Origin of the sequence: endosymbiont of Galathealinum brachiosum (assembly GCA_003349885.1) — a bacterium.
Classification (GTDB): Bacteria; Pseudomonadota; Gammaproteobacteria; order SZUA-229; family SZUA-229; genus SZUA-229.
The window spans coordinates 1-57,671 of sequence record QFXC01000014.1; the positions used below are offsets into that span (position 1 = coordinate 1).

At 39.5% G+C, this 57,671-nt stretch carries 57 protein-coding genes and 2 pseudogenes (1 of these 59 running past the window's edge); 37 read left to right on the forward strand and 22 right to left on the reverse strand.

Going from position 1 to position 57,671, the window contains the following annotated elements:
- The 5 genes from DIZ80_16555 to DIZ80_16575 form a co-directional block, all read right to left on the reverse strand.
- Positions 1–164 (reverse strand): IscS subfamily cysteine desulfurase (locus tag DIZ80_16555; protein ID RDH80813.1); only part of this gene is annotated, 164 nt, incomplete at its 3' end.
- A gap of 22 nt (positions 165–186) precedes the next feature.
- Positions 187–1,317 (reverse strand): cysteine desulfurase, encoded by a 1,131-nt coding sequence (locus tag DIZ80_16560; protein RDH80644.1) that lies wholly within the window; start codon positions 1,315–1,317, stop codon positions 187–189.
- Between the two features lie 8 nt (positions 1,318–1,325).
- Positions 1,326–1,814, reverse strand: coding sequence for a Fe-S cluster assembly transcriptional regulator IscR (locus tag DIZ80_16565; GenBank protein RDH80645.1), 489 nt, complete (start codon positions 1,812–1,814; stop codon positions 1,326–1,328).
- Positions 1,815–1,932: 118 nt separating this feature from the next.
- Positions 1,933–2,766: a serine O-acetyltransferase gene (gene cysE / locus DIZ80_16570; GenBank protein RDH80646.1), complete on the reverse strand. Its 834-nt coding sequence runs from the start codon at positions 2,764–2,766 to the stop codon at positions 1,933–1,935.
- Positions 2,767–2,783: 17 nt separating this feature from the next.
- Positions 2,784–3,965 carry a pyridoxal phosphate-dependent aminotransferase gene (locus DIZ80_16575; protein RDH80647.1) on the reverse strand — a complete coding sequence of 394 codons (1,182 nt, stop codon included), beginning with the start codon at positions 3,963–3,965 and terminating at the stop codon, positions 2,784–2,786.
- Positions 3,966–4,141: 176 nt separating this feature from the next.
- Between DIZ80_16575 and DIZ80_16580 the strand changes: the two genes are divergently transcribed.
- The gene (locus DIZ80_16580; GenBank protein ID RDH80648.1) at positions 4,142–4,993 is read left to right on the forward strand and encodes a peptidase M23; all 852 of its coding nucleotides are present in this window, start codon (positions 4,142–4,144) and stop codon (positions 4,991–4,993) included.
- A 106-nt stretch (positions 4,994–5,099) separates the two neighbouring features.
- Positions 5,100–5,318, forward strand: a complete 219-nt coding sequence (locus DIZ80_16585) for a translation initiation factor IF-1 (GenBank protein RDH80649.1) — start codon at positions 5,100–5,102, stop codon at positions 5,316–5,318.
- Between the two features lie 77 nt (positions 5,319–5,395).
- Here the strand turns inward: DIZ80_16585 and clpA are convergent, their stop codons facing one another.
- Together clpA and DIZ80_16595 are read right to left on the reverse strand one after the other, a co-directional pair.
- Positions 5,396–7,660, reverse strand: a complete 2,265-nt coding sequence (gene clpA / locus DIZ80_16590; GenBank protein ID RDH80650.1) for an ATP-dependent Clp protease ATP-binding subunit ClpA — start codon at positions 7,658–7,660, stop codon at positions 5,396–5,398.
- A gap of 87 nt (positions 7,661–7,747) precedes the next feature.
- Positions 7,748–8,071, reverse strand: a complete 324-nt coding sequence (locus tag DIZ80_16595) for an ATP-dependent Clp protease adapter ClpS (protein ID RDH80651.1) — start codon at positions 8,069–8,071, stop codon at positions 7,748–7,750.
- A gap of 306 nt (positions 8,072–8,377) precedes the next feature.
- On the opposite strand from DIZ80_16595, the gene DIZ80_16600 reads away from it, so the two are divergent.
- Complete coding sequence (locus tag DIZ80_16600) at positions 8,378–9,250, forward strand: hypothetical protein (GenBank protein ID RDH80652.1); 873 nt, start codon at positions 8,378–8,380, stop codon at positions 9,248–9,250.
- 175 nt (positions 9,251–9,425) lie between these two features.
- Positions 9,426–10,718, forward strand: a complete 1,293-nt coding sequence (gene gltA, locus DIZ80_16605; GenBank protein ID RDH80653.1) for a citrate (Si)-synthase — start codon at positions 9,426–9,428, stop codon at positions 10,716–10,718.
- A 131-nt stretch (positions 10,719–10,849) separates the two neighbouring features.
- On the opposite strand, the gene DIZ80_16610 is transcribed toward gltA, so the two are convergent.
- The 4 genes from DIZ80_16610 to DIZ80_16625 all read right to left on the reverse strand — a co-directional run bounded on the left by DIZ80_16610 (position 10,850) and on the right by DIZ80_16625 (position 14,329).
- Positions 10,850–11,125 carry a hypothetical protein gene (locus DIZ80_16610; GenBank protein RDH80654.1) on the reverse strand — a complete coding sequence of 92 codons (276 nt, stop codon included), beginning with the start codon at positions 11,123–11,125 and terminating at the stop codon, positions 10,850–10,852.
- A gap of 5 nt (positions 11,126–11,130) precedes the next feature.
- Entirely contained in the window at positions 11,131–12,150 is a 1,020-nt protein-coding gene (locus DIZ80_16615; GenBank protein ID RDH80655.1) for a hypothetical protein, read from the reverse strand.
- A 69-nt stretch (positions 12,151–12,219) separates the two neighbouring features.
- Complete coding sequence (locus DIZ80_16620; GenBank protein ID RDH80656.1) at positions 12,220–13,575, reverse strand: hypothetical protein; 1,356 nt, start codon at positions 13,573–13,575, stop codon at positions 12,220–12,222.
- 154 nt (positions 13,576–13,729) lie between these two features.
- Positions 13,730–14,329, reverse strand: coding sequence for a penicillin-binding protein activator LpoB (locus tag DIZ80_16625; protein ID RDH80814.1), 600 nt, complete (start codon positions 14,327–14,329; stop codon positions 13,730–13,732).
- 299 nt (positions 14,330–14,628) lie between these two features.
- Between DIZ80_16625 and DIZ80_16630 the strand changes: the two genes are divergently transcribed.
- From DIZ80_16630 to DIZ80_16690, 13 genes and pseudogenes are all read left to right on the forward strand, one after another.
- Complete coding sequence (locus tag DIZ80_16630; protein ID RDH80657.1) at positions 14,629–15,957, forward strand: TRZ/ATZ family hydrolase; 1,329 nt, start codon at positions 14,629–14,631, stop codon at positions 15,955–15,957.
- Positions 15,958–16,169: 212 nt separating this feature from the next.
- The gene (locus DIZ80_16635) at positions 16,170–16,877 is read left to right on the forward strand and encodes a bifunctional 3-demethylubiquinol 3-O-methyltransferase/2-polyprenyl-6-hydroxyphenol methylase (GenBank protein ID RDH80658.1); all 708 of its coding nucleotides are present in this window, start codon (positions 16,170–16,172) and stop codon (positions 16,875–16,877) included.
- A gap of 7 nt (positions 16,878–16,884) precedes the next feature.
- Positions 16,885–17,538 carry a phosphoglycolate phosphatase gene (locus tag DIZ80_16640; protein RDH80659.1) on the forward strand — a complete coding sequence of 218 codons (654 nt, stop codon included), beginning with the start codon at positions 16,885–16,887 and terminating at the stop codon, positions 17,536–17,538.
- 166 nt (positions 17,539–17,704) lie between these two features.
- Entirely contained in the window at positions 17,705–19,273 is a 1,569-nt protein-coding gene (locus DIZ80_16645; protein ID RDH80660.1) for an inorganic phosphate transporter, read from the forward strand.
- A 619-nt stretch (positions 19,274–19,892) separates the two neighbouring features.
- Positions 19,893–22,046: an adenosylcobalamin-dependent ribonucleoside-diphosphate reductase gene (locus DIZ80_16650; GenBank protein ID RDH80661.1), complete on the forward strand. Its 2,154-nt coding sequence runs from the start codon at positions 19,893–19,895 to the stop codon at positions 22,044–22,046.
- 137 nt (positions 22,047–22,183) lie between these two features.
- A complete protein-coding gene (locus DIZ80_16655) occupies positions 22,184–22,888 on the forward strand; it encodes an NrdJb (protein ID RDH80815.1) in 705 nt (234 codons plus the stop codon).
- Positions 22,889–23,082: 194 nt separating this feature from the next.
- The gene (locus DIZ80_16660) at positions 23,083–23,418 is read left to right on the forward strand and encodes a hypothetical protein (GenBank protein ID RDH80662.1); all 336 of its coding nucleotides are present in this window, start codon (positions 23,083–23,085) and stop codon (positions 23,416–23,418) included.
- Between the two features lie 226 nt (positions 23,419–23,644).
- Positions 23,645–24,100: a hypothetical protein gene (locus DIZ80_16665; protein RDH80663.1), complete on the forward strand. Its 456-nt coding sequence runs from the start codon at positions 23,645–23,647 to the stop codon at positions 24,098–24,100.
- A 123-nt stretch (positions 24,101–24,223) separates the two neighbouring features.
- A pseudogene (locus DIZ80_16670) lies at positions 24,224–24,373 on the forward strand (hypothetical protein).
- 356 nt (positions 24,374–24,729) lie between these two features.
- Positions 24,730–24,999: a hypothetical protein gene (locus DIZ80_16675; protein RDH80664.1), complete on the forward strand. Its 270-nt coding sequence runs from the start codon at positions 24,730–24,732 to the stop codon at positions 24,997–24,999.
- 180 nt (positions 25,000–25,179) lie between these two features.
- Positions 25,180–25,482 (forward strand): hypothetical protein, encoded by a 303-nt coding sequence (locus DIZ80_16680; protein RDH80665.1) that lies wholly within the window; start codon positions 25,180–25,182, stop codon positions 25,480–25,482.
- A gap of 103 nt (positions 25,483–25,585) precedes the next feature.
- Positions 25,586–25,885, forward strand: coding sequence for a hypothetical protein (locus tag DIZ80_16685; protein RDH80666.1), 300 nt, complete (start codon positions 25,586–25,588; stop codon positions 25,883–25,885).
- A 98-nt stretch (positions 25,886–25,983) separates the two neighbouring features.
- Positions 25,984–26,497 (forward strand): annotated as a pseudogene (locus DIZ80_16690) (isoprenylcysteine carboxyl methyltransferase).
- A gap of 69 nt (positions 26,498–26,566) precedes the next feature.
- Here the strand turns inward: DIZ80_16690 and DIZ80_16695 are convergent.
- Positions 26,567–28,378 (reverse strand): hypothetical protein, encoded by a 1,812-nt coding sequence (locus DIZ80_16695; protein RDH80667.1) that lies wholly within the window; start codon positions 28,376–28,378, stop codon positions 26,567–26,569.
- A gap of 348 nt (positions 28,379–28,726) precedes the next feature.
- Here DIZ80_16695 and rsgA point away from each other — a divergent pair, with 348 nt between their 5' ends.
- Both rsgA and DIZ80_16705 read left to right on the forward strand, forming a co-directional pair.
- Positions 28,727–29,791 (forward strand): ribosome small subunit-dependent GTPase A, encoded by a 1,065-nt coding sequence (gene rsgA / locus DIZ80_16700; GenBank protein RDH80668.1) that lies wholly within the window; start codon positions 28,727–28,729, stop codon positions 29,789–29,791.
- 190 nt (positions 29,792–29,981) lie between these two features.
- Positions 29,982–30,230, forward strand: coding sequence for a DUF3297 domain-containing protein (locus DIZ80_16705; GenBank protein ID RDH80669.1), 249 nt, complete (start codon positions 29,982–29,984; stop codon positions 30,228–30,230).
- A 97-nt stretch (positions 30,231–30,327) separates the two neighbouring features.
- Here DIZ80_16705 and DIZ80_16710 read toward each other — a convergent pair whose 3' ends face one another.
- The gene (locus tag DIZ80_16710; protein RDH80670.1) at positions 30,328–30,834 is read right to left on the reverse strand and encodes an HIT family protein; all 507 of its coding nucleotides are present in this window, start codon (positions 30,832–30,834) and stop codon (positions 30,328–30,330) included.
- 281 nt (positions 30,835–31,115) lie between these two features.
- On the opposite strand from DIZ80_16710, the gene DIZ80_16715 reads away from it, so the two are divergent.
- The 10 genes from DIZ80_16715 (at position 31,116) to DIZ80_16760 (ending at position 40,004) form a co-directional block, all read left to right on the forward strand.
- The gene (locus tag DIZ80_16715) at positions 31,116–31,769 is read left to right on the forward strand and encodes a hypothetical protein (protein RDH80671.1); all 654 of its coding nucleotides are present in this window, start codon (positions 31,116–31,118) and stop codon (positions 31,767–31,769) included.
- Between the two features lie 380 nt (positions 31,770–32,149).
- Positions 32,150–32,518, forward strand: a complete 369-nt coding sequence (locus DIZ80_16720) for a hypothetical protein (GenBank protein RDH80672.1) — start codon at positions 32,150–32,152, stop codon at positions 32,516–32,518.
- Positions 32,519–32,949: 431 nt separating this feature from the next.
- Entirely contained in the window at positions 32,950–33,726 is a 777-nt protein-coding gene (locus tag DIZ80_16725) for a hypothetical protein (GenBank protein ID RDH80673.1), read from the forward strand.
- Between the two features lie 121 nt (positions 33,727–33,847).
- Positions 33,848–34,438: a hypothetical protein gene (locus tag DIZ80_16730; protein ID RDH80674.1), complete on the forward strand. Its 591-nt coding sequence runs from the start codon at positions 33,848–33,850 to the stop codon at positions 34,436–34,438.
- Between the two features lie 125 nt (positions 34,439–34,563).
- Entirely contained in the window at positions 34,564–35,295 is a 732-nt protein-coding gene (locus DIZ80_16735; protein RDH80675.1) for a hypothetical protein, read from the forward strand.
- A 50-nt stretch (positions 35,296–35,345) separates the two neighbouring features.
- Positions 35,346–35,984: a hypothetical protein gene (locus DIZ80_16740; GenBank protein RDH80676.1), complete on the forward strand. Its 639-nt coding sequence runs from the start codon at positions 35,346–35,348 to the stop codon at positions 35,982–35,984.
- Positions 35,985–36,724: 740 nt separating this feature from the next.
- A complete protein-coding gene (locus tag DIZ80_16745) occupies positions 36,725–37,345 on the forward strand; it encodes a hypothetical protein (protein ID RDH80677.1) in 621 nt (206 codons plus the stop codon).
- 332 nt (positions 37,346–37,677) lie between these two features.
- Entirely contained in the window at positions 37,678–38,547 is an 870-nt protein-coding gene (locus tag DIZ80_16750) for a metal-dependent hydrolase (protein RDH80816.1), read from the forward strand.
- Between the two features lie 92 nt (positions 38,548–38,639).
- Positions 38,640–39,317: a hypothetical protein gene (locus DIZ80_16755; protein RDH80678.1), complete on the forward strand. Its 678-nt coding sequence runs from the start codon at positions 38,640–38,642 to the stop codon at positions 39,315–39,317.
- 243 nt (positions 39,318–39,560) lie between these two features.
- A complete protein-coding gene (locus DIZ80_16760; protein ID RDH80679.1) occupies positions 39,561–40,004 on the forward strand; it encodes a hypothetical protein in 444 nt (147 codons plus the stop codon).
- A 90-nt stretch (positions 40,005–40,094) separates the two neighbouring features.
- On the opposite strand, the gene DIZ80_16765 is transcribed toward DIZ80_16760, so the two are convergent.
- The 5 genes from DIZ80_16765 to DIZ80_16785 all read right to left on the reverse strand — a co-directional run bounded on the left by DIZ80_16765 (position 40,095) and on the right by DIZ80_16785 (position 46,948).
- Positions 40,095–41,279 carry an aminotransferase gene (locus DIZ80_16765; GenBank protein RDH80680.1) on the reverse strand — a complete coding sequence of 395 codons (1,185 nt, stop codon included), beginning with the start codon at positions 41,277–41,279 and terminating at the stop codon, positions 40,095–40,097.
- A gap of 3 nt (positions 41,280–41,282) precedes the next feature.
- Complete coding sequence (locus tag DIZ80_16770; protein RDH80681.1) at positions 41,283–42,287, reverse strand: dihydroorotate dehydrogenase-like protein; 1,005 nt, start codon at positions 42,285–42,287, stop codon at positions 41,283–41,285.
- Positions 42,288–45,956: a pyruvate:ferredoxin (flavodoxin) oxidoreductase gene (gene nifJ, locus DIZ80_16775; GenBank protein RDH80682.1), complete on the reverse strand. Its 3,669-nt coding sequence runs from the start codon at positions 45,954–45,956 to the stop codon at positions 42,288–42,290.
- Between the two features lie 87 nt (positions 45,957–46,043).
- Positions 46,044–46,502, reverse strand: a complete 459-nt coding sequence (locus DIZ80_16780; protein RDH80683.1) for a host attachment protein — start codon at positions 46,500–46,502, stop codon at positions 46,044–46,046.
- Positions 46,503–46,660: 158 nt separating this feature from the next.
- Positions 46,661–46,948 carry a hypothetical protein gene (locus DIZ80_16785; GenBank protein ID RDH80684.1) on the reverse strand — a complete coding sequence of 96 codons (288 nt, stop codon included), beginning with the start codon at positions 46,946–46,948 and terminating at the stop codon, positions 46,661–46,663.
- An 84-nt stretch (positions 46,949–47,032) separates the two neighbouring features.
- Between DIZ80_16785 and DIZ80_16790 the strand changes: the two genes are divergently transcribed.
- Positions 47,033–47,179 carry a hypothetical protein gene (locus DIZ80_16790; protein ID RDH80685.1) on the forward strand — a complete coding sequence of 49 codons (147 nt, stop codon included), beginning with the start codon at positions 47,033–47,035 and terminating at the stop codon, positions 47,177–47,179.
- Positions 47,180–47,623: 444 nt separating this feature from the next.
- Here the strand turns inward: DIZ80_16790 and DIZ80_16795 are convergent, their stop codons facing one another.
- Positions 47,624–48,556: a hypothetical protein gene (locus DIZ80_16795; protein RDH80817.1), complete on the reverse strand. Its 933-nt coding sequence runs from the start codon at positions 48,554–48,556 to the stop codon at positions 47,624–47,626.
- Between the two features lie 1,096 nt (positions 48,557–49,652).
- Between DIZ80_16795 and DIZ80_16800 the strand changes: the two genes are divergently transcribed.
- Entirely contained in the window at positions 49,653–50,057 is a 405-nt protein-coding gene (locus DIZ80_16800; protein ID RDH80686.1) for a hypothetical protein, read from the forward strand.
- 32 nt (positions 50,058–50,089) lie between these two features.
- On the opposite strand, the gene DIZ80_16805 is transcribed toward DIZ80_16800, so the two are convergent.
- The 3 genes from DIZ80_16805 to DIZ80_16815 all read right to left on the reverse strand — a co-directional run bounded on the left by DIZ80_16805 (position 50,090) and on the right by DIZ80_16815 (position 51,867).
- Positions 50,090–50,293: a hypothetical protein gene (locus DIZ80_16805; protein RDH80687.1), complete on the reverse strand. Its 204-nt coding sequence runs from the start codon at positions 50,291–50,293 to the stop codon at positions 50,090–50,092.
- Positions 50,294–50,509: 216 nt separating this feature from the next.
- Positions 50,510–51,460: a hypothetical protein gene (locus tag DIZ80_16810; protein ID RDH80688.1), complete on the reverse strand. Its 951-nt coding sequence runs from the start codon at positions 51,458–51,460 to the stop codon at positions 50,510–50,512.
- Between the two features lie 116 nt (positions 51,461–51,576).
- The gene (locus DIZ80_16815; GenBank protein RDH80689.1) at positions 51,577–51,867 is read right to left on the reverse strand and encodes a hypothetical protein; all 291 of its coding nucleotides are present in this window, start codon (positions 51,865–51,867) and stop codon (positions 51,577–51,579) included.
- Between the two features lie 158 nt (positions 51,868–52,025).
- Between DIZ80_16815 and DIZ80_16820 the strand changes: the two genes are divergently transcribed.
- The 6 genes from DIZ80_16820 to DIZ80_16845 form a co-directional block, all read left to right on the forward strand.
- The gene (locus tag DIZ80_16820) at positions 52,026–53,042 is read left to right on the forward strand and encodes an AraC family transcriptional regulator (protein RDH80818.1); all 1,017 of its coding nucleotides are present in this window, start codon (positions 52,026–52,028) and stop codon (positions 53,040–53,042) included.
- An 88-nt stretch (positions 53,043–53,130) separates the two neighbouring features.
- Positions 53,131–54,729: a potassium transporter Kef gene (locus tag DIZ80_16825; GenBank protein ID RDH80690.1), complete on the forward strand. Its 1,599-nt coding sequence runs from the start codon at positions 53,131–53,133 to the stop codon at positions 54,727–54,729.
- Between the two features lie 26 nt (positions 54,730–54,755).
- On the forward strand, positions 54,756–55,355 hold the full coding sequence (locus DIZ80_16830; protein ID RDH80691.1) for a hypothetical protein: 600 nt from the start codon (positions 54,756–54,758) through the stop codon (positions 55,353–55,355).
- Between the two features lie 91 nt (positions 55,356–55,446).
- A complete protein-coding gene (locus DIZ80_16835) occupies positions 55,447–56,451 on the forward strand; it encodes a hypothetical protein (protein RDH80692.1) in 1,005 nt (334 codons plus the stop codon).
- Between the two features lie 12 nt (positions 56,452–56,463).
- The gene (locus DIZ80_16840) at positions 56,464–56,952 is read left to right on the forward strand and encodes a cell division protein ZipA (protein ID RDH80693.1); all 489 of its coding nucleotides are present in this window, start codon (positions 56,464–56,466) and stop codon (positions 56,950–56,952) included.
- Positions 56,953–56,999: 47 nt separating this feature from the next.
- Positions 57,000–57,671: the 5' portion of an SAM-dependent methyltransferase gene (locus tag DIZ80_16845; protein ID RDH80694.1), read on the forward strand. Its footprint extends 159 nt past the window's final position; only the first 672 of its 831 coding nucleotides appear in the window; its start codon is at positions 57,000–57,002; the stop codon falls past the right edge of the window.

Here is a 57,671-nt window from a genome sequence, read left to right on the forward strand (position 1 = left end):
CGAGCCGTATCTATCGCTTCATCTGCTGCCCAGCCAAAGCTGTGGCTACGGCTGGCCGCATTACCAAAGTCTGACTCGACTGTCAGGTACTTTATCATTACATCCGCAACACGCTGGTCTACCGGCGTAGTGGCTGAATAATCAAAATAGATGGGTAAATTCAAATCGCTCACGTTATATTTATCTCTAGTTAAATTGTTGTTTAATATCTACAAGTGCTTCAATAAACTGAAACACATCGTCACTTGTATTCTGTTCACCAAAACTCACGCGTATTGCGCCTTTGGCTATTTCAGGTTTTACCGACATTGCCAGTAAAACATGACTGGGCTCAGTGCTTCCACTATCGCAGGCCGAACCACTCGAAACTGCAAAGCCTTTTCTTTCTAACAGCATTAATAGCGCTTCACCATCAATGCCATTCACTGAAAACATAACCGTGTTAGGTAAACGCGGTGCTTCCAGTGAAAAAACGACAATTCCCTGTAGTTCTTTTAATCGATCTATTAATTGCACCTGAAGCTCAGACACATGAGATTTTCGTTGCTGAATCTTTTTTGATGCCAGCTCAGCTGCAGCGCCGAACCCTACAATCGATAACAGGTTTTCGGTACCACTTCTTTTGTTCTTTTCCTGTCCACCACCCACAATCAAAGGCTGTAGATCAACATGGCTTTTAACAACCAAAGCGCCTGAACCTTGCGGTCCATATAACTTATGAGATGACAAACTCATTAAGTCCAGTTTGAGTGCTGCAAAATCAAGCGGCATTTTACCCGCAATCTGGCATGCATCGCTATGAAAAACCACATTATTTATCGAGGTTTTTACTGTATCAACTAAAGTTGATAAATCCTGTAAAACACCGGTTTCATTATTTGCCGCCATTATTGATACCATTTGGGTGGTATCACCTAATTGTTTCTGTAATTCTGTAACGGATATAACACCCTGTGTATCGACAGGTATCATATCCATTTGCCAGCCCTGCTCTGCCATTAATGCAGATGGAGCTATTAGAGACGCATGCTCAATTGCACTTACCGCAAACCTGGATATAGATCGATTTGCTAATACACCCCTGATTGCCAGATTATTTGCTTCTGTTCCGCCAGAAGTAAAAATAACCTCTTTTGGCTGTGCGCCTACAAGGTTTGCAACCTGCATTCTTGCCTGCTCTAATGCATCACGGGTTAAACGACCAAAACGATGCACACTGGACGGGTTACCATATAAACCAGTCATATAAGGCATCATTGCCTCTACCACCTCGGAATCAAGAGGTGTGGTTGCATTATGATCCAGATATACAGGCATTCAGCTACTTAGGATTCGACTACAATAGAACCAATTGGACTTCCATCAGTTCCGGTAACCTGCCCTTCCTGACGTTTTACTACATCAACAACATCATTACGTGACTTCATTTCAGCCAGAGTAATACCATTTAAAAAACCATGTATTTCCTGACTAAGTTCCATCCATAAGTCATGTGTTAAGCATTGATAACTATCGTTACTACAGGTTCCTTCTCCACCACAACTGGTTGCATCATAACTCTCATCAACGGCTACGATAATTTGTGCCATGGAGATATCTTCCTCATCACGAGCAAGCGAATACCCACCACCCGGGCCACGAGTACTGCTCACGACATTATTACGACGTAAGCGAGAAAAAAGCTGTTCTAGATAGGAGAGAGAGATTCCCTGACGTTGTGAGATGTCAGCGAGAGACACAGGCCCCTGCTCCTGGTGAAAAGCAAGGTCTAATACAGCGGTAACCGCATAGCGGCCTTTAGTGGTCAGTCTCATTACTTAATCTCTTGCATGAGTTCATCCTGATAAATTCAGGAGTCATAAACGAGGCGCAAGTATACTCAAACCCGAGTATTTTAGTCAAGTATTAAGATTCCCCCTAAGTAGTTAAAATTTAAGGGTTTTCAGTTGTATCTTTTGCAGTATTTTGATCTGCATCAATTTCCGATAAATCTACTTCATGGTGGCTGGACTCAGTTTGAATCTCAAGATCACCCAGTTTTGGAATTTGAATATCATCCAGTTCAGCATCCATTGCTTTAAGCGCCTTGCACATACGCTCCATTTTTTCATCCATCACATGAATATGATCTAACATGCAATTGATAGCGGTCGCCACCGGATCAGGTGCATCCTGCGCAACACCATAAGCATCAAAGCCCATTTTCTCAGCCGTCTTTGCTCTCTGATCATTTTTATCAAGCGTTGCTTTCTCAATGACTCGCCCAGGCACGCCCACTACCGTTGCCCCCTGAGGTACATCTTTAGTCACCACGGCATTAGAACCTACGCGGCCACCTGTTTTGATAGTAATAGGCCCAAGCACTTTTGCCCCGGCACCTATAACAACATTATTTTCAAGCGTAGGATGTCTCTTGCCCTTACTCCACGTTGTGCCACCTAAAGTAACACCATGATAAAGCGTAACGTCATCGCCTATTTCAGCAGTTTCACCTATCACGATGCCAGTACCATGATCGATAAAGAAACGCCGGCCGATTTTTGCACCCGGGTGAATCTCAATACCGGTATACCAGCGAACAATATTAGACAAAACACGTGCTAGCCACTTGAGGTCGCTTTTATATAAGGCATGTGAAAAACGGTGAAAAATGAGCGCATGAACACCTGGGTAGGTGGTAATAATCTCAAAAAATGTACGTGCGGCCGGATCACGATCAAATACGCTGTTTACATCTTCTTTAAGGTCTTTTAGAAATGAAGACAAGATAATCTCAATATTAGTTAATTCTGATGTCTATAGTTTGAAAGAAAATCACCAATGCGGTCAAGTGCCATCTGCAATTTTTCTATATTTTGAGTATAAGCAAAACGTACATACCGGTTTGCCTGATGCTCACCAAAATCAATTCCGGGGGTTATTGCAACATGAGACTGATGTAATAAATCATTACAAAACTTAAAACTGTCATGCGTAAATTTTGAAACATCTGCATAAATATAAAATGCACCACCCGGTTTAACATTTATTTTAAAACCCATGCTTATCAAACCGGCCAGTAAGAATTCTCGGCGTTTATTTAATTCATCTCGCTGAGCATCTAGACACTTTAAAGTTTCTTCATTAAATGCAGATAAAGCCGCATATTGTGAAACTGTTGGAGGAGATAAAAACAGGTTTTGCGCAAGACGATCTACGGGTTCAATAAAGGCATCTGGAACAACTAACCAGCCTAGTCGCCATCCCGTCATTGTGAAAAATTTTGAAAAGCTGTTAATCACAAAAACATCTGAGCTCAATTCAGCAGCAGAAAAATCCATCTGGTCATACACCAGCCCCTGATAAATTTCATCAACCAGTAAAAATCCTTTTTTCTTTTTAACAAGATTAATTATTTTCTGCATCTCATCACGACCAATCAAAGTCCCGGTCGGATTTGAAGGTGAAGCTAAAAGAACAGCCGCCGTATTATCCTGCCAGTTAGTTTCAATTAACTGATGTGTTAACTGATAACGCGTATCCGCATCAACGGGAATAGTCTGGGCACAGGCATCTAACAAACGTACAAAATGTCGATTGCAGGGATAACCCGGATCAGCCATTAACACATTTTGACCTGAATTTATCAGCACAGATAAAGCAAGCTGCAATGCACCTGATGCACCGGGAGTAATGATAATGTTATCGGGTTTTACCGTAGCGTTTAAACGCTGTCGGTAATATTCAGAGATTTTTGACTTCAACTCTGGAAGCCCAGTGGCGGCAGTATATTTTGTATAACCAGATTCAATTGCCTGAATAGCCGCATTATTTATAATCTGCGATGTAGGGAAATCAGGCTCACCTACCTCAAGATGAATAACATCATGCCCCTGTGTTTCAAGTTTTTTTGCCTGAGCCAGTAAATCCATAACATAAAATGGACTGATACCCTGCATGCGACTGGCAATTTGATCGTCTTTCATTTGTAATACATTTACTCGAATAGCGGTTAAAACTAAATTATGATTAATCCATCTGTATATAGTGTATTCTTCAAATATTATTATTTGGTTAAATCGCTTCAGACAAAACGTACTAAACAGTTTTTAAGAAACAATTAAGCTAACTAACAGATAACTCAGGGCATTAATAAATATATATGAAATTACTTTTTAAAATCACACTATTTTTTACGCTTGCCATATCCGGCACCGCTTTCGCTTTTCCACAATCAAACCCGGTACCCGGTGGCATTGTACTGTTACCACTGGATAATAACCATATTGCCAGTACAGCTAGATTCAATAAACGAAAATTAGCGGTCGTAAGTGATGATAAAGCAAAATACCTTTTAATTGGACTGTCTCTAAACACCAAACCAGGTAAACATTATATTGAAATTCGCAATAATCAGGGCAAAACTGAAAAGCTTGGCTTCGATGTTAAATCAAAAACTTATAAAGCTCAGTATTTAACGATCAAAAACAAACGTAAGGTCAATCCATATGAAAAAGATATGGAACGCATTTTGAGTGAGAAAAAACGTAAAGCAAAAGCAAAGAAAATATGGACGACTGATCCGACAAAAGCTGATTTCACCGTTCCGGTTGATGGTCGAATTTCAAGTATCTTTGGTTTAAGACGCTTTTTTAATGAACAGGCGCGACGCCCACACTCAGGTCTTGATATAGCTGCACCACAGGGTACCCCCATAAAAGCGGTAGAATCCGGCACCATTATTGAATCCGGTGATTTTTTCTTTAGTGGCAATATGGTTTATCTGGATCATGGCCAGGGTCTGATTAGCCTGTATGCTCACATGCATACCATTACAGTCAAACCGGGTGATAAGATTGAAAAAGGCCAAATCATTGGCACCGTTGGTGAAACCGGACGGGTCACAGGCCCTCATTTACACCTGGCGATCATTGCAAATCGAACAACAGTCGATCCATTACAATTTCTGCCACAACTCTCTGAAAAAGCGGCTGAATATTACAAATCGGAATAAATTGAGCACTAATTTGTAAAAAAAGCTTAAAGAACTTGCTTAATGTCTCAAATTATTGATAATTGTGCCGCATTATTTATCACGTTTTATCGCTGAGAAGAGCTTAATGGCAAAAGAAGAAGCATTACAAATGGACGGCACGGTTTTAGAAACCCTGCCAAATACTATGTTCCGTGTAGAACTTGAAAATGGTCATGTTGTGACAGCCCATATTTCAGGCCGTATGCGTAAGCATTACATTCGCATAATGACAGGCGATAAGGTAACAGTCGAAATGACACCTTACGATCTTGAAAAAGGCCGTATCGTTTATCGCGAAAAGTAAGTTATTCAAATTCCCATTAAAAAAGGCCGTGTATTACACGGCCTTTTTTATTTCCTGAAATAATGATTAAACAGGATTTAACTCTCTACAGTCTCCTTTTCCTGAACCTCAACCTGTAAATCATCGCTTTCTGCATTCAAACTAACCTTAACGTCTCCGCCTTTCGCCAGTTTTCCAAATAAAAGCTCATCTGCAAGCACGCGTTTTAAGTGCTCCTGAATGACACGCGCCATTGGTCTCGCACCCATTTTAGGGTCATAACCTTTCTTAGCTAACCAGTTACGCGCTTTATTATCAACATGCATAGATACTTTCTTCTGCTCAAGTTGATGCTCGAGTTGAATAATAAATTTATCCACAACATTGCTAATCGTACGTTCATCCAGCGGTTTGAACTGAATAATGCCATCAAGGCGATTTCGGAATTCAGGCGTAAACATACGCTTTAACTCTTCCATACCATCAGTCGCGTTATCCTGCTCATGGAAACCCATTGAGCGACGACTAATCATCTGCGCCCCTGCATTGGTTGTCATAATCAGAATGACATTACGGAAATCCGTCTTACGGCCGTTTGTATCGGTAAGCGTACCGTGATCCATAACCTGTAATAACAGATTAAATACATCCGGATGTGCCTTCTCAATCTCATCGAGCAGTAATACAGAATGAGGGTGCTTATTGATAGAATCAGTCAATAAACCGCCCTGATCAAAACCCACATATCCCGGTGGAGCGCCTATCAATCGTGAAACAGTATGGCGTTCCATGTATTCAGACATATCAAAACGTATAAACTCAATGCCCATCACTTTGGCGAGCTGCTTGGTTACTTCCGTCTTACCCACCCCGGTTGGGCCTGCAAACAGAAATGAACCAACGGGCTGATCCGGATTACCCAAACCTGAGCGTGACATTTTTATCGCATTAGACATATTGTCGATGGCTTCATCCTGACCAAATACAACCAGTTTCAGGTTACGTTTAAGATTCTTCAATACCGTCGTATCTGAAGAAGAAACGGTTTTAGCCGGGATACGTGCCAGTTTAGCGATAATATTTTCAATATCATTAACATTGATGTTTTTAGACTTACCATCTTTGTTATTCATATTACGATGAGCACCCGCTTCATCAATCACATCGATAGCTTTATCAGGCAGGAAACGATCCATCATATAACGACTGGATAATTCAACAGCTGATTTGAGTGCATTCAGGCTATATTTAACATTATGGTGTTCTTCATAATGTGGTTTCAGGCCACGTAATATTTCAACGGTTTCCGAGATGCTTGGTTCATCTACATCTATCTTCTGGAAACGTCGCGTTAATGCATGATCTTTTTCAAAAATACCTCTGAACTCCTGATAGGTCGTAGAACCGATACACTTAAGTTCACCTGATGCTAACATCGGCTTAATCAGATTAGAGGCATCCATTACACCACCGGATGCAGAACCAGCACCAATAATGGTATGAATTTCATCAATAAAGAGTATTGCACCAGGATCATCTGAAAGCTGCTTTAACACCCCTTTCAGACGCTTTTCAAAATCACCCCGATATTTGGTACCTGCGACCAGTGCACCCAGATCGAGGGAGTAGATAGTTGAACCATTTAGAATATCTGGCACTTCATCGTCAACCACCTTTTTAGCCAGACCTTCAGCCAGAGCGGTTTTACCCACACCGGCTTCACCGACTAGTAACGGATTATTTTTACGACGACGACATAAAATCTGTACCATGCGCTCAACTTCACTCTCACGACCGATTAATGGGTCGATCTTGTTCTGCATGGCTTTTATATTGAGATTAACCGCATATTTGTCTAATGGCTGATTTTCAGTATCACCCATATCATCAACAGATGAGTCTATATCTGCCGGACCATCATCTTCTTCTGATATTTTTGAAATACCATGGGAAACATAATTAACTATATCCAGTCGATTTACATCCTGCTGATGTAATAGATAAATTGCCTGTGATTCCTGTTCACCATAAATGGCAACAAGTACATTAGCACCGGTAACTTCTTTCTTACCTGATGATTGAACATGAAATACCGCACGTTGAAGTACACGCTGAAAACCTAAAGTTGGCTGAACTTCACCAATCTGATCTTCATGAAATACGGGGGTATTTTCATCCAGATACTGGGAGAGATCGCCTTTTAGGCGTAATAGATCGGCACCACAGGCTTTCAATACAGAATTTGCACTGCTGTTATCCAGCAGAGCCAGTAATAAATGCTCTACCGTAATATATTCATGCCGCTTATTGCGTGCTTCATTAAACGCGACGTTTAGTGAAGCCTCTAGCTCCTTACTCAACATAACATCGCCTCATTAGTTATGAGTGGAGAACCAACGTCGTGGCTCAGCCACTTTTATCAATTAATAACCTGATTACTCAGTAGCAGATCAAGCTTCTTCCATCGTACACATCAGCGGATGCTGGTGCTGTCTGGAGTAGTCATTAACCTGCTCTACCTTGGTTTCTGCTATCTGGTAGTTAAATTCACCGCAAACTGCTTCGCCCTTGGTGTGCACCAGTAACATGATCTGCGTTGCTTCTTCCTGGTTCATTTTGAAAAATTTACTCAGGATCTGCACCACAAATTCCATTGGCGTGTAATCATCATTTAATAATACGACCTTGTATTTCTTAGGAGGTTTCAATTTAGGTTTGGCTTCTTCAACCGCCAGACCGTCATTTAGATCCCAGTCAGATTCATGATCACTCATGCCATACTCTCATTGTAGTTCAAGCTTTTAGGGTTTTCCGAAAATAGCTGTATTTTAAACACGCAGTGTTTTTTCAACACATGGATATACCCTATAATCAGGTAATATGAGTATTTTACACGAAAATAATAACAATTAGACACACCATTTTTATGATCATTAAGATAATTAAAGAAAAAAAGTCTTACCAATCGTCTGAACGGGTGATTTAAACTACTCTTAACTCAGGCTATAGTATAAAGTTCCGCGGCTATGTAAATCTGGCTTTGACTAACAACGGCATAAATCGAACTTTACATTATAAAAATGAACATAAAACACCTCAAATTAAACATACTTTTACTGCTTCTTATAAATAGCATGCAGGTAAATTTGTACGCTGATACATATGATTCTTCAGCTTCTGTATTCAGATTTCAGAAAGAGATGGCAAAACGCGGCAATGCGGAATCACAGTTTAAATTAGGCCTGATGTATGAAACCGGATCAGGTATAAAAAAGAGCCCAGTGCTTGCCATTATCTGGTATAAAAAAGCAGAATTTCAAAACTATAAACCCGCTAGTAATCGTTTAACTTATCTTGAAATCAAAGAAAATGGCTTTAGAGAAAAACACGAAGAATGGTTAAAAAAACTTAAAACTGATGCTCGATTTCACGAAGGTGAAGCCTTGTTCTTACTGGGTCAAATGTATTCAGAAGGCACAGGGGTAAATAAAAGTCTGACCCGTTCTTTGAAACTTTTACGAAAAGCCGCAGGCGGAAACATACCTGGATCAGATACTGAAATTGCGCGTGTTGAAGCAGAATTAGCTCAGTTACAGGATCAATACCTGACTGAAGAAGAAAAGCAAAATATCGTACCCATTGTTATATTACCGGTTAAAAAAGCAGTTACAACACCCCCTGTTGCTACCCCGACAAAAATAACACCCACTGTCGCAAAAACAACAAAAACAGGTAATATAAAAACGACTAAATCGCCTGCAAAAAAACCAGTACAAAAAACAAAAACAGTTAAAAAAGAAACAAAAGCAAAAAATCAACAGGCAAAACTTGTTACGGAAAAATCAAAACCCGTTATTAAAACCGCCCCCCCTAAAGCTGAAGTAAAAGATGAGGATCATCCAATGGACATGATTTGTGGTGGTCGTAATCGTTTTAGCAGAGGTTGCCGCTAAATTTAAAGAATACGATTAACTTTTCCATTTAAACACTCCCCCTCCTTCTTTTTTCTACCTATCTGAACATTAATAAGCTCACAACTGCCTAATTAGTAAACCATACATTTCTAATCATCACTTTCTGTTCTATACTTCGTTATTCAGATAAACGGTTTAAACAAGGGTTTTAATCATGGCAGATAAGTACAGCTTAACCAATTCAGCTACCGGTGACTGTGTAAACCTGGACTTAGTTTCGGGTACAGATGGCCCTTCAGCGCTCGACATAACTGCACTATATAAAGAAAAAGGTTTATTAGCATTTGACCCGGGCTTTGTATCTACCGCCAGCTGTACAAGCTCAATCACCTACATAGATGGTGAAAAAGGTATTTTACGTTACCGTGGATATCCAATTGAGCAACTTGCCGCTAAAAGTAATTTTCTGGAAGTTGCGCATTTGTTGTTGTATGGAGAATTACCAACAGCAACTGAACTGGTCGATTTTGAAAGCATCATCATGCACCACACAATGATTCGTGAAACAATGCGAACGTTTTTTGATGGATTCCATTATAACGCTCACCCTATGGCAATCATGATCGGTGTAACCGGTTCTATGTCTGCGTTTTATCATGACTCACTCGATATACATAACCCCCGTCATCGTGAAATTTCTGCTCACCGAATGATCGCTAAAATTCCAACTATCGCTGCTGCCTGTTACAAACATAATGTGGGCGAACCGTTTATATATCCTAGAAATGATCTAGATTATTGTGGTAATTTTCTACACATGATGTTCGCTACCCCCTGCGAAGAATACGTACCGAACAAAACAGCTATTGAAGCCATGAATCTGTTATTTATCTTACATGCAGACCATGAACAAAATGCCAGTACCTCAACGGTTCGCTTAGCCGGTAGTTCTGGAGCAAACCCGTTTGCCTGCATTGCATCAGGTATTGCATCACTGTGGGGGCCTGCTCATGGCGGTGCAAATGAAGCTGTTTTGAAAATGCTTGAAGAAATTGGTGATGTATCAAACATACCTAAATATATAGCCAAAGCAAAAGATAAAAATGACCCGTTCCGTTTAATGGGATTCGGTCATCGCGTTTATCGTAACTTTGATCCACGCGCTACACTGATACGTGAAATGTGCCATAAAGTTCTCGCTGAAATCTCCGATAAAGATAACCCATTGCTACAACTTGCGGGTGAACTGGAAGAAGTTGCTTTGAAAGATGAATATTTCATTGAAAGAAAACTCTATCCAAACGTTGATTACTATTCAGGCATTATTTATAGAGCGTTAAATATTCCCGCCAATATGTTTACGGTTATGTTCTCAATCGCGAGAACAGTTGGATGGGTCGCACACTGGAGTGAAATGATATCTGATCCATCACAACGAATTGGAAGACCTCGTCAGATATATGTTGGCGCTAAACAAAGAGATTATGTGCCAATAGACAAGCGTTAAACGTCACTATAAAACCTCAGAGCACAAACTAAAAAGCATCAATATCCGATTGAATATTGATGCTTTTTTAATTCAGATTAATTTAAATTAATAATGAAATGCGTACTGAATACTTTCGTATTAGTTAATTTTTATTTACACGCACCTTCATCATAACTAATAACATTTTCATTTGAACATGCAGTGCAGGCATTAGAAAACGTTTTGTGATTACCATCCGATTCAAAACCACATACCGGAGTATAATCACGTGTACAAACCTGAGATCTGGGTGATTCACATTGCGTTAATTTCTTATCAACTACATCTTTCTCCGGTGACATAGCACAGGACAATGATGTAACAGATACAAAAACCATAAGAATAGCGCTCAGAACATTATTATTTATTTGACGAAATTTAATCATATTTTTTATCGATTCACTCCAGTAGAGAATTCCAGGATGGCCGGTTTTAATTCTGTATTTAGCGTTTTACTTACCTGAGTCATTAAACGGCTTTCAGCATCATTGCGCTGTAATGCAGAGACTTTCAAAGGCCATTGTTTACGGCCACGAATACGACCATTCGCTTCTACCAGCTTCACACTTAACTTACCTCTTAACCAGTACCAGTTCTGTCTGAAGCCAAGGTCTTGAACATCTAAATTTGCAACCAGCGTGAAATCTGAAGCGCCGTTTCCAGCTGGAAAACCCGCATTTCCCATGGCCGATTTAAGTAACTGATTTAACTTACCAATGGGATCAGTATCAACATCTGTACCAATTTTAAGCGATTGCAATTTGTTTTCTAACTTGCCATTAAGATCAGCAATATTCCATTTTGCAGGCGACCCTTTACCCCGGGTATCAATAACTTTAAGCATATTTTGCAATGTTTGACGCTCATATTGTAGAGCAACTGCTTTTTCAAGAGCAGACAATGAGAACAATATATCGTTCTGAGAATTACTGCGATTTAGCATGGCCTCTGTTTCACTATCAATCCGAGACATTTCACTTTTTATATTATTACCGGCATGTGCACGATCTAATACGGCAAGTGAATGATAGGTGAATACGGTGGTATCTTTCCATGTTTCTGCGATACGTGCGCCGCGTATAATGCTATCTGTGCGCACCTGAATTTGCTGAGCTACATGTTGTTTCTTTGTATAATCTTCCGCGCCATTTTTAACTGAAACATGGGTATCAGATTTAGTCGTCGAAGATTCTTTAATATGTGTTTCGAAAATTTTACTTAGATTACCGAGTGCTCTATTTTTTGCCAGTTCAGCATTTGAAGCTGAGCCGGTCGCTGTCATGTACTGGTTGTTTGGATAGAATCCGGCATCCCCTTCAACCCAGTCTGGTTTAGGATCAGCTAAAAGCGGACTTGAAATAAAAAACAGACCTGTAAGAAGGCCCGCAATAAATTTACTTTTATTTTTCATGTATTAATAATTCCATTATTCAACATTTGGGTGGGTTCATTGTACTGACAGAACCCACCCATGTGAAGACTAGGTTGCTGGTGTTGCAGCTGGAGCTGCCGCCTGACCACCTACTGGCTGCATTGGAACCGCTTTAGGCTCTGGTGCAGTCCAACGTTTGCTGACTACAGATTTAGCACCTGCCTTGATGCTCACATTACGTGTAATCGTATCAACTACCGCACCCGTTGGGCCAACCACTTCAATCAGGACTTTATGTTTACCCTGTGGAAGGAAAACACGTGCAAGTTTAAATTCCTGCGGTAAAGTATTCCAGCATCGAGTATCCGCAATTTCAGTACCCTGATTAACTGCCATCATTGCAAGCTGACCAAGGAAACCACCCTGATTTCCCGCTTCTTCTTCGGCTTTCTTCTTGATAACCGCACGCGCAATTGCACGAGTAGTAATAATCGGCATATCTTCAGCCAATGCCGCTCTTGCCAGTCCGTCAATATTAGAAACAATTTCTAATGGATAATATTTACCATCAATATTCAAACGCACTTTATTTAAAACAACTGGTGGATTGGGGTAATCAGGAACAGCCACTTTAATATTTAAAGCCAGTGCTGAAGAAAATGTCTGAAACACTTTCTCTTCACGTTGAGGCGCCAGACCATTACCAAACACAACCACTAACTCACCCTTACCTTTAGTTTTTGGTGCTTTGTATTTAGATAGACCAAACTGTTTCTTATAGTCTTTATACTCACCCCATAACTTCATTCTTGCCAGCATTCTTAACAGGTCATGCTTAAGTGTTTTAGGTACATTTAAACCATGTTTTTCTTTAGTATTACGATATGCATCAACTGCTTTTCTGTAAGAAACGGTAGCTGTATCTTCTTCGCCTAACATTTCAAACATAATGCCTGAGAAATAACGCATGAATGGTGTTTCATCTTTTGGCTCTCCCCACTCATCCATTTTAACCTGAGACTGAAGCAGCTCTACACGTGATGAATCAATATCACCCATAGATAAATAGTTAGCCGCCATATACAGATGAACTAGAACCTGCTCAAATTTGTAACCCTGAAAATCAATACTTTCATCATTGGTTACAGCAGCACCCGCCTGTTGTGAAATAGACGTTGTATATAATTCTGATATCTTTTCTTTAGCTAATTCAAAAGCCTCATTACTGCCTTTATAATCTTTGTTTAAACGTCGTAACAAACCGACATTCATGTTTTCCATTACACCTTCAACTTCACTTGCCAGATGTTTTTCCGCTTCGATTAAAGCAAGATCATTTCGGTTTAACTCCATCATCTGACGCATACCGCGTGTTTTATCAGCTGATGTTGCACAACCCTGTAATGTTAGAATAGCCAGGGCAGCCAGCACAGCTCCCATACGACCGAGTAGACGAATACTCATTATGGTTTACCTCTTAACGTAGTTTATATATGCAGGTTTAATACCTGTTTTTATGACTTACTTATTATTTTATTACGTTCATAATCTAACTGAACGTCAGGTCGTCCCTGACCCTTTATATCTTTTAATCCTGTTATAAATATAGCGGGTTTATTTAGAAACCAAAGCTACTTTTCTCAACAGTTTTCTTGATTTTCTTCTGACCAACCCAGACTTTACGGTTGCTTTCTAGATCAATCAACGTCAAATCAACCTGATAGAAACGCGCCTGTGAGCCACTTGCTGCATCTACGATAGTATTGATTGTGCCTTTCAGCATAAAATCAGCGCCGGCTTCATTACCCATTGCTTTACGTGTGCTCTCACTTGCATTTAAATCCTGATCACGACGTTCTGAACGAATTTCATCACGCTCTGAAGCAGATGCCACAAATTCAACTTCACCAGAGTTAATTAACTCTTTTTCCAGATCGCGAATAAACGTACGAGTATTTATATGTTCATGGCTCAGGTTACGAACAGTACCCACAATAACAGTTGGCGGCTTGCCCTTGGCACGATTGAACTTGGTTAACCAACGACGTGTTAGAACATCGTCAATCATTTCACGAGAAACCAGTCGTGAGTCCGTGTCATTCCACTTACCACTTAAATCGGTAACTGCATTTGTATCAACACGGCTAACTTTTTTGTTACAACCCGCTGTAAAGGCCAATAAAGCACTTAATGCCACTACAGAAATGACTCGGCCCAGTTTTAAAGACTGCATATTTACTCTCCATTAATTGTATATTTTTTATGAGTTAATCTTTGTATAGATCAATTAGAAGTCTTTGCAGAGTGTAGGTCATGAAATGGAAAAGCGTTAAGAAACAATCCAATTTACCTCAAAAATTGCTAAGAGGTAGCAATCAGTTTGTTATCTAAGCGAACAGATCAATAACTTACAACATACATGTCGGACAACTGATTTTTATAAAGTGATGTATTTATACCACTATTTATCACTAAAAACAGTCTTTTAGGTGTAAAAATTATGTTATCTTGCCGATCATGAAATCTGTTGACACAATTTTACACGCCCGCTGGATTTTACCGGTTACAGAATCAGACCCGTTATTACACGATCATTGCATCATTATTGATGACGGACGTATCACGGACATTCTGCCCAGTTCAGAAAGCACAAATTTATATACCGCCCAGATTGAGAAAACCTACAATCAGCATTTACTCATGCCGGGCTTAATTAACGCGCACACACATAGCCCCATGAGTTTGTTCCGTGGCATAGCAGACGATCTGCCACTTGAAGACTGGTTAAACAATCATATCTGGCCGGCTGAAGCAAAATGGGTGAGTGATGAATTTGTACATGATGGCACCCAGTTAGCCATTGCAGAAATGATCCGCTCCGGCACCACCTGCTTTAATGACATGTATTTTTTTCCAGAAGTCACCGCACGACTTGCACGTGACATTGGCATACGTGCCTGCATTGGATTAATTGCTGTCGAATTCCCCAGCGCCTGGGCCAGTAATGCAGATGAATATATAGACAAAGGTCTGGAACTACGCGATCACTTTCGCAGTGACAGTTTAATTCACACTCCCTTTGCACCCCATGCTCCCTTTACAGTTTCAGATGCACCTTTAAGTCGTATACGTGTGCTTGCAGATGAAATGGATTTACCCATTCATATACATGTTCATGAAACTGCCGATGAAATTGAACAGTCGATTAAACAACATGGTAAACGCCCTTTAGAAAGACTTAATGAACTTGGTCTGGTATCACCCAATTTAATGGCTGTACATTTAACTCAGGTAACAGACGAAGAAATCACATTACTCGCCGAATCCAGCAGCCATGTAGTGCACTGCCCAGAATCTAATTTAAAACTGGCCAGCGGATTCTGCCCAGTTAAAAAACTCATGGATGCGGGCATTAATGTCGCACTTGGCACAGATGGCAGCGCCAGCAACAATGATTTAAATATGCTGGGAGAAATGCATACAGCCAGTTTACTCGCTAAAGGCGTTAGCGGAGATGCAACTGCCCTCACCGCGATGCAAACCATTCGCATGGCAACCATAAATGGTGCAAAAGCACTTGGCCTGGATCAAGACACAGGAAGCCTTGAAGCTGGAAAATACGCAGATATAACCGCTATCGATTTTTCAGCCCTTGAAATGAACCCGATATACGATCCGGTTGCTAACCTGGTTTATAGCGCTGGCCGTGAACAGGTAACCGATGTATGGGTTGCGGGTCGTCATTTATTAAAAGATAAAGAACTCACGACTCTGGATGAACAGGATATAATGAACAAATGCAGGAAATGGAATGAAGTCATTTCCACATTTGAGAATGAAGAATAAATTGTAACCTTGTCGGTATGACACAGGATTAAGTCTGTTTACTTTGTAGGTGTTCCTTCAGGTGCACAATATAGTTGCTATGAAATCAGCTGGCTAATGTGCACCTGAAGGTGCACCTACATAAAAATGCAACGAATTATAGAAACCTTCATTCTAAGCAAAGTCGAAGAATGAAAGATTTAAGTTATCAACAATAAGATGAATTTTAAAGTATGACCACACTCAACGTAGATCCAGCCGAAATAGCTAAATTTGAAGAACTCGCCAGCCGCTGGTGGGATCGTCAGGGCGAATTCAAACCCCTGCATGAAATTAACCCTCTGCGTTTACACTATATAGATGAACGTGTTCAGTTAAATGGTAAACGTGTTCTTGATGTTGGCTGCGGCGGCGGAATTCTGTCTGAAAGCATGGCTCAGCTGGGTGCCGATGTTAGCGCGATTGATATGGGCAAAGCCCCGCTTTCTGTTGCTAAATTACACGCTATGGAAAGTGATGTTGAAGTTAACTACCAGCAAATTACAGTAGAAGAACTGGCCGAGCAACAGCCCCATTCATTCGATGCGGTTACCTGCATGGAAATGCTCGAACATGTGCCCAACCCGGCTTCAGTTATTAAAGCCTGCCAGATGTTAGTTAAACCCGGCGGTTCGGTTTTTTTCTCAACCATTAATCGTAACCCCAAGGCTTACCTGTTTGCCATTGTTGGTGCAGAGTACTTATTAAAAATGCTGCCCACTGGCACACATGAATATGCTAAATTTATCAAACCATCCGAGTTAGATGAATGGTCACGCGAATCAGACCTGCAGTTAAAAAACATTACCGGCATGACATATAATCCTGTTACCAGTCACTACAAGCTGGGTAAGGATGTTGATGTAAATTACATGACACATTATCTATCACCTGCTGAATAAACTTCATATGAGTAAAATAAATACGGTCCTGTTTGATCTGGACGGCACCTTAATTGATACCGCACCAGATATGGCTAATGCACTTAATATCCTGCTTGAAGAAGAAGGTTTTGATATTTTGAGCTTTGCCCATATTCGCCCAGTTGTTTCAGATGGCAGTGCTGCGCTGGTTCAACTGGGTTTTCCGCAGTTAGAAGATGAATCAACAATTGATCGACTCAAAAAACGCTATCTGGAAATTTACGAAAATAAACTGTGTGTTCATTCGGTTTTATTTCCCGGCATGAAAAAACTCATTGAACACATAGAAGACCAGGAAATGCGCTGGGGCGTTGTCACCAATAAACCCGGCTGGTTAACCGATCCATTAATGGAACAGATAGGTTTAGCCGAACGCGCTGCCTGTATTATCAGTGGTGATAGCACTAAAAATCGTAAACCACATCCTGAGCCCATGTATCTTGCCTGCAAACAGGCTAATAGCCGCCCTGAAAACTGCATTTATATCGGTGATGCTCAAAGAGACATACAGGCTGGTGTTAATGCGGGCATGCAAACTGTCATTGCTAATTACGGTTATATTGGCAACTGGGAAAGCACAAATGAATGGGGCGCTGATTTTAGCGTCGATAAAGCAGATGAAATTATTGATCTGTTATAAATAGCTGTCTATTTAGTAAAAAGTTACTTGTATATTTCACCACTTCACCGCATTATTCGCAAAGTTGCAGTTGTCACATTTTTGTAACAACTTTGTAACCAAATAAACACATAATACGCGACTCTTAAATCAACCTGAATAAACGCTGATCGGCGAGGTAACTCTTTTGGAATTTAAAGATATTAAACGCATAGACAATGCGAATTTAAAGGGACGTGGTGAATCATTGCGTCTGGGTCTGTCAATGGTATTTATCGTTGGCATTATGCTGGTAACAGGCTCCACAGTTATTGGCATTGAAAACGGTTTCTTATTAGTAGCCGCTGCGATGATTGGTGGCTATATGGCAATGAACATCGGTGCAAACGATGTTGCCAACAATGTGGGGCCCGCGGTTGGCTCACGCGCACTGACCTTAACCGGTGCCATTGTTATTGCTGCAATATTCGAAGCAGCCGGTGCACTCATTGCCGGTGGTGACGTTGTCAGCACCATCAAAAAAGGCATTATCGATCCAAAGATGATTGCTGATTCCAGCACCTTTATTTATCTAATGATGGCAGCACTCCTGTCCGGTGCATTATGGCTTAATCTGGCAACAGCGGTTGGTGCGCCCGTTTCAACAACTCACTCTATAGTCGGTGGTGTACTCGGCGCAGGTATAGCAGCCGGCGGTTTCGCCATTGCTGACTGGGGTAAAATGAGTCAGATAGCCGCCAGCTGGATAATTTCTCCCGTGTTAGGTGGTTTAATAGCGGCCGGTTTCCTCTATACCATCAAGCGAACCATTACTTACAAAGCAGAGATGACCGAAGCCGCAAAAAAAGTTGTGCCTATCCTTGTCTCGATTATGGCCTGGGCATTTGCAACTTACCTTATCCTTAAAGGCATAAAGAAACTGATAAAAGTAGATTTTCTATCAGCAGCCGGCATCGGCATTGCAATTGCAATCGCGGTTTTCTTTATTGTAAAACCACTCATTGCAAATGCTGCAAACAGTATTTCGAATGATAAATCGGGTGTTAATAGACTCTTCACCATTCCATTAATTTTTGCCGCGGCATTACTCAGTTTTGCACACGGTGCAAACGATGTAGCAAATGCAGTTGGCCCGTTAGCGGCAATCAATGATGCCATTATGCAGGGTGGTGTTTCCACAAAAGCATCCATCCCAACCTGGGTAATGATGATTGGTGCAGTCGGTATTGCATTAGGTCTGGCTTTATACGGCCCGAAACTAATCAAAACCGTCGGTACAGAAATTACCGAGTTAGACCAGATGCGTGCATTCAGCATAGCCATGGCCGCTTCTATCACAGTAATTATCGCCAGCCAGTTAGGGTTACCCGTCAGCTCAACCCACATAGCAGTCGGTGGTGTATTCGGTGTCGGTTTCCTACGTGAATACCTTAAAACCAGCTACTCAACCATGGTAGAAGAAATTAAAACCCACCATGACGAGCAGGACGAAGAAGCAATAGAAGCTTTCCTGAATGACTTCAAAAAAGCGCCTTTAGAAGAAAAGAGCAATATGCTCAAAAAGCTAAAGAAGCACTCAGCAACAGCCGAGTTATCCAAGAAAGAGCGCAAACAGTTACGTAAAGTGTACAAACACGAACTGGTTAAACGTTCACAGTTAATCAAAATAGCCGCAGCATGGGTTATTACTGTGCCTGCCACAGGTTTGATGGCAGCAATGATTTACTTCATGATTCGAGGTGTAATGCTTCCTTAAGCGAAGTCGTAAGTCTTTAGTCGTAAGTCTTTAGTCGTAAGTCTTAAGCGGGCTCTCCTTTGGAGAGCCCGCTTTTTTTTGTCATCCTGAACATTAGTGAAGGATCTTAAACCCGTAAAATCAGTCAACTTCATGAAGTCAGATCCTCCCACTTTGATCAGAATGTCAGCAATTTTATATCTGTTTTTACCTGTGACTTTGCCTTTGATTTTGCTTGTTGACTAACGACTAAAGACTTCTGACTTACGACTAATATTTCAAACATTGATCACGATTTAACCACAACATATAGTGCCCTCTCCAATCAGGACACACAAGGACATACCGTTCATCTGTAAATCACTACTTTTCAGAATTGACTAATATCAAGCGCATAACCAGCCACATCAAGCTATGCCAGAGTTTATACATAATTACCCACAACTTATCCCCATCTCTATGATAATTCATTACTTGAAACCACAACATGTTGTGTTATTTTATACGAAAGACCACTACATAAGCATAATGAATGGCTAATACAGATTTCAGAGCGCTGGCCTGAAAAAGACCATTTAGAGCTTGTGTTACACGATTAAAGACCACGTTTAAAGTTACATATAATAATAAGGATAAATGAATGAGCGCACCGCAATTGCAGGCTGTCCCAAACAATATCAATGAAGTCCCCTTTCAGGAAGCATCTCTGGATATCTGGGATACTAAATATCGCCTGAAAACAAAAGAAGGCGAAGCGGTAGATAACGATATAGATGAAACCTATGCACGCGTTGCGAAAGCACTATCCGATGTAGAAACCACAGACGAATTAAAGAAAGAATGGCATGAGAAATTTCTCTGGGCACTGCGCCACGGCGCCATTCCTGCTGGCCGTATTATTTCTAATGCGGGTGCTCAGGAGCACAAGCCAGCCACATCAACAATCAATTGCACTGTATCGGGCATTATCACCGATTCAATGGACGGCATTCTTGAAAAAGTACACGAAGCGGGCTTAACCCTTAAAGCCGGCTGCGGCATTGGTTATGAGTACTCTACCCTGCGCCCTAAAGGCGGTTATGTTTCAGGTGCAGGCGCATATACCTCTGGCCCGCTGTCATTTATGGATATCTACGACAAGATGTGTTTCACCGTATCATCGGCTGGTGGTCGTCGTGGCGCACAAATGGCAACCTTCGATGTAGGTCACCCCGATGTATTTGATTTCATTAAAGCGAAACGTGAAGACGGTCGTTTACGTCAGTTTAACCTGTCACTGTTAATCACAACTGACTTCGTAGAAGCGGTTAAAAATGACAGTGAATGGCCACTGGCTTTCCCGGTTACGGGCAAAGAATGTGCACAGGAAGGCATGGACCTGACTGATGCAAAAGAATTTATCTGGCGTGAATGGCCGGTTAAAGGTGACTACGTTACAAACGACACGGGTTTAACTGCCTGCAAAATTACCCGCGTCGTGCCTGCACGTCGTTTATGGGACAGCATCATGGCCTCTACGTACGATTATGCAGAGCCCGGTTTTATTCTTATCGACAAGGTAAACGAATTTAACAACAACTGGTTCTGCGAAAACATCCGTGCAACCAACCCATGTGGTGAGCAGCCATTACCTCCTTATGGTAGTTGCCTGTTAGGTTCGGTTAACCTCACACGTTTTGTAAAAGACCCGTTCACTAAAAAAGCTAAATTCGACTGGGAAGGTTATAACGAAACCATCAGCATCTTTACCCGCATGTTAGATAATGTAGTTGAAATTAATGGCCTGCCATTACCTCAGCAACGCGCAGAAATTGAAAGCAAACGTCGTCACGGCATGGGTTATTTAGGTTTAGGTTCTACCCTGACTATGATGGGCGTTAAATACGGTTCTGATGAATCGTTAGAATTTACCGAAAAAGTAACTAAAGAAATGGCCATGCAAGGCTGGCGCACCGGTTTACAACTGGCAATGGAAAAAGGCCCGGCACCTATTATGGAAGAAGACTTTGAAGTCACGCCAGCTATGCTTTACAAACGCCCTGAAATGATTGACGACGGTTACAAAGCCGGTGACACCGTAAAAGGCAAAGTACTGCACGCAAAATACAGCCGTTACATGCAGAAAGTTGGTAAAGAAAACGCAGAGTTAACTGATGCAATGGCAGAACACGGTTGTCGTTTCACACACCACAGTTCAATTGCACCGACTGGCACAATCTCATTATCACTGGCTAACAATTCAAGTAATGGTATCGAGCCCAGCTTTGCACACCACTACGCACGTAACGTAATACGTGAAGGTAAAAAGACCAAAGAGAAAGTAGATGTTTTCTCATTCGAGTTATTGGCATACCGCGCAATGGTTAACCCTAACGCAATGCCATTTAGCGAAAACGAAGATGAGCAATTACCCGATTACTTTATCTCTTCAGACCAGGTAACTCCTAAGCAACACGTAGACATTCAGGCGGCTGCACAGAAATGGATAGATTCATCTATTTCAAAAACTGCCAATGTGCCAACAGACTACCCGTTCGAAGACTTTAAAAACATCTACGAATACGCATACGATATGGAGCTTAAAGGCTGCACCACTTTCCGCTTTAACCCTGAAGTATTCCAGGGCGTACTGGTTAAAGAGTCAGACCTTGAAAACACAACTTACCAGTTCACACTGGATGATGGCTCAACCGTAGAGTTAAAAGGTAATGAAGAAATAGATTACGACGGAGAAATACATACCGCCGCGAATTTATTCGATGCACTGAAAGAAGGTTACTACGGTAAGTTTTAATTAAATTACCGTCGCTTCTGCAAAAGCAGTAGCTCACCTTTTCGTTATCCCTGCGCAGGCAGGGATCCAGTGACTTTAAAACCAAACCGTATATATAAAGAATATAAAACATGAACACTGCAAAACAGGACAAGCCAATGGCCACAAAAATCGACAAAAAAATAGTCGCATTCAAAGTTGTCAAAGAAGATGAAGAAGTAGCAGAAGTTGCTCCAGTAGCACCCACTGCACCCGAACGCGAAACCATGCATGAAAATGTAGAACGCCCAGAAATGCTACTAGGTTCAACTTACAAAGTTAAAACGCCACTATCAGAACACGCACTTTATATAACTATAAATGACGTGATTCTAAATCAGGGCACAGACCACGAAGCACGCCAGCCTTACGAAATATTCATAAACTCGAAAAGCATGGACCAGTTTCAATGGGTAGTTGCACTAACGCGAGTTATCTCCGCGGTATTTAGAAAAGGCGGCGATGTCTGCTTCCTGGTAGAAGAACTAAAAGCGGTATTCGACCCACAGGGCGGATACTTCAAAAAAGGCGGAAAGTTCATGCCTTCATTAGTTGCTGAAATTGGTGAATCAATAGAATCACACATGAAAATGATCGGCATGATAAAAGACGATGCCATCAGTGAACACCAGCAACAGATAATGGACGAAAAACGCGCTGCCTACGAGCAGAAACACAGCACAGCAGAACAAAGCTGTGATGACGATACCAGCAACAGCTTCCCCGCTGGCGCACAGTTATGCAAAAAATGTAGCACCAAAGCCACCATCTTAATGGACGGTTGCATGACCTGCCTCAACTGCGGCGACAGCAAATGCGGATAACAACGAAGCCGGTTTAAACACCGGCTTTTTCTTTTTAGAACAATAAAAAATTAACTTATATTTGTCATCCTCAGCGAAGCCGAAGGATCTTATGTAGTGAGCAAATATACATAGATAGAGAGAAAATTACCAAAACCCAGTGACATAAGTTACATAAAAAACCCGGGAATAAATATACAATAACCCAAAAAAAAATGAACGAAAACAAAAATACAAACTGCTCACAAATACCAACCAGAGGTGAAAACCAACCACCCCTCTGCGCCCCCGCACCCCTGCAACAAAGCGCTTACAAAACACAAAAACACGAACAAAAAACCTGCCCCCACTGCAACACCAACTTCGAATGCAAATCAGGTGATATAGTAAACTGTCAGTGCGAAAGCGTAATGTTAAAACAGGAACACAGAGATTACATATCCAGCCAGTACGACGACTGTTTATGCGCTCACTGCATGCGAATAATGCGCAGTGAATACAATGTAGAAAAATTTAACTCTCAAATGCAGCAGTTAACACTAGGTAAATAAGAGATGACCCGAAGCGCTTCTTAGAAAGCGCAACAATACGCAACAGGGAGACGAGGACATGGAAGTTAGAAAAAAACCTACCGCACCTCACACAATATAATGATATATTTTCACAAAAATCATTTATTAAATATCAATGAATTGATGACTAAACATGTATTTATATATCAATAATGACGTGTTATAACATGTCGTTTTTAATAGCTAATATATGTTAGGCAATAAAATGGATAAACAAAAATTAGCGAGAAAAATTGTCACTTTGTCAGCTGGTGGCGCTACATTATGGGCTTGCATTCAAATCATTTTATTCGTTGGTGTTGAGAAGAAATCATTCATTCAAATGTTCGCTGATATTATTGGAGGCGGTACAATTGGTGCCACGATAGGTATACTTTTCTTTATTGTTTTTGGGGCAATTGGCTGGGTTTCAGGCGCACTTTACGGTGCCTTGGGGGTCCTCTCCCTAATGCTTGGTGGTGCATTAGGTGGTCTTGGTTTGGGCTCACTTATACACATAGCAAGAAACCCCAATCATTATAGTTTCAATGTACCTGTTATTCTTGTCGGAGCCTTAATCACTTACATGATTTATAAATGGGTCACGTCAAAAATGGACAAGCTATACGATGAACATGGACCTTCTCTCATCAACTGGTTTATGAAAAAACTAGAAAAGTAACAAAACCTTACAAAGTAGCTTAAGTAAATGCCAATAATTGGGGTCAGAGCACAATTGTTTCTAAATTAGAATATATTTATCTCTAAGGTCTTTTAATTTTTATATAGAAAGTATAATTTTGATATGAATGATATTAAACAAAAAATTGCATTATTTATAGATGCTGATAATGCACCTGCTGGAAAGTTCGAAGATGTACTAAGTGAAGTCGCAAAGTATGGCGTAGTAACAATTCGTAAAGCTTACGGCAATTGGAAATCACCTACGTTAAAGACATAGATTAAAGGGGTCGGTGACAACTGAGAATCATTAGTAAATGTCACCGCCCCCTTTGATACAGTGACTAAATAAACAAACACAAAAAAGGCACTATACCGGAATTTTGTTACGCTACGCTTCACAAAACCCTGTAAGACTAAGACGCTATAATTTTTAAAATACTTAATATATAATTTTTTATATTAATCGTGGAATCCAAACATGAATAAAATAACACTAACTACAGCAATACTCTTAATACTAATGAGTTTTAGTATAAAAGCAGAAACAGATGCACAAATTAAGGCCAAATTAAAAGCATTTAATACATTTTACGTAAAAATAATGATTGCAGAAATCATTGATTCAAAATGAATTTTTTAAATGAAATCGATCATGCAATACTAGATAAAATGAAAGAAACACTCGATAAACAGAAAGGCTTATATGGGTGGATGAGTAGCAAGGAATATATCATTAATCGATATATATCAATTCATACATCATTTAACGAATTTTATGATACAGCCGTTGAAACATCAGAACAATATTCATGTAACAAAAAATCTGACATATTTGTGAATGATATTTCTATTAAAACAGCTAAACTATTACGAACATGGGGCGTCCCTCTCTATTGATCTTAAACGGTTTATTTTAAATGATAACTACTGAAGGCCAGTTATCAAAAAACTAGGATCAAATTCCAGTTTTTTTGACTTTAACTAAACCGAATTTTATAAACTATCGTTACCATTAGGAGAATAATTTTGAAAAAATATACAGTATTTTTATTTTTAACTTTACTAGTAGGATGCTCGATGGAAACCATGAGAGGTTTCAATGACATGTCTGCACAGCATGTGGCTTATGCCGGGAATTTTAAAATATTAGGGTTTGCGGGCACTACAACTGGTAATTACACAAGTCAAAATAGAGTCACAATAAGAAATGAAAGCAATCAATACTGTTTAGTAAAAGTTCGATGGCTGGCATATCCTTCAACAACAAGTATTAAACGCTTTGGTCCACATGATGGATTCACCTGGAATAGAAGCAACACAGGTGTAGAGTTAGATTCTGTATGTGATAATGATAAAAGCGTCTTTAATGAAACCATATAAACAAGAATAAATGGGGTCAGAGCACAATTATTGCTAATATTAGAATGAGTGTGTGCTCTGGCACCATTCAGATCACAGTTTTTATAAATTAAGAGAACAAAACATGACACAACACGAAGAAGCAGAAGCAGCATTTGAAAAAATAATAAATAATGGTCGAACACTATCAATTAAGAAAACTGCAAAGACTTACTGGGCTGCATATAATTCAGATAAAGAAATCCCTGATTCAGTCGGGACTGACTTTGAAAAAGCAATAAGCAGTATTCCTATTGACTATAGAAGCCCAACCGTCAAACCATTAGAAGAATTGAATAACTGTAAAAAGAATAACGACAGTATTTCTTCCTGTTATTTAACGCTAGCAATTAGTCTTGTTGATAGAATTGTAAAACAAGCATGATAAATAATCGGAATAAATAGGGTCAGTGCACAATTGTTTGTAATATTAAAATATTGATCTCTCACCCCGATTAATTATGTTTTATCTTGGGGAATGACATGTCAGCGAAGACGGTTAGTGAAAAGGCAGCTAATACAGCATCCCCTCGCCAATGGGTTAGATTAGTTCTGGCGCATCTCCTTATTCCGCTGATTTTACTGATATGCGGTGGGGACCTCGGCTGGTGGCAGGCATGGCTCTATTCCCTACTGATCTTAACCGCTGGTATAGGGGCGCGCATGTGGGCCGAACAGCGACATCCCGATATAACGGCTGAAAGACAAAATAAAGAAAGTTTTCATAACGCAAAGGCCTGGGACAAAGTACTTGCTCCACTGATGGCGGTGAGTGTCGTGTTTCCTATGGTCATTGTGACAGGTCTAGACCATCGCTATAACTGGTCCCCCGAATTTCCTCTATGGCTCAGTATGGACACTGATTCCTGCGGTGGTAGCATCAATCATCACGGTGATTAGAACCGTACTTGAAGACCAGACTTTACAGGAAGAGTTGCCGGGCTATCGAGACTATGCACAACGCGTACACTATCGGTTGATCCCTGGGGTATACTGAGAGACCTAGGTGGAGGGTATACAGAAATAAATGGGGGCAGAGTCAAGTTTGACTTCGCCCCCTAAAACATTAACGAACTTTTTCCAGCATCCATTGCGCGCTCCACATACCACCTGCTTTTAAAACGGATGTTACCTGTACTTTTCCCTGTTTATTTTCATTGTGCATAAAGCCGCTGGTCCAGCGATTTTTTAACCTGATGTAATTTCCCTCTACTTTTATTTTCTTCCACTGAGCGCTCCACCAACCACCATCCGTTACCTTTTTTTGCAACTCTACGTGACCGGTTTTATTTTCAATATGCATGTACTCACCTGTCCAACGATTTTTTAACCTAAAGAAATTACCCTGCACCGGTACAAATGACCACATAGCACTGAACCAACCTTTAGGAACTTGCTTTTGTAATTCCACGCTTCCGGTTTTATGTTCGACATGCATGTATTCACCCGTCCAACGGTTTTTTAGACGGAAGAAACTTTTCGTATCAATAACTGTAGATGCACTCAAAACTGGTGCCAGAGGTTTAGCATTGGTGCCACCGACAGATGAACCCGTTGTAACATTACTAGCAACCGCAACGGCTTCGGAAAAACTCTTTGGCATTTTCCATGTTTTGGCTTTTGCCGATTTTGACGATCCTGTCATCATGTCGTTACCACAGGTATTTGTTTTGGTAACCGTAAATGGATTGCCTTCACTTAGATAATAGTCACCCAATGTATCTTTCAATACTTCAGGCCCACCTGTTATACGGTATTCTGGCATTTTATCGCAGCGAAATGGCCAGTCATAACCTGCATACTGTCCCTCCATGGTTAGCGAGCCACTGTTAACAAGATATTCACCAAGCTGACTCTTAAGATTTTTTCCTATACTCTTAATGGCAGCCTTAGTACCAGCCTTAACAGCTGCTTTGGCTGCAGCTTTAACAGCCACTTTTGTACCCGTCTTAACTGCTGCGCTAACCGCACCACCCGCCCCGGCAGTCAAAACTGCAAGTGCGACATCCCCTACTATTTCGATAACCGGCTCAGCACATTTGGATGCAGATTGCGGATCAAGCCCATCCGGCTGGATATTGAGAAGCATGGTAAACCAGACCGCACCAGTTTTAACGATAGTCTGGCCCTGCTTGTCATTAAAAGTGACAGGAACAATGCCGTGTGCCAGACAGCCCACCTGATCAAATGAATATGCAATGGGCCAGGCTGTATCATTAATTAGTTTGAAACCAGGACTTGTACTACTTTTTCGACTGTTTTCGCTGGCAAACTCACTCTTTGAATAGATACGATAACGATCACCAAACGCATCAATTCGAAAATCCGAATATGCGGTGGCTGGTTCTGATTCGTATTTAGTTACCTCAAGCTTTTCGCCATGTTTACTTTCAGGTTTTTTTGTAATGGCTCTAGCATGTGCTTTCATCGATGCCAGATCTGAAATATTTATCTTTCCTATATTTACTTTACCGGAAACGATACCGCCTGTTATATCGCTTATAAGGCATATACCCCTATTGGTGCTAGCTGTCCATTTAGAATGGGGTTCAACATAATAAATATCGGATTTACAGGCCACATAACTTATAGTACCCATGATTTTATAATCAGAATTATTAGTAATATTCGCAGGCTCATAACCCCCTGCTTTGTAAACTTTATCACTCTCTATATTTGCTTTGCCTGGTACGGCGGTGGGTTGAGCCGTTTTACTGGAAGATTCCGTATTCGATTTGCCGGTGTTTGATGAAGATGTGTGCCCGGATGCACGATCAAGCTCATCAAAAGATTTCTGCATACGAGTATCGTTTGCTACAGCTGACAGGGAGAATGTTAATAAAATTACACTGATACATATTTTATATACGTTCTTCATAATTCCACCTTATCTCAATATGATTTTTTCATTTATTGATATTTACAGTTAATAGATTTTAATCAAAAGGTCTACCAAAGTAAGTTAAAGACCAGATAGCAACCAGACATGTTGCCATATAGAATTTGACACCGATTATCCTACTTCCTGTGTTTATCATTTGTTATTCATTATTTACTGTTTGGGATTTTATAATAGTTAATCGATTAAGGATAATAAGCGCATTCTTATAGGGTTATAAGATTCACATTTGATAATGAATAAATGGGGTCAGAGCACAATTGTTTCTAATATTAGAGTATATTGATCTCTGACCCCATTAATTAATACAGAAACATAAACTAAGTTATGAGTGATCTGAAAAGCATAGGTTATAACGACTGGTTTAAAAGCCAATCGGATAATGAACAAATTGCAGCACATGATGTTGCTCGAATAGTTTCTGTGCATAAAGATAGCTACGTCATCACAAAAGGAGAAACGGAGATATTTGCTGAGTTGTCGGGAAACCTTCTTTACTCTACCGAGTCTGCTACTGACCTTCCTACTACTGGTGACTGGGTGTATGCTGATTTTTTCGATGATGATACCCATGCAATAATATATGGTGTATTCCCAAGAAAGACTATTCTGAAAAGAAAGGCGGCTGGTAAGCTAGTTGATTTTCAGTTGATTGCCGCAAATATTGACATTGCTTTTATTATTCAGTCTTTGAACGATAATTTTAATTTGCGAAGACTAGAGCGCTATTTAGTTATGGTCAATGAAAGTAACATTGAACCTGTTATTTTGCTGAGCAAGTGCGACCTTATGCCCAAAGATGAGGTTGATGAAATTAAGGAAAAAGTTATGATCATTGCACCACAAACTACCGTAATAGCGTTTAGCAATTTGAATCGAGATAATATTGACTCAGTTACTAGCTCTTTAAAAAGTGGTTTCACCTATTGTTTATTAGGCTCATCCGGTGTTGGCAAAACCACCTTTCTTAACAGCATAATAGGTAAGGATCAATTTGATACTCAATCAGTTAGCAAAATTCAAAGTAAAGGACGACACACTACAACAAGTCGTCAATTGATTAAGTTAGAAAGTGGCGCAATGATAATAGACACACCAGGCATGAGAGAGCTTGGTAGCATGTCCGTAGATGACGGCCTGGACGAGACTTTCTCAGAAATACTGAAGCTTGCCCAAAACTGCAAGTTTAGTAATTGCTCTCATAGCAACGAAAAAGGCTGCTCAATTTTAGCTGCTATAAAGGATGGCATCTTGTCAGAACAGCGCTATCAAAATTACCTGAAGATGAAGAAAGAATCTGACTTCAATCAAATGTCTTATTTAGAAAAGAAAAAAAAGGATAAAAGTTTTGGAAAGCTGGTTAAGTCAGCTATTAAGAATAAGCAGAGATAATTGAAATAAACAGGCTCAGAGAACAATTACTTCTAATATTAGAGTATATAAACCTCTGCCCCAGATTAATTGCCAATCATGTGAAACTCACAAGTCACTTTACAATGCTTTTAAAATCTACTGCAGTTCTTGAGCGTTAAGTCTATATTGTCTACAATAACGCACTTTTTATTTATTTCAGGTCACCAATATGAACGACACTAAATCGCTACCAGATTTACCGGATCGCCTTTCAGGTAATCCCAGTAGCCCACATCATGTGGCAGAAATTTTCGAGCACAACGTTGGTATTCTGTTGAACGGAAAAGAGCGTACCGATGTTGAGGAATATTGCATCAGTGAAGGTTGGGTAAAAGTCGCTTCTCCTAAAGCGCTGGACCGACGGGGACAACCGCTTTTGATAAAACTAAAAGGAACGGTTGAAGCCTTTTATAATTAAGTAGTTCGACCTTTGGTATTATTAAAAGTATTAAAAGGGGTCGGTGACAATTGAGAATCATTAGTAACTGTCACCGACCCCTTTGAGAACAAATGCCTCACAACCTTTTATATTGAGCTCGGTCAGGAATGACATTTCGGATACCGCCGCCTGGATTTTCTACATCGCCTTTGAAACGAGGTAACACGATTATATGCAAGTGATCGATACTGCGCCCTGCTTCTCTTCCATCATTATTTCCGAGTGTATAGGCATTAGGCTGATCTCCCAGAAACGGTAATTTCAAAACTGTTTCAATGTGATCTGTGGGACGATCTTTAAGACTATCTCTTTCAAGCATCTCTTCGTAGAGTGTTTTCATATCCGTCGATTCTACAACCTGCTTGACGCCATAAATCGCATCAAAATAGTCATCGTGTTCGGTTTGATTTAAGCTAAAAATCGAAGCAACAGGTCTTTTGGGCATAATCAGCGCATGACCAGGATTCACCGGGTTAGTATCAAATATACTAACGAATGATCGATTCTCGAATATAAATGGATCGGCTTCGCCATTGACTACTTTACAAAAATAACATTTTTTCTCTGAGTGAGATGGACTCATAATGGCTTCTTATTATTACTAAAAATATAGCCGGGTATTGTACCGTAACCTCTAAGTAAATATCTAATGGTCCAACTTATTTGTCAGGGGCTAACGATATCTGGTAATACATGTGATCAAGCATAAAACATGGTTATTAGAACAACAGGTATCAGCAAACTTACGGGGGCAGGTCTTGCTTTTTCGTTATATAGAAGAACAACTTAGTCAAAACACAAGACCTGACCCCATTTTTCTATTAAAGTTAATTGCGCACTGCCTCACTTTAGAAAGAGAACATTATGATCCAGTCTTATATTAAAGAGTTAACCATCGTGGTATTACTGGTCACCACTGGCATATTGTTAGAGATCGCCGGTTTTCTCGATGCCGAAAAGATGCTCAATATAGCCAGAGATTATGCTGATAACTGGTGGTTGATTCTGGTGTTAATCCTGCTGCAAATCATTATGTTTACCTTTGCACTGGCAGGATCATTCTTTCTATGGATTGCAGCACCACTTTATCCACCTGCAATGGCCACCTTTATTCTTGCTGCTGGCGCCACACTCGGTGGTGTAACGGCATATCTATTTTCAAAGCGCCTCACCGATGACTGGATCGAGAGAATTGAAAATTCGCATGCTTATAAACTTCTCCATAAACAGGATAACTTTTTTGTTTTATTTGCCCTACGTGTATTTCCAGCCTTTCCGCATTCCCTGATTAATTACAGCTCAGGCATCTTAAACATTAAACTAAGTCACTTCATACCCGCGGCGATATTAGGTATTTCCATAAAATCTTACATATATTCAAACGTTATTTATAATGCTACTACATCTGCTTCGGTAGAGGACTTGTTTGATATTTCTACTTACGGACCATTGATATTATTATCTGCAATTACCCTGATAGGTGTTTTAATCAAATACAGAATTAACAAAGGTGCCTGAGTGATTTTAATCAGTGTATATTAATAAATACCGGGATCTGACCCGTTTTTTTAGAAGAAAATTAAACATGATATTATTGAGGAATTGAAGTGGAGTTTTGGGTAGGGTTATTTGTTGTAATCGTTATCTTGGGTGCTTTAGCTGGCGGGCAATCATTTGGAGCAACCATCTCAAAAGGTGTTGGCTGCTTATTTACAATTATCATAGGCATAGTAATACTAGTTATAATTTCTGCAAACTAAAGACGTTGAACAACTTTAGCTTGCATATCTAACAAACCGGGTCAGAGAACAATTATTTCTAATATTAGAGTTTATTGTTCTCTGACCCGGATTAAATTAGACAGATTATTAAAATAATATATAAATTGGATACTTAAAATGGAATATCAGATTACTGCCCATAAAGGCTTCTTCGAATTGAAAATTTCCGGCGCCATTGATGCTCAAAAATACCCATCAATGTTTGATACTCTTTTTGCTCATAAAGACTGGGTTCCAGGTATGCGTCTGCTGGTAGATGAAAGTGAGCTTAGAGCAGATCATTTAACTATAGCGGACCTTGAAACCATTGCTGTGTTTTGCACAGATCGAAGTTCTGATTTTGGCTCTGCTAAACTGTCAATGTATGTATCCCGCGATCTTGAATATGGGCTGAATAGAATGTGGCATGTATTTATTAAGGATGGTTGGGATGCCGAAGGCAATGTATTTCGTTCTCGTGAAGAAGCTCTAGACTGGCTTGAATGAGTACTTAATAAAAGTAATAAAGATTTTAGTAATTAAAGTATCGTGATATAAATAAACGGGAGGCAGATTGTACTTCCCTTAACTTTACTGACACCATAATTATGCGGCAACACCCATTTCTTCGTATACCTAAAGGGGTGCATCTGGTGTATGAAGATTCGTTGCCGGTTAACCTGCCTGGTTAAAATTTGAGCAATATTAAAAATAAAGGAAGAGCCTTATGTTTTCATCGTATAAAACATAAGGCCTACCCTATTTCTATCACCTGTGTTTTAATCTAACGCTAAAAATAATATCTATTACAATATTTAAACATCAGATATCAATGCGTTAATGACTAACCATGCATTTATATGTATCAATAGTGTCGTGATATAACATGTGGTTACCAACGTCTAATATCTATTATGTTTGCAAGGAGATTCAAGTATATGTACGAAGTTATAGAAACAACTTCCTATAAATTCGATGAAAAATTTAAAGGCATAAAACGCAATAAACCCGTCGAGATCATTATTGAGACGATGGGCTGGTTTTATGCTCGTATCCCGGTATTTGAACGCCCTATCTATGTAGAAGGTGTTATTGAAGTGACCGAGGCTGATGTACGCCCAAAAACACCTGACCCTATCAGCCAGTTTTCAGTTTCAACATCGGTTAAAAGCCGAAATTTCATGAAGGGTAATGTAAGAAATTCAGGGCGCCCAGATATGTATAAGGATTACATTATGACATTGGACCTTGGGGGGCCCGATGTTCCATTCAATATTATCCCCCTATGGGCAAATTTTCAAAACAATGCAGACTGGAGAAAATTTGAAACTAATGCAAAAAACCTTGCAATGAATAGCAAGGAAGAACTGATTTTCCAGGCATCAGCTATCTATCTCGACTCTGAAGTCGAATTCAACAGGGCATCTATACCTGTTGGCATATACGTTGACATCATAGAAGGTGATAATGTAGTTGATTCATTTAGATTAGAACAAAGACCATCGGCTAAACTATCTTCAGGTGAAGGCAATGATAAGACTACACACGAGAAACTACTGGAAAGTAAGTCAATAAATAAACCCCAAAAGCCATCAGCGATTCTTCAAGGCGGGATATTTAAGCAAAAATTAACCAAAAAGGTTCAGGATCGAAGAGTAAAGCAGGGCTTACTTAAATTGAGAACTTTTAATCTTAAGAAACCTCCTGTCGTATAAGATTTAAAATAAACTCCAGTAATCATACTGAGACAGAAACATGTATTTATATAGCTATAGTGACGTGATATAACATATCATTATCGACGTAAATATATGTTAGCACCATAAGGAAATTAAAATGAATTCTGATACAGTTGAATTCTATCTCTATTCTACAATTTCACTTTCATGTCTATATTTAATTGCAATTACATATTATAAATATTTTGTTGCAAAATATTGGCATAAAACATTTGCTGAAATACAAAATATTAATGTATTAAATGAAGCAAAAGGACATTACCTGTTTGGTGAAAAAGACAAAGAAGTAAATTCATTAAATATTCAATACACTTATTCAATATCTGGAAAAACATACAAAGGAAGTAAAGCATCTCTAATTGATGATCTACCATTCTTTAGTAATTTTGAAGCTGAAAATTATGCTGAATTCAATGAATTATCAGTTAACGAGGGAAAATTACCCATATACGTAAACCCAAAAAATAATAAAAGCTCTTTAATTATTAGAGAATTAAATACTTCAAAAATAACTAATTTACTCATAATCTCTATTGTCTTTTTTCTGCTCTCATTAAACAAGCTAAATGCATTAGATAGTTTTACATTATATTCTTATCTAATGCTCTGTGTTTCATTAGGCCCTATCGTAACTATCGAGCGTTTAGCCTTCCAGAAAAATATGTCACATGAAACAAATGACAAATAAAGGAACTGACTGGAGGATACCCTGACCCGATTAATACTTATATGAGGAAAAGAAAAAGTAAAAAGTCATACTATAATTATTACTCTACCTCCCCTGTTCTCACGCATTATGCCGGAATTAAAAACATGAAACTATATAGTATTATATTTGTATTATTACTTTCTTCCTGTGCCATTTTTATACAGGAACATGAGTTGCCCGCGATTAACGCTATTGAAATTCATGATAATCCACGGGCTGGTGATTTTGCTATTTTAGAAGATCGTGCTAACGGATTTAAGAGCACATGGCATGTTGATAAAGTAGACGGAGACCGGATACATGTCAGTTTTATCTGGGAATTCAAATCAGAACACTTTTCAAAGAAATCCCACTATTTAATGACGACAACAAGAAAAGGTAAAGTTCTCAGTGCTCGTTTCAAATATAGTGACAAAGATATTAAGAAACAACCCGTCGCTACCATAAACGGCTCAAATAGCCGTATGAACTATGAAAGAAAACCTGTTCCAACGTCTATCGTAGCTACAACCCCTGCTGGTAAATTCGATATTGATAAAATATCGTCCTTTGAGCTTTTTAGCGACATTGGGGGAATAGCCAGATCTGAAAACAACTTCATAATGGAACTTTCAAATGATGTGCCATTTAACGTGGTAAAAATGTACGTAACCAACACAATAAACAAAGGTGCTGTATTTACCACTTTAGAATCTTTTGAGAGCCTGTTAATACTAACTGCAGCACAAAACCCGGTAGATGCATACAGCAGAGCAATAGAAAGTGTTATGAACAAAAATGATGACAATACTTTAGAGATTGAATATTCCTTAACCTCATTTGGTCGAGGAAAATAATTTATAACAGGTAGCAGGAGTCAGAGTACAATTGTTCTCAATATTAGACTATGTGCGCTCTGGCTCTAATTAGGTTACAAATCGCTCATCTAAGAGAACTTAATAAAACGCGCCCCGTTAACTCATACATTAACCACTCAAAAACAATGACTGACGATATTATTTATCAATACACCAAATCACGTAAACAACAATCAAAGTTGTATATCAGAATGGGCGTCTTTTGCTGGGTGTATGTCGCTGGATTATATGCCTATGAATTTTATTCCGGGCAAACTGTACAGGAGGATTTTCGTCTGGCAATACTCATAGCCTTTCCTGTTTCAAGCCTGCTACTCTTCCTGGTGGCATGGTGGCATGTATCGCATTCTGCAATATACGAAGCAATAATTACCAGAGAAAAATTCACCGTTAATTATCCAGATCATTCACCATGGTCTTTTAATGTAAACGTGCAAGATATTAAAAGATTTGAAAATAGACAGGAGCTGTCTCACGCTGGTAAAGGCATAATGCAACACGGCATTCTATTAAAAGATGGGCGTTTCTTTCACATATCAATGAATTATGGGAACAGTATAAAGGACATGTACAAAGCAATTAAATCAATAAACAAAGAAGTGACCTTTTCATCTAAAGTAAATAAAAAAGCACATGGGCCTGGTATAAATAGAGATTATGAAAGTTAATTTTCTATAATAAACGGGGTCAGATCGCAATTTTCACTAATTTAGCAGATACCTGGATCTGACCCAGATTTTTGGATTTTTATGCGGGTTTTTGTGATTTTAATAAAATGGACATTAAATGTCCGTTTACTGTACTTTTACAACCTTATATATCAATAATTCATCCTTTCATTTTTAACATCCCATCAACACCCCTATTATCATTTATGATTCACCAGGAAATAACAGAACTCTAACGGGATGCAAAACGGCATGCTCCCTATATATCGGGCCCTGCGTATCATCAATCAGAACCTGTTATCTAGCCGATAACAGACAATTGTGAGGTTTTCACTTCCCAGAACTTTTACACAATATTTAGTTAATTTTGTATCCTCCTCCCCTGTTAATACAAATTATTATCAAACTATTTAAAGATAACTGTAATTTAAGTCTATTAAATATAAAATCTTGTTTATCAGGTCTTGTTTATATATTATGTGTCATAGTTTCGACAAAAAACAATTAATTCATATGTTTTTATAATTGAATTTATTTGTTGCTGTTTTTGTAGATTACTCTTTTATTTATATATTAATCAGCAACTTATAACTAGTTATAATTATATGGATTTTATTTATAACATTAAAAAAACTACCACTAAAACGTAAGCTTCATTGTTAGAGTGTGTTTTTATTGGTTATATAGACACTAAATGCAAAATAATAATTATATAAATAAACTAAGGAGTAGTTAGAAAAATGCAAAAGAAACTTTTAACAGGACTATTTTTGTTCAGCATGGCTGGTACGGCAAATGCCGCACTCATCGACAATCTTGATGGCACCCTCACAGATACCAACACCAACCTCATGTGGCTTCAGGATGCCAATTACGCCATGACTTCGGGCTATGATACTGACGGGGAAATGAACTGGGATGCTGCCATGGCATGGGCCGACACTCTGGAATTTGCCGGCTATGATGACTGGCGGCTACCCACAACGCCAGGAACTTCTACAGGGTTTACCGATGAAGGCGAGATGGGCCATCTTTTTTACAACGAAGGAGTTACTTCGTCTGCACCATCTCCCTTTAGCAACGTTAAGACCTACGACGGTTACTGGTATAGTGCAGGACACGCTCCACTTGATTACAGGGGAGAATCCAGCGCCTGGACCTACAATTTAAACCTTGGCCGTCAGAATGATCGCGATAAGAGATTTAATTATTATGCATTGGCTGTTCGTTCCGCTGATGTATCAGTTGCTTATGCATCTGTTGCTGCCGTACCGGTTCCGGGGGCGTTGTGGCTAATGGGATCCGGGCTGATCGCTTTGGCCGGGCTAAGAAGACGTCAAATTAAATCTCCCACGATTTAAGACATGGCTAAAGGCAGGTGCTTCACGGCGCCTGCCTTAAATCCACCCACAATAGCTCCTGAACCAGCTTCTCTATGGATTTTCTCCTGAGAAATCACTGGCCTTTTGATTACTCAATAAAACTCACAACAAAACATTAAACCGGCTCGGAGCAAAAAATTGCGCCTTCCCGGGTAACATCAATTTAATAATTTACTTACTAAAATCAGCTATTTTTGTTAGCTGTCTTCGTATAAAATCCGCCATCAAGTTTTTGCTTATTAAATACCTCCCAAAATTAATATTTAACTAGCGACACCCTATTATCACTTTCAAACATGACACAAAAATTAATGAACGACAAAACGATAGCAACTCACAACGGTAATTTTCATGCAGACGATGTTTTCAGTATCGCTGCACTTAAGATCATATTTCCTTCTTTTAAGCTCATTCGTACACGTGATTCTGACTTAATCGCCAATGCAGATATTGTGGTTGATGTAGGGGGTGTATATGACGCGGATGCAGACCGTTTTGATCATCACCAACGCGGTGGTGCCGGTGAGCGCGAAAATGGTATTCCCTATTCCTCATTTGGTTTGATCTGGCAAAAATATGGCCTGGAAATTTGCCAGGATAATCAGGATGTAGCAAATGGGGTTGATTCTGGCCTGGTATCAACGATTGATGCTATCGATTGCGGTCATGTCGAGGGAATTTATGACGGTATCAGCCTTAGCCAGACTATTGGAATGTTTAACCCGACCTGGCAAGAAGATAGTCACTTTGATACCTGTTTTGATGAAGCGGTTGATTTTGCAACACGCGTTTTAACACGATTCATTGCATCTGCTAACGGTGGTATTAGTGCGAAAGCTATTGTGGCTAAAGCGATTGAAGATGCAGAAGACCCAAGAGTGATTGTATTAGAAAAATATACCCCGTGGAAAAGAACGGTTCACGCCTTATCTGAAGAAGCGTTATATATGATTTATCCGTCTCAGACTGGGCAATGGAGAATTCAAACGGTACCGGTTGAACCCGGTTCATTCGAAGACAGAAAATCACTACCTAAACCATGGGCTGGCTTATCTGATAAAGAGCTTAAAGATGTAACTGGAATTGATGATGCCATGTTTTGCCATAATGGTTTATTTATTGCGGGTGCAGAATCATTTGAAAGCACAATGAAGATGGCAACCATCGCACTTGAAGTATAATAGATGTCAGAGTACACATTGCTAACACTGGAATGCATGTGCTCTGCCACCCTGTAATCAAGTCTAGATTTCCATTTTTAAATTAAAAAATCATGCTCCCTACAACATTACTTGGCACAGCTAACATTCCCAATAACGGTGGTGAACTGAGGTTAACTCAGCGCGGTGATGAGTTTTCTATTTCTCTAAAAGGTGTAGGCGGCATATTAATGACAAGTCGTGTCCATGGCTCAGAAGTCGCACTGGCTGAGTTAGGTTGTGCGCATATTCAGGGCAAGGAGAATACGAAGGTATTAGTTGGCGGTATGGGTATGGGCTTCACACTAACCGCTGCACTTAAAGCCGCATCAAAAAGTTCTGAGGTGGTGGTCGCAGAACTGGTGCCCGAAGTAATTGAATGGAATAAAGGCCCATTAGGTGAATGCTCAGGCAGGCCACTTAATGATAATAGAGTTGTGGTGAAACTTGGTGATGTAGCAGAGCTTTTTAAAACAAAGCAGCCCACTTATGACGCTGTATTGTTAGATGTTGATAACGGCCCAGAGAGCTTTACACATGCCGACAATAACAAACTGTATTCAAGTGAAAGCTTACAGGCTATACAACAAACACTTAAACCGGGTGGCGTGTTAGCTATATGGTCAGCATGGCATGATCCAAAATTTCCTCTACACCTGAAAAAATTCCGCTTTAAGGTTGAAACTAAAACCGTTAGAGCACATAAAGGTAAAGGTAGTCGTCATACAATTTATCTGGCCAGAAAAATATAAGCGTTAAATAACTAAAGGTACCAGAGTAATTAAAATAAAAGGATGTTGACAAAGATAACCATTGGCCTTAATAATTATTTTTGGCTAGCGTTTATCTATTGATAATTAGGGTCAGACTGGTATGGTGAATCAGCTATAGGCGCCACACTCAGTTATCTAATTTAAAGATATTGTAAAGCGATTATAAGCGTTGGAGTTTGTTATCTCACCCCATGCTACGTGCTTTACAGAGGAGAATATAAGATGAATATTCGAAAGAAAACTATATCAATAACAAGCCCTGGTGTTGTGGCGGCTACCGCTCTGTTACTTACCGTCTCACCTGTTCAAGCAAGCTCAGTGGGTGAAGCCCTATATATGCAACACTGTTCGGTGTGTCATCAACCTGGCGGCAAAGGCATCCCCGGTTTCTTTCCGCCCCTGGCTGACAACACTCGGGTGAATTCAGACGATGCGGCTACAATTCAGAAGTATTTGCGTCGGGTCATTTTCGGCTATCACGGTGGACTTATCGTGGACAACCAGATGTACTCCGGCAGGATGCCACCCATTGGATACGTCGGCCGCCTTAACGACAGCGAACTACTCAATCTGATTAATTATCAGCGCTCTGCCTGGGGCAGTAACGCCAGAGCCATAACATTCACCGAGCTTGCCAAAGCGCGGAAAGCTGGCAGTCTAAAATAAGCTACTAAATAAACGGGCTCAGAGAACAATTGTTTTTAATATTAGTGCAAATTGATCTCTGACCCAGATTAATGCGGCAAAATATAACCGTCAAGAGCTACCGTAGTATTGTTCAATTCGATCAAATGCCAGATTAATAGAATATTCATCAACACAATATGCCATGCGAACATACCCTTCACCTGAAGGACCAAATGCACTTCCCGGTGTGACCGCCACTTTTACATTATTTAATAAATCAATTGAAAACTGCCAGGACGTTGTATGTTCAACCATAATTTTTGGAAAAACATAATAGGCACCCTCAGGTTTCTGATATTCGAAAACATGTGGCACATTATTTAAACGCTTTTCAATAAGGTCTCTTCTCGATGACAATACACCCTGAAATATTTCTTTATGATTAGATTCTTCAGACAGGGCAACCATACCCGCAAGCTGAGAAATACGAGAGGCACAAATCATCGTAGCATCATGAACTTTTAAGGCCTCATGTTTTAACTCTTCAGGCATCACCATATAACTTAGTCGCCAGCCACTCATTGCATATGATTTGGAAAAAGAATACAAATACACTACATGATTTTTAAATTCTTCAACGGAGGCTAAATTAAAATAATGTTCGCTGTTTTCATATAAAAAGTCACTATAGGGGTCATCAATAATAATTAAAATATTATGTTCTTTTGCGATACACCCCACTTTCATTAAATCTTCTTTTCTAAAAATTTTACCTGTTGGATTCGAGGGTGATACCAGAACAATGGCCTGCGTTTTATCTGTTATGAGAGATGGTAACTTTTCTATATCGAGTTGCCAGTCATTCGCTTCATCTAGCTGCCAGTAAACAGGTGTACCATTGAACAAAACAATTTGCTGTATGTGTGATGCAAAACAGGGATCCGTTAGAATAATTTCATCACCCGGATCTAACATGGTGTGAAACAGGGTATTTAACCCCTGCATATTACCGGAGCTAATCATCACGTTTTTATTCGCATCAACATTTCTGCCGGTTTTATTATAATGTGTCGTAACAACTAACTCTCGTAATGCTAATAAGCCATCAGGCAAGGTATATTTACCGGCATCTTCATCGGTATCAAGATACGACTTCACTCCCTTTCGAATGTATTCTGGCGTTTGAAATGACGGCAAACCCCAGGTAAGTGAAACAGAATCAGGAATTTTTGCACTGCGAATTGCCATTTCTTTAATGGCTGATATCTGTGCCTCATGCACATATTTTGAAACAATATCAGAGATAAATGTCATGATTTAATCCTTATTAGAACGATAACTTTTGATCACATCTCTATAATTACTGTGCTCATAACTGGCCGGATCAATTGCACAAAACTGGCTTACACTACCCTGCATCTGTTTAATAGATTCATATTCACGATCGGTTAACCAGTGAGTAAGTTGCAGTAATAACTCAGCAATATACTCAGGGCCTTTATTCAGTAACACACTGCATAGATACACGGCATCTGCACCCGCCAATAACGCCTTAATAATACTTTCAACCGTATAAAATCCACCGGTTGCCGCAAGAGATAAATCGACGCGACCTCTAATGAGCGCTATCCAACGAATTCGAAGCAAAGCCTCTGTAGAATTAGACAATTCAAGCTGCGGTTTTATTTTTAACGTTTCAAGATCAATATCTGGTTGATAAAAACGATTAAACAGCACAACACCATCAGCGCCTTCAGTTTGTAGTTTCGACACCATATTAGAAACCGATGAAAACTGTGGGGACAACTTCATGCTTACCGGTATATTAATGTGCTGGCGCAAGGCCTTTAGTAAATCCAAATAACGCTGCTCAACGTCGATACCACTTTGGGTGGGATCGGCAGCAACATAATAAACATTTAATTCCAGTGCATCCGCACCTGCCTGCATCAAGTCTTTTCCGTAATCAATCCAGCCGTTATTTGTAATACCATTTAGGCTGGCAATCACTGGAATGTCTAATGCAGATTTAAGCTTCTGTAAATGTTCGAGATAATTATCAAGCTCACCTTTATATTCTTCTGGTACAGGGTGATAAGAGTCTGCTTCAAGGTGACCTAAACTCTGTGAGTGCACAAATGACTCAAGCTGTTTTTGTTCATGCTGAATACTTTCTTCAAACAATGAAGGTAAAACAATAGCGGACGCTCCGGCCTCCTGCAGGCGCTTAACATCATCTAAATTTGCAGTAAGTGGTGACGAAGATGCAACTAGAGGATTGTTAAGTGTTAAACCAAGATATTGTGTGCTTAAATCTACCATCTACTCACCCTCCCCGTTATGCTTTGTGGTATTTGCATTTTTCTGAGCTTTAACAAGCGATGCCAATTTTCTATGAGGTGGTTGAGTTGAATTATCTTCATCCCAGGGCAAACCTGCGAGTTGCTCATAAAAGTGATAACGATGTACAACATCTTGCTGTGATTGTTCTAACATTTTTTCAGCATCATCAGGGTGCGTTCGCCACAGCATATTAAATCGAACTTCTGTTTCGATAAATTCTCGATACGGAATGGATGGTGCCTTGCTATCAAGATGTAAAGGATTAATACCTTTCTTAGCATTTTGTGGGTTATAACGAAATAAAGGCCAATGCCCGCTATCAACCGCCAATTGCTGCTGTTGATGATTATTTTTTAAATCAATCCCATGCGCAATGCAAGGAGAGTAAGCAATAATAAGTGATGGCCCTTCATAAGCTTCTGCCTCATTAAACGCATGAATGGTTTGAATATCTTTAGCACCATAAGCCACATGCGCCACATATACATTTTCATAATCCATTGCTAACAGAGCCAGATCTTTTTTAGGTGATGGTTTTCCTCCAGCAGAAAATTTTGCCACGGCACCACGTGGTGTGGCTTTTGAAGTTTGTCCACCGGTATTGGAGTACACCTCGGTATCCAATACCAGTATATTAACATCACGCCCCGAAGCTAGCACGTGATCTAAACCGCCATAACCAATATCGTAGGCCCATCCATCACCGCCAATTATCCAGACACTTTTACGTGACAAGGTATCTAGAACAGTTAGCAGTTCCTGTGCAATGAATGTATCTATTGATAGTAATTTTTCACGCACTTTATGCAGACGATCACGCTGTTTCTCAATACCTGCTTCCATTGATTCATCAGCTGACAAAATTTCATCAACCAGTGTTTCACCTAACTCTGCTTTTAGTTGCACTATTAATTCTGTTGCATATTGTTTTTGTTTATCAACAGATAATCGCAAACCCAGGCCAAACTCTGCATTATCTTCAAATAATGAGTTCGACCATGCAGGTCCTCTACCATGTGCATTTATTGTCCACGGCGTAGTCGGTAAATTTCCACCATAAATAGATGAGCAACCCGTGGCGTTTGCTACTAACATTCGATCACCAAACAACTGACTGGCCAGTTTTATATATGGTGTTTCACCACAGCCTTCACATGCACCCGAAAACTCAAATAAGGGCTGTAATAACATGGCACCCTTTATAGTATTAGTTTTAAGCAAGGTGCGATCATAATCAGGTAATCCTAAAAAGAACTCCCAGTTTACCTTTTCCTGCTGACGTAATTCGTCAGTATAAGAAACCATGTTTAATGCTTTATTGCTAACATTCGTCTTGTCGTGTATTGGACAGATATCGACACACAAACCACAACCCGTACAGTCCTCAGGTGATATCTGGTAACTCATCAAGAGATTTTGTGGGAAGTCTTTACCTTTAACAGCCATTGACTTAAATAGCACTGGCGCAACATCAATAAAGGACTCGTCATATACTTTGCTACGAATTACCCCATGTGGACACACCAATGGACACTTACCACATTGAATACAAAGGTTTTCATCTAACACAGGAATTTCTAAGGCAATATTACGCTTTTCATATGCAGCGGTTCCCAGCGGATAACTACCATCTACAGGAAACAGACTCACCGGAATCTGGTCTCCACGACCGGCAATAATTTCATTGGTCACTTTTTTAACAAAATCAGGAGTAAACTCTGATAGCTGATCATTTATTTCTGTCTGCCTGGTAACCTGTTCTGGCACGTCAACTTTATTCAGGTTTTCCAATGCTCTATCTATGGCTTTAAAATTAAACTCTATTAAACGTTGGCCTTTTTTTCCATAGGTTTTTTTAACTGCCTGTTTTATTGACTGGATAGCCTGCTCTTTTGGTAAGATTCCAGAAATAGAAAAGAAACAGGTTTGCATAATGGTATTAATACGTTTATCCATGCCAGCTAAATCTGCCACTTTATACGCATCAATAACATAGAACTGTATCTGTTTATCAATCATCTGTTGTTGCATAAGTAACGGTAAACTGTGCCAAACCTTTTCAGGTGTTACAGATGTGTTTAATAAAAAAACAGCATTATCCGCTGCCATGTCCAACATTGGATATCGTTCAAGAAAAACCGGTTGGTGACAGGCAACAAAGTTTGCGTCTTCATCGCCAATTAAATACGTTGAATGAATGGGTTTATTATCAAAACGTAAATGTGAAACAGTCACTGCACCTGATTTTTTTGAATCATAAACAAAATAACCCTGTACAAACTTATCAGTACACTCACCAATAATTTTTATACTGTTTTTATTGGCACTCACCGTGCCATCACTACCTAACCCGTAAAAAACTGCCTGGAAGGTATCTTTGTGTGCGTCTGTGCGGAACGTTTTATCCCAGCTCAAACTGCTGTGCGTGACATCATCATATATGCCAATCGTAAAATTATTTTTAGGGACTACTACATTCAACTCATCAAAAACAGCTTTAACCATACCGGGTGTAAATTCTTTGGATGATAGCCCAAATCGACCGCCAATGATTTTTGGCATCTGTGTAAATCTGGAATCTTCTGCTGCAACATGTTGTGCAAGTGCTGTGACTATATCTTTGTATAATGGTTCTCCATCTGATCCTGGCTCTTTGGTTCTATCGAGTACAGCAATTTTACGAACGCTTGCGGGTATCGCTTTAATTAAGGCCTCACTATCCAGTGGCCTGAACAAGCGTACTTTAATCAACCCAACTTTTTCACCCTTCTCACAGAGGTGCTCTACAGTTTCATGTACGGCCTCTGCACCGGATCCCATTAAAATAATAATGCGTCCGGCTTCAGAAGAACCAAGGTAATCGAATAAATTGTACTGCCGCCCTGTAAGCTGTGCAAACTCATCCATTACCTGTTGCACCTTCGCAGGCATTGTCTGGTAATACGTATTAACCGATTCTCTGGTCTGAAAAAAAACATCTGGATTTTGAGAACTGCCACGTAATACAGGATGCTCCGGTGTTAATGAGCGTTGACGATGCTGTGCCACGTTATCTGGCTTGATCAACTGTTTAATTACACTGCTATCAATTGAGGTCACTTTTGTTACTTCATGGGAAGTTCTAAAACCATCAAAAAAATGTACAATCGGTATACGTGATTGTAATGTTGCAGCCTGAGCAATGAGCGCCATGTCCATCACTTCCTGCGGCGAATTAGAACACAGAAAAGCAAAACCGCTGGTACGTGCAGTCATCACATCACTGTGATCACCAAAAATTGATAATGCCTGTGCAGCCACAGAACGTGCTGCAACATGAAAGACTGCAGGTGAAAGCTCACCTGCAATTTTGAACATATTCGGGATCATTAATAATAATCCCTGCGATGCTGTAAAGGTAGTGGTTAATGCTCCTGCCTGTAGCGAACCATGAATTGCACCTGCCGCACCACCTTCACTTTGCATTTCGATAATATTAGGAACCGTTCCCCATATATTGGGTTTTTGACGAGATGCCCATTCATCCGCCCATTCACCCATAGGTGAAGCAGGCGTTATCGGGTATATTGCAATGACTTCATTGGTTTGATAAGCAATAGTTGCTGCAGCCTGATTACCATCAATTGTTACTGTTTGAGTTTCGAGCATTAGCGACATCATCCTCTACGGCAAGTTAATTTCAAACATACACAACTAAACTATCAACAATATTTAAAATAACATTCGTAATAATAACTACAATATTTTTCTATATTCTGATGATTTAGGAATGTGCTTTTCGATATCGGCAACACCATGAGCTGCTAAATTTTTCGGCAATTCAAATGCAATCAGTTTACTCAGTTCGTTTGAAAACTGTCCGCGTAACTCACCCAAAAATTCTGGCGCTACAATGAGCAATAATCTGGATAATTTATTGGCTTTACGTTCATCATCAAGATGAGTTGATATGCGTTTAGCAAAATCGACTTGCTGATGTTTTTTAGGGTTATCTTTATTATCATATGCATGACCACCTGCCCCGTTCGCTCCCGATTCTCTACCCGGAAGATCACTCGTCATATCGCGCTCATGTAACCGACCTTCAGGATGCGTCATATCCTCGATCTCTATCAATACAGTGTGATCTTCTGAATCCCATGTAAAGATACGCGCTCTCGTGCTGTCTGCAACAACAACCATGGTAGTTTTCATGAAAACACCTCCTCATTATGTATAGCTCATTTATGACATATTAGGCCGCAAATACCATGACGCTGATCAATAAACCTATATATGATAGATGAACATTAACAATGGCTAATAAACAACTAATCAATACAACTGGTTAGAGCATTAAATTGATATAGTAATTACATATTCCTCTTGTGAATGTTTTCAAATCTGAATTCAGCAATACCAAACAGCCAGGCAAATAACACCACAGTCACAGATAGTGCTACAACACTAAGCACGGATGCAACAAGGAAAATAATAATGAATCCAACTGATAAAGTGACTACAACTCCGATGATAGGCAACAATATAAATATCACAATGGAAGAAACCAGTGCTGTGATTACAATAGCACCTAATATTAAAATTGATTTTAGAAAAGGATTAGTGACTTCTTCGCTGTTAATTAATATTCGAGTCGGCATAATTTTCCTCACATTAAGCACTAGTTAAAAGTTATTCATACACCATCACTCATCTACCCTGTCAGTGCCATCCACCCTAAGGTAATGAAGGGTCATGTAAAAATGAGTCTATCCATTGATACGGGAGGCCACGTGTCGCGAATAGAAATTATTGATGCACAGCCGTCAGACATTTTTACTAAGGCAGCAAAAAGAACAGGGCTGACTATATTCAAAGCACGACTACCGTAAAAATGAAAACATTTGGATTAACTTCATTAAAAAAGGCGCTAAAAAAGGCTGGTATTACTGCTTCAATTAATAAGAAAACCTATAAATTACTTAAGAAACAAAAATTAGCGTATTGCCAATATTCTCTTGATAAATAAAGAGTAAAAAGAATACCGTACTGACATTTAGAGACACCAGATTCAATCGATACAACTAGTATATTCCCGGATCAAGAATATTTCAAAGGTCTTCGCGGTGAAGCCACAAAGCAGTGTCCAGACCAATAGTAATAATTAAAGAACTCGTTACTAATGATAATTAATTAAAAAACAAAATATTTCTCGTTTGTCACCCCCCTTTTGTTCATTTATGCACTTCAGATTACGCCATATATCGTCAGTTTTAGCTGAGGACTATATGAGTAACATGATTTGTGCATTACCCGTCATATCTTTGTATCAAATACTATTTCTTACCACAGCTAGATCTGGCAGCAGAAGATATAATATCGCCTTTTTCCTTACTAGTTATTAAGCCAATTGTAACGAACTCGTTTGCATAATTGCTCAGGGTAGAAACATACTGACCATGGTTACGCCATTTTTCATCACTACCTCGTGGTCCCTCACAAGGAGCCAGTTGGTTGAGTGAGCAACCATTATCAGGGTTAACCAGTTCACCCTGAGGAGTGTAAGGGCAAATATCAGATAATCCGGGTACACCATCCTTATCCGCATCTTCTTCACAGGCATCACCAGTACCATTACCGTCAAAATCAGACTGATCACTGTTAGCAATGACTGGGCAGTTATCTTCGTTATAATCAACCAGATCACCATCTACATCGAGACTGCCGTGCTCTACAATCAGATCCCAGATCGCGTAGTTTTCATTGGTTCTGGTATTTAAAGACCGTGCGTCTGTAACATCATTTATAGAGCCATCTGAAAGACCCAATGTACCGAACAGGCGTCCAGTGTATGGTCCAGAATAAACACAGCGTGAATTGCTTATGGTTGAATAAATAAGCGAACCACTCCAGCAACCTTCACCCAAAATACCTACGCCCCATGCTTCAGTAAATACATCAAAACTGTTATCGCGCATCCCAAGATAATAATCAGCAGGAATAGGAGCATCATACATAGCATCGATTTTATTACTGAGTTTTTGTTGAAGCAGTGTTATATCAGTTTCACCTGCATACCAGTCAAGATTCAGGTCAGGATCAAAATCGGCATTAAACCGAACATGACCCCAGTCGGATGATCCCATTATTTCCGTTACAATTATTTTCAGAGCACTAGATACATGATTAAGGTTTTCAACATCATCAAAACCTAAATTAATACCTAAGAGATCATGCAGATGACCATCTATCTTCGTGCTACCAATCATGGTTTCATGACTTCCTGGTACTATAAAAAAACGAATCAATGGGTTCGTTGGATCATTAACCTGTGAAAAAGCAGGAAAAACTGGTGAGAATAAAGCAGAACGCTCGTCATCAGAATAAAACCCGATATATTCAACATTGGCGGGTAAAATGAAATTATCTGCTTCCAGGCCAGCATCACCGGGCACAGGATCAAAGACAAGAATATTAACTTTTTTGATCTTCTGTTTAATAAATTCATATTCTGAATTGCTAAAGATTTGATGAACCATATGCATGGTTGAAACAGAACCACGGCTGAAGCCTACCAGATTGAGCCGGATACATTTATCGTCACATTGACTTATTACCGGTGTTAACAGGTCAATTGCTTTGTGAAAATTAGTTTCCCAGTTTGGAACCGCTGCCTCTAACCCTTGAAAGCCATCAACAATACCCTTGTGATGATCAGGATAGTCGATTCCAGATTTTTGAAAGTGATGAAGGATGGCTATTGTTTCAGGCCGATCGAAGGGGCTACTTGAGGCACGCCACATAGTGCTGTTCATTGTAGTACCGCTAAAGTAAATCGTTACGGTTTGTTCGTTTACGTTATTGGCGCCATCATCAAGACTGCTTAAATTGCAGGAAGTTAACGATATAAACAGTAAACTAATAAATAGATATTTTACTTTTATCATTTTTTCATCCTTCATCATCATACCGTTGTAGTTTTAACATCAACAATACTTATACTAAACCCATGAGGAACCATCACTCCTTATAGGTTAATTTTAAAAAAGTCAGTTAGATAGGCTTTTGATTAAGGTCAAGTAGAAGGCCGATAAAATGATTAAAAACACTCACTTTAAATAAATACAACAAACAGGGTAAAAGTGAATCTCCCTCAGGATAACGAGCCCCTTAATCACTGCCAGCAGTATCTCAGATACACATCAAAAAGACTAAAAAACGTAAGGAATATAAGATTTATAGAGCCTTAAATTATAGAGTCATCTATAATCAATAAACATTTATTTTTATGATTGATTATCATCAATCCACTACCCTTTTCATTACTCTATTATCATAACTTAAGCCACATAAATAAATATCTCTATGAAAATCAAAACTCTTAACTTCATTTTTCTTGTGCTTCTTCTTCAAGGGTGCGCAGGAACTCGACACAGCTATGAGAAATTAGTTGAAGAAACAGACAAAGATACAGCTATTTTTATGTCTGTAGGTGAATCAACAGAAGTCTTAGCGGTTGGTAACGGTTTCCCGGGTTGGTGGGGGTATTATCCTGCGATTACATCTACTTCACCAACAGTTGCAAGCGTAAAATGTAGAGATAGCCGAAGTTTTATACCTTTTCGTGAACCCGGTATAATTTTTGGCGGAGAGATCTGTGATTTAACCGCTAATGAAAATGGAGAAAGTTTTCTCTTATTTGGAAATAAATGGAATTTAGGAGAAGAGGCTTATGATGTAAAAATAAAGGTAATAGTCGCACCTCGATAAACAGTCATGCTTCCCACTAGAACTTTTAACATTTAAAATATTATGATATTACATATTTTAGCTGCTTTATTTTTATTAGTTGCATATACGCTATATCCAACTAGCCCCATACTTGCAATAAGCTTTACAATATTTGGCTTATTTATAGAAGGTTTTACATTATTTATAATTTTTAAAGACCACAATAAAAATAAAAAAAATAATACATAATAAATTATGCCCCCCAGTGAATACATCTAAAGAATACTTCATCCTGCGCCCTGTAATACCAGGCGCTTTTTACTTGCCAGCATTTCTCTGGTTGCAGTTATTTCAGCTGTAGCCACCCCAACAAGAGTTGAGGTCTATAATGTATACTCGAAAATAAACAGGATCAGAGAACAATTGCCTCTATACTCGCGCATATTGATCTCCTGCACCCATTAACCCTCCTTTATTTAATCTATAAATAATTAAATTAACGTACCAAGGGCATCAGCAATACGTTTACCCTGCTCTTCGTTAATCAAGTCACCAAGTACCTGTGTAAACTGTGGCACTTCTGCACCTGAAAGTATGTATTGCCAGCGATATGCACGAAGTAAACCTTGCTGTACTTTATTACGCTCTTCTGATGAAAAGGTTCGATCTGATATCATGCAAAAATATGATGCATCAGCTTCGCTTTGCCCCTGCAATATTCCATCAACCGCCACAACCAGGTCTATAAAATCTGTTATAGCCTGATCACGCTCCACATCATTAAGTTTTTCATCCTCTCGTCGCCACTCCAATTCATCAATAATTGCGTGCTGAGATTCTTCGCGCCAATGAAATAAAAATACATCTTTAAATAAATCCGAAAGGCCTTCATCAGCTTCGATACTTTCCCTGTAATGGGCTTGTGTAAAAAGTTCAATATGGCAGGTAAGCCCTAATACTGCCCAGGTTGATTTAGAAAGAACAGCTGATGCAACTTCGTTAGCATCAGCTGCAAAGTTATAACCTTCAGGCATGTCTTTTGCGATCATGTTTTCAATTCGACGAAATAAAGCCTGATGTTTTAATTCTTCGTCACTAAATCTAATCATTGCTTCTAAAGCTGACTGATCACCTAATGCGTGGTCACGGCTTACTTCCAGTATTTTTGTATTGATAAACCGTTCTACAAGACCAAAAATATTTGCATAGGTACGCCCCTGAATCTGGCTTAAAAGGCGACACTCTTCTTCTGTTAGAAATATCATATCATTAAGTAATGAAAGACCATCAGGCAAGAATTTATTAGTAAAATCAAACTCTCTTCCTCGAATAACATCTCCTTCAATCTCCCAACGAATACGTTTGGAAACCTCAACACACTTTGCATAACGATTTGAGTTTTTTAAAGTCTTCTCAGTAGTTTGTATTGTATTTGTGTTCATAACTATTACCTTTGGTTAGTGATTAATTTTGTTTTAAACATTTTTCAGCGCCATAGATAAAATATAATGACTTCTGATTTGATGAATTTATAAATGCTTCTAATTCTCCTGTTTCCCTACGAAAATAAAACAAACCAGACACCTTTCTTAAACCAGTGACCAGCAGTATTACTTTCTGTTTCTACTCTGTTTAATGGTCTGCTTTCAATCCAGTGATTACGCTCCTGTAAATAATCAATCGTTGCATCTAGATCTAATGATTTATCTATATCAATAAATGGAAAGACTGCATGCAGTGCAAAAGCAATAACACTGCTTAATAATCTCCACGCTATACCAGTAGCAAAACCCAGATGTAGCAGATAGCTAACACCTTGTTGTTTTGTATGTTTAGTGAAAGGGTTCATTTGAATATTCTCCTGTAAGATTTAAACCATCGTTATTAGGTTTTGCTTTACCTTGAGTAAATAGTAAGCCTTGACAACGACTTAAATAAGATGGAAATTAGTCAAAACAGAGGCGTTTGCGCCACTATTTTAAGGAACATATGGTAAATACAGAAAATATACCTAGAAACAGCCCAATCAATGTACTGGTTGTTGCTGTACCAGAGACTGCCGGCTCGGCATTGTACGGCATGGTTGATGTGCTGCTATCAGCGGGAAACATCTGGCAGACACTGGTGCGCTCAGAAACTGAAACTCAATTATTTCAGGTTTCTATCATCTCTCCAGAGAGGGCCATCTTTAGCTGTGGTAATGGTATTCCAGTTAATCCGAAATATTCGATTGCCGAAAACCCGGATGCAGATATCGTGATTTTACCTGAGCTCTGGCTAGGACCGGATGAAGACCTGAATGGGCGTTACCCTGAGTTGATGTTATGGCTTCGTCATAAGTACAAACAGGGAGCAACACTGTACTCAGCCTGTTCCGGTTCCGTTATGCTTGCGGAGTCTGGTTTACTCGATGGCTGTCAGGCAACCTCTCACTGGGGGTATAAAGACTTATTTAGAGTGCGTTATCCCAAAGTACATTTCTGCCCTGAACCCAACCTGGTGTTTGCAGATCCTGCGGGGCGTATCGTAACAGCTGGTGGTACTACATCGTGGCATGATCTGGCTATTCATATAATTTCTCGCCATGGAAGTCCGGGCGAAGCTTTACGAATCGCAAAAGTTTACTTACTGAAATGGCACGGTGAAGGTCAATTGCCGTATGCATCACTCGTCAGAAGCGCACCACATGCAGATTCTGTTGTGCGAGGCTGTGAGCAATGGTTAAAAGAAAACTACAAACAAAGCAATGCAGTTACTCAGGTTGTAGAACAGGCAAAAATTCCCGAACGAACATTAAAACGACGATTTAAAGCAGCGACAGGTGCAACACTAATTGAATACATACAAAATCTACGCATCGAAGAAGCCAAAACACTACTGGAAACAGAACAGATGCCGGTTGATGATATCAGCGTTGCAGTTAGTTACGAGGACGTATCATTTTTCAGGCGATTGTTTAAACGCCTGACGGGTTTAACGCCGAGTCAGTATCGTCGAATGTTTAAACCCGTTGTTGGTGAATAGTGTCGGAAACAATTATTTCGAATATTAGTGTATATTGACCTCTGCCCTCTATTTATCACGAATTAACTGAATGAAATGAATTAATAATATGGACCTTACATTAATAGCAACACACTTTTCAGATATAACCTGGGTATTATTCGCGCTCTTTTTTGGTTTAGTTGTCACATTCATCTCCTTACCACCCATGGTGGGCTACCTTATTGCCGGATTTGTCTTAAGCGCTATGGGTTTACAAGGTGGTGAAACATTAAATGCCGTAGCCGAAATTGGCGTTACCATATTGCTTTTCAGTATCGGTTTGAAACTGAATATAAAAGATTTATTCAGAACAGAGATATGGGCGGTATCCGTCATTCATATGCTGTTAACCACTGTTATTTTTGGTGCGCTTATATTTGCCATGAGTTTCAGTGCATTGCAGGAATTTATAGGTCTTTCTGTCACTGAGTCTGCATTAATCGCATTTGCTTTAAGTTTTTCAAGTACCGTATTTGCGGTTAAAACATTAGAAGAAAGTGGTGAAATGTCATCGCTACACGGAAAAATCGCTATTGGCATTTTAATCATGCAGGATCTTTTTGCCGTGATATTCCTAACGGTTACATCGGGTAAAGTTCCCTCTTACTGGGCGGTGTTATTACTATTACTTATTCCATTAAGACCCGTTTTAATCATGTTATTGAAAAAAGTTGGGCATGGTGAGTTATTAATATTAAGTGGTATGTTATTAGCCCTTGGTGGTGCAGCACTGTTTGATTTTACCGGCGTTAAAGCCGATTTAGGCGCATTACTAATCGGTGTTTTACTAGCAGGTAATGAGAAATCTGATGAGCTTGCAAAATCACTGTTAGCATTTAAAGAAATATTTCTGGTCGCCTTTTTCCTTAGTGTTGGTTTCAATGGAGTGCCATCTGTAATGGCTACGGTTATCGCAATCGTTCTTGCTATTGTGATGCTGGGTAAAGCATATTTATTTTTCAAATTATTTACCCGTTTTAAGTTAAGAGCAAGAACCAGTTTCCTAACCAGCCTGTCGTTATCAAACTATAGTGAATTTGGCCTGATTGTAGGTTTCATTGGTGTATCAAACGGCTGGATGAGTGGTGAATGGTTAGTTATTATTGCAGTTGCTTTATCAATTACCTTTACCATGTCTTCACTGGCCAATACCAAAGCACATAGCTTATATGCAAAATATGAACTCAATCTGCATAAATCTGAAAGCATTGAACGCCTAACAGATGATAAACCCATCGATGCAAAAGATGCACAGGTGCTGATTTTTGGAATGGGACGAGTCGGTACAGGGGCATACGATACCTTAGTTGAACAGTATGGTGATAGTTTACTGGGTGTTGATTTCGACCAGCTTGCTGTAGACAGAAATATAAAAGAAAAACGAAATGTTATACTGGGCGACGCAACAGACTATGATTTTTGGGCTCGCCTGAAACCCGGAGCCGTAAAATTAATTATTCTTGATATGCCAAATGTAAAAGAAGCACTGGCAGCACTCGAAATGATCAAACTGAACAAGTATGAGGCCTCTGTAGCCGCAACAGTAAAACACAATGACTGTATGAATATTCTGAAAGAATCAGGAGTCGATATCGTTTTTAATATTTATTCTGAAGCAGGCTCTGGTTTTGCAAATCATGTGATAGAAAGTATTGATCAAAAATAAATTAAATATGGGATTAAGGATAATATATGCCATATAAAGAAATACTCAGTGCCATTGCAATCATAATCACTTTCATTGCATTTTTACCTTATATCATTTCAATTCTGAAAGGAAAAACAAAACCGCATGTTTTTTCCTGGTTAATATGGGGCATTACTACCTTTATCGTTTTTCTTGCCCAATTAGAAGCTAATGGTGGCGTTGGCGCGTGGCCTATAGGTGTTTCAGGCGTGATTACTCTTTTTATCGCTTTATTAGCCTTTATTAAAAAAGCTGATATTAAAATAACCAGAATGGACTGGGTGTTCTTTGTTTCTGCTATTTCATCATTACCTTTCTGGTTTTACACATCAAACCCGTTGTGGGCTGTGATTATTCTTACAACCGTTGATATTTCAGGTTTTGCGCCAACGGTAAGAAAAACCTATAACGACCCATACTCAGAGTCATTACTCTTCTTTATGTTATTTGCAATTCGTAACATACTGGTTATAACAGCACTTGAAACACTTTCAGTTACTACTACCCTCTTTCCGGCCGTAATAGCACTTGCATGTTTTTCATTAATTATTATGATACTTTACCGAAGGCTTGAAATTAAAAACGCCAACAAGGGAATTGAATAACGGGGAACAACAAGACAATTCATTACTTTTGTAATCAATTATCACTGCCACCCTCCTTTTTTATAAATATGGACATTGAAGAGGTTTTTCTATGCAAGTTGTAATCGCTTATCAATCATTAAATTCTAATACCAGCTCTGAGCATAATCTTGCAGCCAGTACCGCACAAAAATTTCAGCGTGCAGCCCATAAAACATTAGCCGGTTTGTATCCAGCGGGCAGTGGCGCGCTTAAATACCCTACTGATCCGCGGGTTAAGTCTAACCTTGCACTTCAAGGTCCTGCACAACTGATACCCGCAGCGGACAAAAGTTACTTAGATGGCAAGAATGAAACGAAGAAAAAAAGATCTGATTCAGATGATAGTGAAAAACTAAAACTTCAAGCTGCTCAAACAGAAATGCTCAGTATGGTTGAAGGTAAAGCCCGACAGATTCATCAAATCGCTTATCGTGCTATGGCTAAACAGTGCGACCTAATCGTATTTGGCGAGATGGATTCCAGTCACGCCGACTGGGCCACTGTAGCAGGTGCTGCAGGGGACAGTATCCACGTATCCAAACATCAGAAAGCCTGTCATTGTTTCAGTGTACATGGACCTACAAACACAACAATACCGATTAGTGAAGGTGATGGATGGTGCGCTGCAAGATGCAGTGGTGTTCTAGCTGTTTTTGTTCATGTGCCAAACAATGTTGCAGGTAAAAAAAGTGCTGCGAGCAGATTTTACAAGGATATAAAAAACACCCTGCTCAATACCAGCGGTGGTGGCGTTGTTGATGTATTCATTGGTGATACAAACCAGCCCAGAGACACGTTTAGCCCTGAAGTTATCACTAGTGGGATGGATCAGACTTACAGGGACGCTCATTCAGCTAGCTCAACTATCAATCCTGCTGACACCTGGGCTAGAGACGGCGTCAACCATAAAGGTACCAATTCAGCTAACTCGAAGAAATTTGATGTAGCTGTTTACAACATAAGTACAATTCGTAAAATTGAAGTTAAGTACTTTTCACAATTTTCATTTACCACCGATCAGGCTGCCGCTTACACCGATCATATGGGTGTTATGGTAAAACTTGAAAAGAAATAAGATACAAAAACAATGAAAGATAAACCAAAGCTACATCTAATGTGCGGGAAGATGGCATCGGGTAAAAGCACGTTAGCTGTTACACTTGCGCGTGACAACAACGCTATTCTAATTATTGAAGATGAATGGTTAACTAAACTTTACCCTGATGAAATTCATACAATAAACGATTACATAAAATATTCTATTCGTTTACAAAATGTAATCACACCACATGTATCCTTATTGTTAAATCAGGGCATATCGGTAGTGCTGGATTTTCCTGCTAACACAAAGAAACAACGCAACTGGCTACTCTCCCTGTCTAAATCAACTAAAGTATCTCATTTACTGCATTATGTTGTAGCCAGCGATGAAAAGTGTAAAGCTCAGCTAAAGAAAAGAAACAAGAATAATCCAGACCAGATAGCATTTACTTCTGAAGAGGAATTTGACACTATAAATCAATACTTTCAGCCCCCTTATGAAAGTGAGAAATTGAATATAAGAAGACATCAATAGCTGGAACAGCATTATATTTTACAATTAACACGTAAAGGAGATTCAACATGTCTAAAGAAAAGGACGTATCAAATCACTACTTACATGGTGACCTGCTTAAAGCAATTGAAACCGCTCTACCCAAGTTAGGTAAAACTACTGACTCCATTACTATTGAAGATCTTGCGCCTATTGATGAATTTCATATAGGAGGGAGACAGGCAACTGAGAATTTTTTAAGCCAGCTAAATTTTTCAGACAAAGAGCACTTACTTGATATTGGTTGTGGTCTGGGTGGGGCTTCACGTTATATTTCAAACAAATACAATAATCGCGTCACAGGCATTGACCTTACTGATGAATACATTACTACTGGCAATACGCTAAGCACATGGCTCAATTTGCATAACCAGGTTAACTTACATCAAGGTAGCGCGCTCTCTATGCCTTTTCAGGACGAGTCATTCGATGGTGCTTATATGATGCATGTTGGAATGAACATTGAAAACAAGACTCAGCTTTTTAAAGAAATATTCCGCGTATTAAAACCAGGCACCTCTTTAGGTGTTTATGATGTAATGCAAAACAATGATGGTGATTTAATTTATCCTGTTCCGTGGGCATCAAATAAAAACACCAGTTATCTAGCCCAACCAGGTCAGTATAAAACTGCATTACAGGAAGCTGGATTTGTGGTTACAAAAGATAATAACCGTCGTGATTTTGCGTTGGACTTTTTT

Bases quoted from the DNA above. Each gene is read 5' to 3' on its own strand.
- DIZ80_16630 (RDH80657.1), top strand. From the start codon at position 14,629: ATGAAATCTGTTGACACAATTTTACACGCCCGCTGGATTTTACCGGTT.
- DIZ80_16800 (RDH80686.1), top strand. From the start codon at position 49,653: ATGAAAATCAAAACTCTTAACTTCATTTTTCTTGTGCTTCTTCTTCAA.
- DIZ80_16815 (RDH80689.1), bottom strand. From the start codon at position 51,867: ATGAACCCTTTCACTAAACATACAAAACAACAAGGTGTTAGCTATCTG.
- DIZ80_16770 (RDH80681.1), bottom strand. From the start codon at position 42,287: ATGGTAGATTTAAGCACACAATATCTTGGTTTAACACTTAACAATCCT.
- DIZ80_16825 (RDH80690.1), top strand. From the start codon at position 53,131: ATGGACCTTACATTAATAGCAACACACTTTTCAGATATAACCTGGGTA.
- DIZ80_16565 (RDH80645.1), bottom strand. From the start codon at position 1,814: ATGAGACTGACCACTAAAGGCCGCTATGCGGTTACCGCTGTATTAGAC.
- DIZ80_16635 (RDH80658.1), top strand. From the start codon at position 16,170: ATGACCACACTCAACGTAGATCCAGCCGAAATAGCTAAATTTGAAGAA.
- DIZ80_16620 (RDH80656.1), bottom strand. From the start codon at position 13,575: ATGAGTATTCGTCTACTCGGTCGTATGGGAGCTGTGCTGGCTGCCCTG.
- DIZ80_16765 (RDH80680.1), bottom strand. From the start codon at position 41,279: ATGACATTTATCTCTGATATTGTTTCAAAATATGTGCATGAGGCACAG.
- DIZ80_16785 (RDH80684.1), bottom strand. From the start codon at position 46,948: ATGCCGACTCGAATATTAATTAACAGCGAAGAAGTCACTAATCCTTTT.
- DIZ80_16725 (RDH80673.1), top strand. From the start codon at position 32,950: ATGTACGAAGTTATAGAAACAACTTCCTATAAATTCGATGAAAAATTT.
- DIZ80_16650 (RDH80661.1), top strand. From the start codon at position 19,893: ATGAGCGCACCGCAATTGCAGGCTGTCCCAAACAATATCAATGAAGTC.
- gltA (RDH80653.1), top strand. From the start codon at position 9,426: ATGGCAGATAAGTACAGCTTAACCAATTCAGCTACCGGTGACTGTGTA.
- DIZ80_16685 (RDH80666.1), top strand. From the start codon at position 25,586: ATGACACAACACGAAGAAGCAGAAGCAGCATTTGAAAAAATAATAAAT.
- DIZ80_16680 (RDH80665.1), top strand. From the start codon at position 25,180: ATGGAAACCATGAGAGGTTTCAATGACATGTCTGCACAGCATGTGGCT.
- DIZ80_16790 (RDH80685.1), top strand. From the start codon at position 47,033: ATGAAGGGTCATGTAAAAATGAGTCTATCCATTGATACGGGAGGCCAC.
- DIZ80_16600 (RDH80652.1), top strand. From the start codon at position 8,378: ATGAACATAAAACACCTCAAATTAAACATACTTTTACTGCTTCTTATA.
- DIZ80_16810 (RDH80688.1), bottom strand. From the start codon at position 51,460: ATGAACACAAATACAATACAAACTACTGAGAAGACTTTAAAAAACTCA.
- DIZ80_16840 (RDH80693.1), top strand. From the start codon at position 56,464: ATGAAAGATAAACCAAAGCTACATCTAATGTGCGGGAAGATGGCATCG.
- DIZ80_16660 (RDH80662.1), top strand. From the start codon at position 23,083: ATGAACGAAAACAAAAATACAAACTGCTCACAAATACCAACCAGAGGT.
- DIZ80_16665 (RDH80663.1), top strand. From the start codon at position 23,645: ATGGATAAACAAAAATTAGCGAGAAAAATTGTCACTTTGTCAGCTGGT.
- DIZ80_16615 (RDH80655.1), bottom strand. From the start codon at position 12,150: ATGAAAAATAAAAGTAAATTTATTGCGGGCCTTCTTACAGGTCTGTTT.
- DIZ80_16695 (RDH80667.1), bottom strand. From the start codon at position 28,378: ATGAAGAACGTATATAAAATATGTATCAGTGTAATTTTATTAACATTC.
- DIZ80_16745 (RDH80677.1), top strand. From the start codon at position 36,725: ATGCAAAAGAAACTTTTAACAGGACTATTTTTGTTCAGCATGGCTGGT.
- DIZ80_16740 (RDH80676.1), top strand. From the start codon at position 35,346: ATGTGCGCTCTGGCTCTAATTAGGTTACAAATCGCTCATCTAAGAGAA.
- rsgA (RDH80668.1), top strand. From the start codon at position 28,727: ATGAGTGATCTGAAAAGCATAGGTTATAACGACTGGTTTAAAAGCCAA.
- DIZ80_16655 (RDH80815.1), top strand. From the start codon at position 22,184: ATGGCCACAAAAATCGACAAAAAAATAGTCGCATTCAAAGTTGTCAAA.
- DIZ80_16715 (RDH80671.1), top strand. From the start codon at position 31,116: ATGATCCAGTCTTATATTAAAGAGTTAACCATCGTGGTATTACTGGTC.
- DIZ80_16595 (RDH80651.1), bottom strand. From the start codon at position 8,071: ATGAGTGATCATGAATCTGACTGGGATCTAAATGACGGTCTGGCGGTT.
- DIZ80_16780 (RDH80683.1), bottom strand. From the start codon at position 46,502: ATGAAAACTACCATGGTTGTTGTTGCAGACAGCACGAGAGCGCGTATC.
- DIZ80_16560 (RDH80644.1), bottom strand. From the start codon at position 1,317: ATGCCTGTATATCTGGATCATAATGCAACCACACCTCTTGATTCCGAG.
- DIZ80_16805 (RDH80687.1), bottom strand. From the start codon at position 50,293: ATGTATTCACTGGGGGGCATAATTTATTATGTATTATTTTTTTTATTT.
- DIZ80_16585 (RDH80649.1), top strand. From the start codon at position 5,100: ATGGCAAAAGAAGAAGCATTACAAATGGACGGCACGGTTTTAGAAACC.
- clpA (RDH80650.1), bottom strand. From the start codon at position 7,660: ATGTTGAGTAAGGAGCTAGAGGCTTCACTAAACGTCGCGTTTAATGAA.
- DIZ80_16675 (RDH80664.1), top strand. From the start codon at position 24,730: ATGAATTTTTTAAATGAAATCGATCATGCAATACTAGATAAAATGAAA.
- DIZ80_16750 (RDH80816.1), top strand. From the start codon at position 37,678: ATGAACGACAAAACGATAGCAACTCACAACGGTAATTTTCATGCAGAC.
- DIZ80_16755 (RDH80678.1), top strand. From the start codon at position 38,640: ATGCTCCCTACAACATTACTTGGCACAGCTAACATTCCCAATAACGGT.
- DIZ80_16720 (RDH80672.1), top strand. From the start codon at position 32,150: ATGGAATATCAGATTACTGCCCATAAAGGCTTCTTCGAATTGAAAATT.
- DIZ80_16705 (RDH80669.1), top strand. From the start codon at position 29,982: ATGAACGACACTAAATCGCTACCAGATTTACCGGATCGCCTTTCAGGT.
- DIZ80_16710 (RDH80670.1), bottom strand. From the start codon at position 30,834: ATGAGTCCATCTCACTCAGAGAAAAAATGTTATTTTTGTAAAGTAGTC.
- DIZ80_16610 (RDH80654.1), bottom strand. From the start codon at position 11,125: ATGATTAAATTTCGTCAAATAAATAATAATGTTCTGAGCGCTATTCTT.
- DIZ80_16835 (RDH80692.1), top strand. From the start codon at position 55,447: ATGCAAGTTGTAATCGCTTATCAATCATTAAATTCTAATACCAGCTCT.
- DIZ80_16830 (RDH80691.1), top strand. From the start codon at position 54,756: ATGCCATATAAAGAAATACTCAGTGCCATTGCAATCATAATCACTTTC.
- DIZ80_16640 (RDH80659.1), top strand. From the start codon at position 16,885: ATGAGTAAAATAAATACGGTCCTGTTTGATCTGGACGGCACCTTAATT.
- nifJ (RDH80682.1), bottom strand. From the start codon at position 45,956: ATGCTCGAAACTCAAACAGTAACAATTGATGGTAATCAGGCTGCAGCA.
- DIZ80_16760 (RDH80679.1), top strand. From the start codon at position 39,561: ATGAATATTCGAAAGAAAACTATATCAATAACAAGCCCTGGTGTTGTG.
- DIZ80_16735 (RDH80675.1), top strand. From the start codon at position 34,564: ATGAAACTATATAGTATTATATTTGTATTATTACTTTCTTCCTGTGCC.
- DIZ80_16795 (RDH80817.1), bottom strand. From the start codon at position 48,556: ATGATTGGTAGCACGAAGATAGATGGTCATCTGCATGATCTCTTAGGT.
- DIZ80_16580 (RDH80648.1), top strand. From the start codon at position 4,142: ATGAAATTACTTTTTAAAATCACACTATTTTTTACGCTTGCCATATCC.
- DIZ80_16730 (RDH80674.1), top strand. From the start codon at position 33,848: ATGAATTCTGATACAGTTGAATTCTATCTCTATTCTACAATTTCACTT.
- DIZ80_16575 (RDH80647.1), bottom strand. From the start codon at position 3,965: ATGAAAGACGATCAAATTGCCAGTCGCATGCAGGGTATCAGTCCATTT.